The sequence below is a fragment of the Aquabacterium sp. genome (genome assembly GCF_030652515.1).
Taxonomy (GTDB): domain Bacteria; phylum Pseudomonadota; class Gammaproteobacteria; order Burkholderiales; family Burkholderiaceae_C; genus Aquabacterium.
On the sequence record NZ_JAUSAR010000073.1, the window covers coordinates 113257 to 162725 of the forward strand.

Consider the following 49469-nt stretch of genomic DNA (forward strand, 5'->3'; position numbering starts at 1 on the left):
GTCGGCAGGTAGCCATGGGCAGCCACCCAATTCATCAACAGGCACACCAGCAGGTAAACCACCCCCCCGCCCAGGCAGCGCAGGATGCGCACGCGTTGCTTCCAGTCCTCGCCCAGCAGCCACACGCCCCAGGTGCCCGTGTTGATCATCACGCGATCACGGTGGGCAGGTGTGGACATGGCAATCGCGGGTGAGGTCGGCTCCATTCGGTGATTTCGTCACGTGAATGCCGCACTTGAGCGCCCTTGTCGCCAACTACCCCTTAGCATCGGAACATTGCACACATTCAGCCGGCATCGCCACCATGACCAACGGACTTTTCACCAGCCTAGCCATCCAGCCCGACCCCAGCGAGGCCAATCCACTGGTGATTTACCACGACAAGTGCGCCGACGGCTTTGCCGCCGCCCTGGCCGCCTGGCTGTTCTTTGGGGGGCGGGGCGAGTACCTGGGCCTGGGGCACGGCAAAATCCAGCAGGTGTCGGAGCTGCCCGATCTGAAGGATCGCCCGGTCTACATCCTGGACTTTTCGTTCTCGGCCGAGATCCTGCAAGGCATCGACGATGTCGCGTCCAAGCTGGTCATGCTGGACCACCACAAAAGCGCCGCCGACAAATTGGGCACCTTCCAGTGCCGCTGCGGCATCGTGCACTTCGACATGACACAATCGGGCGCCAAACTCGCCTGGCAGTTCTTTCAGCGCCACCAACCCATCCCCGACCTGGTCCGTTTCGTGGAAGACCGCGACATCTGGACCTGGCAATACCCCGAGAGCGCCGCCTTCCTGGCCGCACTCGACATGGAGCCCTTCGAGTTCCCGCGCTGGGCCGAGATCGCGGCCTTCACCCCCGCGCAAAGCGCCACCTTCCGCGAGCGTGGCGGCGCGATGAACGAGAAGTTCATGAGCCTGTGCCACGACATCGCCCGCAATGCCACCCCCATCACCTTCAATGGCGAAAGCGGCTTGATGGTCAACTGCCCCGGCGCATTCAGCAGCGAAGTGGGTGACCTGCTCGCCACCCAATGCGGCACCTATGCCCTGCTGTGGAACTACAGCAAGGATGGCATCGTCAAGGTCAGCCTGCGCGGGCTGCGCCCCTACAACGTCATCCCGCTGGCCGAATCCATGGGTGGCGGCGGACACGCCCAGGCCTGTGGTTTCAAGATGGGCGTGGACCGCCTGCCCGAGTTGCTGACCGGAACCTTTCAGGCAACCCAGCCCTGACGGCCTGCGCCGACCAGGGACTCACTCACTGGCATTGGCCTTGCCCGTCGATGGTGCCGCTGCAGTAAACAAAGTTGTTCTGCACGCCCATGCCCTCGCCGGTGCGGCCATACAGCGCCAGCATCTTGAAGCCCGATGTGGTCACCGTGATGCCGTTGTCGGGATTGGCCAAAGGGATGGAGACCGACCGGGCTGCCGCCGAGAAATCGATGTCGCCGATCCGGGAGTTCGACTGGTCGCCACATTCGCGGTGCGAGCAGAAAACCGCCGAGTCCAGGCCCGTGTAGCCACGGTTGAAGGTCCAGCTGGCATTGAAGGTGGCCGATTCACCGGTGGCCAATGCCAGCGTGCGCAGGCTGCTCACGGTGCTGTCCGTCAGGGTCGGCCATGGGAAGTTCTCGATGCGGTCAGACAGCGGCGGCACGCCCATCATGTCGACCTCGAACTCGCTGCGCCCATCCAGCACCATCGCGCTGGAGCAGTTGGCATCGGTGTATAGCGAGACCTTCACGGTGCGGCCACCACGGTAGAAGTTGTTGATGGCGGCATCGCCACCCGTGCCGGAAGGCAACTGGATCTGGGTGTCGTCGCTGCTGCGAAGCTGACCGCCTGCATCCGTCGGGTCGCTCAGCAGGTTGCTGGACGAATCGCGCCAGGCCGACAGTCGCTCGGGCGAACCACTGTAGCGCTTGTAGTAGGCCAGAAACACCTCTGCACCATTCGCATCCTTCTGCGTAACCTTGGCGCATTGCAGGCCCGTGATGGCCTGGATGTCGAACTGGAAGGCGCGTGAATGCTCGGTGTAGGCCAAGGCCCCCGTGCTGTCAAAGGTCTGGGTGCGCTGCAAGGCCGCGTTGGCGTGAATGCCAATCGGGTTCACATCGCCCTTGAACTTCCAGGTCTGACCTTCGCGAACCACCGCCATCTCTTCGCCGATGGACTGCAGGCTGCCATCCAGGAGCTTCAAGACAAAAGACACGCGGCAGACTGGATCGGCGCCCGACAGGTCGCAGCGGCCCAGGGTCGGGCTCACGAACGAGACGCCAAAACCAGGGCCTTCGTCGCTTGTGCCAATGAAATCGCACATCAGCGTGCCCACATCGGCCGCGCCCTGCGCGGGGTTGGGGCCGTCAAAGCTCATGCTCGCCGTGCTGGCCAGCAGCCCCGGCAGGTTGGCGCGACAGGCCGTGTCGCTCGCCATGGCCAGCGACATGTTCTGGAACAGGGTTTCAATGCCCGTCAGGGAGACGTTGGCCGCCTGGCTGTCCACCGTCAAAGTGCCTTGGGGTGCCAGGCCCGATTCCAGGTAGAGGTTGCCGGTGCCCAGGCGCGGTGTGATCTGCACAAAGGGGGCGTTGGCCTCGCCGGTGGTCACGCCCACGGAGTCCAGCACGCGGTCGTATCCGGTGCGGGTGCCCGCGGCCAGGTCGCCACTGATGAAATCGAAGTTGGACGGCACGCCCGCGTCAGCCAGGATGCCCGCCAGACCAGTGCGCAAGGTGGTCTGGGCCGCCGCGATGCTGGAGGCGTCCAGCGAGGTACCTGGGCCATTCATCAGGTCTTCCGGCGAATCGCCCGTGGCCAGCAGCACGGCAGCGGTCGTCAAGGGCGTCACATTGGCCACACCCGCGCCTTGCGCCACCGAGTAGACGCAACGGTAGTTGTCGCCCACGTGGCCACAGGCCTCGATGCGGTAGGGGCCTGTGCCCGTCAATGTCACGCCGGTGAAGGCACCTGCAGCGTCCACACTCACCCCGGAGCTGACCACATTGCCGTCAGAGTCCAGGATGCGCACCAGGGCATCGGCCATGGGCGCGCCCACGGCCACGGTGCCCGACAAGCTGTTGCTGGTCGATGAAACGCTGGCCACGTCCGATGAACCACCGCCACCGCACGCCGACAACAGGCCCAACCCCGCGAACGAGACACCCATCAGCAGGCGCTGACGACTTTGCTTCAAAACTGAATTGACCACGGCGGGCTTCCTTATCCGTTGAGCCAGCACTTGGCTGAGCCCTAGGGATATCGGTCAGTGTGAAGAAAGGTGAAGCGTGCGCCCTCGTGATTTGCCAAAAAATGCCGGGGAGCGGAAGGGATCAGGCGCTGGCCAGCGCCCGGTTCAGACGCAAAGCCACCAAGGTGCACAACGCGCCCGACAGCAGGTACAGGCTGAGGTAACCCAAGCCAAAATGGGCGGACAAGCCCAAGGCCACCAGCGGCGCGAAAGCGGCGCCCACCAGCCAGGCGAAGTCGGCGGTCAGCGCCGCACCGGCGTAGCGGTACTTGGTGGAGAAGTTGGACGTCACCGCACCGGCCGATTGCCCGTACGACAAGCCCAGCAAGGCAAAGCCCATCAGGATGAACAGATTCTGGGCACCCGGGCCACCGCTCATCAGCGTGGGCGCGAAACCGCTCAGCACCGCGATCGAGCTGGCCGCCAGACCCAGGGTTTGACGACGGCCGATGCGGTCAGCGATCAGACCCGACAGGATCATGCCCAGCACCGCGATCCCGGCGCCAATGATCTGGATGACCAGAACATCGTTGACAGACTGCGTGTTGCCCAAGGCGATCCAGGACAGCGGAAACACCGTCACGATGTGGAACAAGGCGTAGCTGGCCAGACCAGCGAAGGCGCCGATGAAGATGTTGTGCCCTTGCGTGCGCAGCAGTTCCAGCACGCGGGTGGGCTCCAGTTCGCGCTCTTCCAGCAACTGGGTGTACTCCTCGGTCACCACCAGGCGCAAACGGGCGAACAGCGCCACCACGTTGATGGCAAACGCCACGTAGAAAGGATAGCGCCAGCCCCAATCCAGGAAATCGGCAGACGACAGGTTCGCGTGCAGGAACAGGAACAGGCCGCTGGCGATCGCGAAGCCGATGGGCGCGCCCAACTGGCCCAGCATGGCGTACCAGCCGCGGCGGTTTTCCGGGGCGTTCAGCGCCAGCAGGGAGGGCAGGCCATCCCACGAACCACCCAGGGCGATGCCTTGCAGGAAGCGGAACACCGACAGCAGCACGATGGAGGTGAAACCCAAGGTGGCGTAGCCCGGCAAAAAGGCCATGCCCGCCGTGGAAATGCCCAGCAGGAACAGCGCCATCGTCAATTTGGTGCCACGCCCCCAGCGGCGCTGAATCGCCATGAACAAGGCCGTGCCGAACGGCCGCGCGATGAAGGCGAACGAAAAGATGACAAAGGCCCACAAGATCCCCGACAGGCGATCGCTGGACGGGAAAAACACCGCCGGGAAGACCAGCACCGAGGCAATGCCGTACACAAAGAAGTCGAAATACTCGGAAGCCCGGCCAATGACCACGCCAATGGCAATTTCACCCGGGGCAATTTCGGAATGGCCGGCGGCAACGCCACCCTGCTGGGGCTGCAACGAAGGCTCGGGGTAGGTCTGATCGATGCTGGACATCATGCTTACTCGTGATTCGAATGTAGTTTTTCAAGCGGACACCCCGAGGTTCTCACCTCTGCGGGATTGCCGCCATAGGACAAAACGCCCAATACCCAAGGCAAGTCAATAGGGGTAGATTCTGCCTCTTCTGCGGTCACGCGCTCAAACTCCGTCTGGCAATGCTTTCCCTCAAGAACCTTCGCGGACCCCTCCTGCTCCTCGCCACCGCCTTCCTGGGTGGCTGCAAAGCGGTGGTGATGAACCCTTCGGGCGACGTGGCCGCGCAGCAGCGCGACCTCATCGTGGTCTCCACGGTGTTGATGTTGCTGATCATCGTCCCGGTGATCATCCTGACACTGTGGTTCGCCTGGAAATACCGGCAATCCAACACGCAGGCCGAGTACGCGCCCGACTGGGACCACTCCACCCACCTTGAACTGGTGATCTGGGCCGCCCCCTTGCTGATCATCATCGCGCTGGGCGCCGTCACCTGGATCAGCACCCACACGCTCGACCCCTACCGCCCTCTGCAACGCGTGGCCGCTGGCAAGCCCGTCGCCGCCGATGTCAAGCCCCTGGTGGTTGAAGTGGTCGCCCTGGACTGGAAATGGCTGTTCTTCTACCCAGAGCAAGGCATTGCCACGGTGAACGAGCTGGCCGCCCCGGTCGATCGCCCCATCCAGTTCAAGATCACCGCGTCCACCGTGATGAACTCCTTCTTCATCCCCGCGCTGGCCGGTCAGATCTACGCCATGCCTGGCATGGAAACCAAACTGCACGCCGTCATCAACAAGCCCGGCGAATACCAAGGCATTTCGGCCAACTACAGCGGCGCGGGCTTCTCGGGCATGCACTTCAAGTTCCACGGCCTGAGCAACGCCGATTTCGACAAGTGGGTGCAAACCGCCAAAACCAACGGCGGCGAGCTGAGCCGTGAAAAATACCTGGCCCTCGAAAAGCCCAGCGAGCGCGAACCGGTGCGCCTCTACGCCAACGTGGCACCAGGCCTGTACGACGCCATCCTGAACCGCTGCGTCGAGAGCAACCGCATGTGCATGAAAGACATCATGGCCATCGACGCCCGTGGTGGCCAGGGCAAGCCCGGCACCTTCAACGTGGTGTCCTCCAGCCAGTCCAACCGCACCTACGTCGGCGCCATGTGCACAACCACCAACCTGACCGGCGCCACGCCTGCGCCCGTCACCCAGCCGCTGTAACGCTGTCAGCAAGCGCGCGCCCCCTCACCTTTGCCACCCGGACCCACGATGTTCGACCAACTCGACTTAACGAAGCTCATCTTCGGCCGCCTCAGCTGGGAGGCGATTCCCCTCCACGACCCCATCCTGCTCGTGACCTTCGCCGCCGTTGTGCTTGGCGGCCTGTCTCTGGTGGGTGCGATCACCTACTTCAAGCTGTGGGGCTATCTCTGGAAGGAATGGTTCACCAGCATCGACCACAAGAAGATCGGGATCATGTACATCATCCTGGGCTTGGTCATGCTGCTGCGCGGCTTTGCCGACGCGCTGATGATGCGGGCCCAGCAGGCCATCGCCTTTGGTGACAACGCCGGCTTCCTGCCGCCGCACCACTATGACCAGATCTTCACCGCCCACGGCGTGATCATGATCTTCTTCGTGGCCATGCCCCTGGTCACGGGCCTGATGAACTTCGTGGTGCCGCTGCAAATCGGCGCCCGCGACGTGGCCTTCCCCTTCCTGAACAACTTCAGTTTCTGGATGACCGCCAGTGGCGCCGCCCTGGTGATGGCTTCGCTGTTCGTGGGCGAGTTCGCCAAGACCGGCTGGCTGGCCTACCCACCGCTGTCAGGCATCCTGCACAGCCCTGACGTGGGGGTCGATTACTACATCTGGTCCTTGCAGATAGCGGGGGTCGGAACCTTGCTGTCGGGCATCAACCTGCTGGCCACCATCATCAAGATGCGCGCGCCCGGCATGACCCTGATGAAGATGCCCGTCTTCACCTGGACGTCGCTGTGCACCAACGTGCTGATCGTGGCCGCCTTCCCGGTGCTGACCGCCGTGCTGGGCCTGCTGTCCCTGGACCGTTACGTGGGCACCAACTTCTTCACGAACGACTTCGGCGGCAACGCCATGATGTACGTGAACCTGATCTGGATCTGGGGCCACCCCGAGGTCTACATCCTGATCCTGCCTTTGTTCGGCGTCTTCTCTGAAGTCGTGTCCACCTTCAGCGGCAAGAAGCTGTTCGGCTACGCCTCCATGGTCTACGCCACGGTCGTGATCACGATCCTGTCCTACCTGGTGTGGCTGCACCACTTCTTCACCATGGGCTCCGGCGCCAGCGTCAACAGCTTCTTCGGCATCACCACGATGATCATCTCGATCCCGACCGGGGCCAAGATCTTCAACTGGCTGTTCACGATGTACAAGGGCCGCATCCGCTTTGAAGTGCCGATGATGTGGACCATGGGCTTCATGGTCACCTTCGTGATCGGCGGCATGACCGGCGTGATGCTGGCCGTGCCCCCGGCCGACTTCGTGCTGCACAACAGCCTGTTCCTGATCGCCCACTTCCACAACGTGATCATCGGCGGCGTGCTGTTCGGCCTGATGGCTGGCATCACCTACTGGTTCCCCAAGGCCTTTGGCTACAAGCTCGATCCGTTCTGGGGCAAGTGCTCGTTCTGGTTCTGGCTGATCGGCTTCTGGGTCGCCTTCACCCCGCTGTACATCCTCGGCTTCATGGGCGTGACCCGCCGCACCAGCCACTTCCAGGACATGTCCCTGCAGATCTGGTTCCAGATCGCGGCCTTCGGCGCGGTCCTGATCGCCTTCGGCATCGCCTGCTTCCTGATCCAGTTGGTCGTCAGCTTCATGAAGCGCGAGCAATTGCGCGATCACACGGGTGATCCCTGGAATGGCCGCACGCTGGAATGGTCGACCTCGTCGCCACCGCCCGCCTACAACTTCGCCTTCACGCCCCGCATCCATGACAACGATGCCTGGTGGGACATGAAGCAGCGCGGCTACGAGCGGCCCTTGAGCGGCTTCCTGCCGATCCACATGCCCAAGAACACGGGCGCAGGCATCATCCTGGCTGGCCTGAGCACCGCCTTCGGCTTCACCATGATCTGGCAGATGTGGCTGCCGGCCGCCCTGTCCTTCATCACCCTCGTGGTGGTGGCCATTGCCCACACCTTCAACTACAAGCGCGATTACTACATCCCTGCTGATGACGTCATTCGCACCGAGGCCGAACGCACGCACCTGCTGACCAGCCATGTCTAATACCGCCACCCTTTCCCCCAACGCCCGGGAGCCCATCAGCTTCCACGTGGCCGAAGAGCACCACGTCGAGAACGGCACCCTGATCGGCTTCTGGCTGTACCTGATGAGCGACTGCCTCATCTTTGCCTGCCTGTTCGCCGTTCACGGCGTGCTGGGTCGCAACTACGCGGCAGGCCCCTCGGGTGCCGACCTGTTCGACCTGCCGCTGGTGGCACTCAACACCTCCATGCTGTTGCTGTCGTCGATCACGTATGGCTTCGCGATGCTGGAAATGCAGAAGAAGCACGTGCGCGGCACCTTGGTGTGGCTGGCCATCACCGGCCTGTTCGGCGTGGCGTTCATCGGCCTGGAACTGTACGAGTTCGCGCACCTGATCCATGAAGGCGCCACGCCTCAGCGCAGCGCTTTCCTGTCGTCCTTCTTCACCCTGGTGGGCACCCACGGCCTGCACGTAACCTTCGGCATCATCTGGCTGGTCACCTTGATGGCACAGGTCTCCAAACACGGCCTGACCATCGAGAACAAGCGCCGCCTGATGTGCCTGTCGATGTTCTGGCACTTTCTGGACGTGGTCTGGATCGGCGTCTTCACCTTCGTGTACCTGATGGGAGTGCTGCCATGAGCGCGCATACCGATACCGCTGGGCACGGCGCCCACCACCATGACGATCACCACGACGATGGCGCCAGCCACGGCTCGCTGAAGGAATACACGATCGGCTTCGTGCTGTCGGTCATCCTCACGGCCATCCCCTTCTGGCTCGTCATGGGCAAGGTGTTCGACCAATCGAGCACCACGGCCCTGGTCGTGCTGGGCTTCGCGGCCGTGCAGATCGTTGTGCACATGATCTACTTCCTGCACATGAACACCCGCTCCGAAGGCGGCTGGAGCATGCTGGCCCTGATCTTCACGCTGGTGCTGGTGGTGATCACCTTGAGTGGCTCCTTGTGGGTGATGTTCCACATGAACACCAACATGATGCCCATGTCGATCCACGAGATGAAGAACATGCCTTGAGGCCGATGGACCACCACGCGATGGGTGCCGATGCTGACACTCCGCGGCGTGGTCCGCGCTCCAAGGGCGTGCTGGCCGTCCTGGCCATCATCGCCGCATTGGTGTTCAGCGGCTTTGCCGCACTGGGCACCTGGCAGGTCAAGCGCCTGTTCTGGAAGCTTGACCTGATTGAGCGGGTCGATCAGCGTGTGAACGCCCCGGCCGCCCCTGCCCCCGGGCCCATGCAGTGGCCCCAGTTGCAGACCAGCACCGACGAGTACCGCCATGTGCAGGCCAGCGGCACCTTCCTGCACGAGCGGGAAACCCTGGTGCAAGCCGTCACGGTTTTGGGCAGCGGCTTCTGGGTGTTGACCCCGCTGAAGTTGGCAGATGGCACGGTGCTGCTGGTCAACCGAGGTTTTGTCCCGCCTGAAAAGCAGGCCAGGGCCAGTCGACAAGCCACCGAACCCCGGGCCAACACCACCGTCACCGGCCTGCTGCGCATGAGCGAACCCGGTGGCGCCTTCCTTCGCAACAACGATCCGGCCAATCAGCGCTGGTACTCGCGAGATGTCCAGGCCATCGCCGCCGCCCACCACTTGGGCCCTGTCGCGCCTTATTTCGTGGATGCGAAGGCCAACCCTTCCCAGGAATGGCCTGCGGGCGGGCTGACGGTGATCGCCTTCAAGAACCACCACCTCGTGTACGCCATCACCTGGTACGCCCTGGCCTTGATGACGCTGGGTGCCGCCTGGTATGTCAGGCGTGACGAACAACGACTGCGCCAACGCCAAACCGATCAGAATGCCGGCTAGTTCGACGACGAAAGCACCGATGTCACGCCAGACCGAACTCCCAGTGACCGAAGAAGGACCGCCACCGGCAGCCGCCAAGGTCCGGGGCGTCAACCATGCCACGGGCCTGAAGAACATGCAGCTGTTGATTCAGCTGCGCTGGATCGCGGTCGTCGGCCAGATCATCACCATCGCGGTCGCGCATTTCGCCTACGGCATCCAGTTGCCGCTCAACCACCTGCTGACCGTGCTGGCCTGCCTGGTGGCCTTCAATGTGGCCAGCCAGGTGCACTGGCGCGCGCACCGCGAGGTCACCAACGGCGAGCTGTTTTTCGCGCTGCTGGTCGATGTCAGCATGTTGACATCGCAGCTCTACCTCAGCGGCGGCGCCACCAATCCCTTCGCTTTCCTCTACCTGCTGCAGGTCACCTTGGCCGCCTTGTTGCTGGAGGCCTGGTCCACCTGGACCATCTTTGCCATCACTGCCACCTGCTTTGCCAGCCTGGCCTTGTTCGGCGTGCCTTTGGCATTCCCGCCCGACCAGGACCGGGGACTGTTCAACCCCTACATGCAGGGCATGCTGATCTGCTTTGCGCTCAATGCGGCGCTGCTGGTGATCTTCATCACGCGCATCAGTTTCAACCTGCGCAAGCGCGACGCGCGCCTGGCCAACCTGCGGCAACGCGCGGCCGAAGAAGAGCACATCGTGCGCATGGGCCTGCTGGCCTCGGGTGCCGCGCATGAACTGGGCACCCCGCTGGCCACGCTGGCCGTCATCCTGGGCGATTGGGCTCGCCTGCCCTCCTTCACCTCCGACCCCGAGCTGCTGCAAGAGGTCGATGAGATGCAAGCCCAGGTTCAGCGGTGCAAAGCCATCGTGAGCGGCATCCTGCTGTCGGCGGGCGAGGCACGCGGCGAGTCGTCAGAAAAAACCACCGTCTGCACCTTCATGGACGAACTGGTGGACGAGTGGCGCGCCACGCGCCCGGCCACCGCCTTCGTGTACGACAACCGCTTTGGCCAGGATCTGACCATGGTGTCCGACTCGGCCCTGAAGCAAACCATCTGCAATGTGCTGGACAATGCGCTGGAGGCATCCCCGCATCTGAAGCTGGAAGTCGCCCGTGATGCTGACACGCTGAGCGTCACCGTCACCGACAATGGTCCAGGTTTCGGCCCGGCCATGCTGGCCAACTTTGGCAAGCCTTACCAATCGAGCAAAGGGCGGCCCGGCCGAGGGCTGGGGCTGTTCCTGGCGGTGAATGTGGCCCGCACGCTGGGCGGCAGCCTCACCGCGCGCAACCGGGCTGGCGGCGGCGCGGTGGTCACACTCACCCTGCCCCTGTCCGCCATCACTTTTGAGGAAGACGACACCCATGGAAGAAGCAGCTGAGCGCGTGCTGCTCATCGTTGAAGACGACGCGGCGTTTGCACGAACGCTCGGCCGCTCGTTCGAGCGCCGCGGCTACGAAGTCATGCTCGCGGCCAGCCTGGAGGGCGTGACCGAGTTGCTGCAACAGCGCTCGCCCGGTTATGCCGTCGTCGATCTGAAGCTGAACAGCGAAGCCTCAGGCCTGGCCTGCGTGCAAAAGCTCAACGCGCACGACCCCGACATGCTGATCGTGGTGCTGACGGGCTTTGCCAGCATTGCCACCGCGGTCGAGGCCATCAAGCTGGGCGCCTGCCACTACCTGGCCAAGCCCTCCAACACCGACGACATCGAGGCCGCTTTTGGCCGCGCGGAAGGCGACACCGAGGTCGGGCTGACCAACCGATCCACGTCGATCAAGACCTTGGAATGGGAGCGCATCCACGAGATCCTGGCCGAGACCGGTTTCAACATCTCCGAGACCGCCCGGCGATTGGGCATGCACCGGCGCACCTTGGCGCGCAAGCTGGGCAAGCAGCAGGTCAAGTAACGCCCAGAAACCCCGCGTTTCATGCCGCTTACCCTGATTGGATAGCATGGGGCCCCAGCAAGGAGGCCTCAACGCATGCAACGACGTCACTTCATCCAGACCGCCGCCGCCCTGGCCGCCGCCGGCATCCCCATGCCCAACCTCATGGCCGCCGAACAGGCGGGCGCCATGAGCAAACTGGGCAAGCCGCAGCCTTTCAGCTACGCGTGGCTCAAAGGGCAAGCCAGCATGCTGGCCAAGCAAGCCTGGCGTGCACCCACCGCCCGCGTGCCCGATGAGTTGACCCAACTGGATTGGGACCAATACCAATCCATCGGCTACCACGACCAGCATGCGCTGTGGGCGCAGCAAAAGCGGCGCTTTGAAGTCAAGTTCTTCCACCTGGGCCGCGGTTTCACCACCCCCGTCCACATGCACGAAGTGATCGACGGCCAAGCCCGGGAGCTGGCCTACGACCCCAGCATGTTCGACTACGGCCAAAGCGGCGTGCGTGGCTCGCGCTTGCCCAAAGACCTGGGCTTCGCGGGCTTTCGGGTCAACTTCCACACCGACTGGAAGCGCGACGTCGCGGCCTTCCTGGGTGCGAGTTATTTCCGTGCGGTGGGCGGTGAAGCCCAGTACGGCCTGTCTGCCCGCGGCCTGGCCATTGATTGCGGCGCCGAGCGGCCTGAAGAGTTCCCCGTGTTCACCTCATATTGGTTGGAACGCCCTTCACCCACCTCGTCGGTGCTCACGGTCTATGGGCTGCTCGACTCGCCCAGTGTGGCTGGGGCTTACCGCTTTGACATCCATCCTGGCGAGATGATGGTCATGGACGTGGACGCCGCCCTGTACCCCCGCAAGCCCATCGAGCGACTGGGCATCGCGCCCCTGACCAGCATGTTCCAGCATGGTGAGAACGACCAGCGCATGGCCAACGACTGGCGCGCCGAAATCCACGACTCCGACGGCCTGGCCATGTGGCGCGGCAACGGCGAATGGCTCTGGCGCCCGGTCACCAACCCGGCAGGGCTGCGATTCAGCGCCCACGCCGACGAGAACCCGCGTGGCTTCGGCCTGCTGCAGCGCGACCGCCAGTTCGACCACTACCAGGACGATGGCGTGTTCTACGAACGAAGGCCCAGCTTGTGGGTGGAGCCCAAGGCGGGCTGGGGTAAAGGCGCCGTGCAATTGGTGGAGCTGCCCACCGACGACGAGACCAACGACAACATCGTCGCCTTCTGGAACCCCGACGCCAAATTGCTGCCCGGGCAAGAACGCCTGTTCAGTTACCGACTGCATTGGGGCGCCAGGCCGCCTGTGCAGCCCACAGCAGCGCAAGTGGTGGCCACCCGCACGGGCATCGGCGGCGTGGTCGGCCAAAAGCGGAAGTATTTTTCCTGGCGCTTCGTGGTGGACTTTGCCGGTGGCGACCTGCCCATGCTGCGCGAAGGCGCGAAAGTGGAGCCGGTGATCACCGCATCACGTGGCCAGGTGGAGATCACCTCGGCCCGGCCCTTGGCCTCGGTCAACGGCTACCGGGCCATGTTCGATCTGCGCCCCCTGGATGACAGCACCGCGCCGGTGGAGCTTCGCCTTTACCTCAGCTACAACGGCCAGCCGATGAGCGAGACCTGGCTGTACCAATGGACGCCACCACCGGCGGCTCAGCGCCGGCTGTGATCATTCAATTGGCGCTCAGACCGCCGACTGGCGGCGGCGGGTCATGACACCGGCCACGCCCAAGCCTGCCAGCAGCAAGGCGTAGGTTTGCGGCTCGGGCACCGCCACGGCCACGTTGGTGAACACGAAGCTCTCGTCGTCGTAGTTGTAGTCGGCCCCGGGGAACGGCAAATCCTCGAACCCGACGTAGATGCCGACGGGGACGCCGCTGAACAGTGGCGATGTCGCCGTGTAAGCCGTGGAGTAGATGTGGTTGTGCGCGGTTTCGCCCACCCCGTCATAGGCGGCATTGAGTGTTGGATCTGAATAGACCTGCGCACCCAGCGTCAGGTTCCTCATCACCAGGGTCAAGGTGTCGCCCGCATTGACCGACCCCAGGTTGAAGCTCTGCCCCACCAACGAGGTGTGGTTGTTCAAGCCAAAACCTGCGGCGGTTTGCACGCCATTGACCAGCAAACCCATCTCGTTTTCATACCCAGCGCCTGCCCCGCCCACGAAATAGGCGATGACATCACCGGTGGTGGCCGCCGTGAACGAATACGTGGCCGTGTTGTACGTACCGGCGTTGGCGTAGGGAATCACATCGTCGGCGTGGGCCAGTGTGGCAACGCCAGCCGCCAGCGTGGCGGCCATCACGTGGCGGCTGACCTGTGCCTTCAAGGCAGACATGGGCATGATCATGAGAACTCCTTGGGTGAAGTGAATTGTTCTGAAAATAGGACAAAACACTCTAGCCCAAAAAGAACGCTGAGGGAATAACGGAATTCGTCACCCTCACAACGCGACAGTGCGCCCCACGTACAAGATGGGGCCGGTGGGCCGGTCGATGGGCGAGCCCTTCTCAGGCTCCAGCGTGATCTCGAACAATTGTTGCGCACCCACGCCCGGCAGGCGAGACACGGGCAATTCCAGGGGATGCCCGGCCTTCACCAGGCCCAGTGACGTGGGGCCCGCCGCGCCTTGGGGCGTGGTCCAGAACTGCAGGGCACGGCCTGCCGGGACCACGCCCGTGTCGCCCATGGGCAGCAAGCGCACGGTGCCGCCCGCCTGCACCTCGACCACCCAGCCGGTGCTCTGATCCTTGGGGCTTTGCAGCACGGCCAGGTACCTGGCACCCACCACGGCCTGACCAGGCACCCCGGCGCCACGATCCACCAGCAACACCGCCATGACCAGGCAGACGGCCAATGCCAACCCACTGAGGCCTTGCCACAGGCCCAAACGCTCCCACCAAGGGCTGCGGGGCACCGTGCTGTCAACCCGAGCGGGCCGAGGCAAGGCGGCGGCCATGGCGCTCAGCGTGGCGTCAATGCGTTGCCAAAGCTGCGCGCGTGGCGCCACAGGGGGGGCCTGCGTGCTCAAGCTCAGCAGTTGGTCCTGCCAACCATAGACCTCGGCCTGCAGCGCGGGGTCTTGGACCAAAGCCTCGCGGAATGCCTGCTGGTCATCTTCGCTCAAGGTGCCCAGCACGTACTCGCCCGTGGTGGCCACCCGGTTTTCCCGGTCCTGAAGGTTGATCACGCCATGCACTCCTTCAGGCTGTTCAGGCTGCGGCGAATCCAAGATTTCACCGTGCCCAAGGGGGTTTGCAGCCGTTCGGCAATCTGCTCATGGGTGTAGCCGTCCACGAAAGCGTGCACCACACAAGCCCTTCTCGCCTCGTCCAGGCGCTGCAGACAGCGCTCCAGGCTGTCGCTGTCCAGGCCTCGCTCACTGGCCGTGTCTTGCACCGCCTGTTGCTGGTCTGACAACTCGGCCAGATCGACCGGATCGAGCGCCTGCATGCGGCCCGGATGGCGCACCTCTTTGAGCGCGCGGTGGCGCACCACGGTGTAGAGCCAGCCTCGCGCCGAACCCAGCTCAGGTCGGTAGGTGGAGGCGTCTTGCCAGACCTGCAGGAAGGCATCGTGCAAGACATCCTCGGCCAACTCGCGGTCTCGAACGATGCGCAAGGCCACCCCCAGCAACCAGCGCGCCTCGCGCTCGTACAAGGCACGCATGGCGAATCGCTCCCCGCGCGCGCAAGCGAGCAAGGCAGCTTCGTAATCAAAGGGCGGGGTGTCGGCGATGGGCATGCGTTCACTTTACATGCCGCGACGGCACGCTTTCATGGGGCTTCAAGCGGCTTTCCAGAAAATGTAGTCGGCCTGGTACTTCACCACTTCCTTGCGGCCCACGGCGCTGCCATCGCACACGCTCGCTGGCGCCACGCCACCTTGGGTGGCCACGCGCTGGATGTAGCTGATGCCGCTCATGGCGCCCGAGCCCACGGCAGGGTTGGCCTTCACGAGCTGCGACGGGATGTTGCCCATGCCCGCTGGCGCGACGGCCAGTTGCGTGCCGGTGATCTTGGAGCCATCCAGCGCGGCCCAGGTGGCGGGGGGGCCAAAGTAGGTGCCCAACTTGCTGCCGCTGCGGCTCATCAGATCGGCTTGCGGGCCCACGAACACCCAGGCAAAGGCACCCAGTGCGTCAGCCTTGGCGCGGCACTCATAGGTGATCTCGCCCACGCCCACGCTTTGCAGGGCGACCTGGTGACCAGCGGGCACCTTCACGGCATCGGGCAGGCCATCCTGGCTGAAGGGTTTGTCCATGGCCATGGGCGACATGTTCGAGCATGCGGACAGGAGGGCGACGCAGGTGATGGCCAGAGCGGTGGTGGAACGGGTTTGCATGAGGGGGCTCCTTCAATGTTCGGGTTTTGACGGGTGTGGCCGAGGCTCACACCATGTACTGGCCACCAGGGAGGCATTTGGATGCAGGCGGTTTGAAAATAATTTCAAACCCGGTGGCACGGCAGTTGCATAAGCACGAGGTGACCGCGGCGCAGGTTGCGCCTCAGCATGGCGCCCCCAATCACCCCTGACTTGGAGTCCTCTTGATGAACCGCAAACGTCCCACCGACCCATCGCGCCGCCGTGCCCTGGCCGCCCTGTCTGTGCCACTGCTCCCATGGGCGTTCTGCGGCTCGGCCCATGCCGCCACCCTGGAAGAAGTCCGCAAGCGTGGCTACCTGGTGGTGGTCACCGAAGATGATTTCAAGCCCTTCGAGTTCATCAAGGATGGCAAGCCCACCGGCTTCAACAACGAGATGGTCGAGGCCCTGCGCAAGTACGCGCCTTTCGAGATCCGCCAGGAGATCGTGCCCTGGACTGGCCTGCTGGCAGGCGTTGCCACCGGCAAGTACGACATCGCCATCACGGCCGCGCTCATCACCAAGGAGCGCACGCAATCGCTGGATTTTGCCAGCCCCATCGCCGATGCCACGCACTACTACGTCAAGCGCAAGAGCGATGCCTCGATCAAATCGGTGAAAGACCTGAGCGGCAAGCGGATCGGCGTGCAGGGCGGCAGCGCCATGCTGGCCCGGCTGCCCGAGTTGGCCGCCATGCTCGCCAAAACCGGAGGCACCTTGGGCAAGATCACCGAGTACACCTCTTACCCCGAGGCGTATCAAGACCTGGCTTTGGGCCGCACCGACGTGGTCATCAACACCGTCATCAACCTGAAGTCGCTGGCCACAGAGAAACCGGCCATTTTCGAGCTGGGCCAGGCGGTGTCCGGCAAGTCTTATCCAGGCTGGGCGGTGAAGAAGGGCAACAGCGAGTTGCTGAAATTCATCAACGAATTCATCGCCAAGCAAAAGGCCAATGGCACGATGCCCGCGCTGCAGAAGAAGTGGTTCGGCGAAGCGTTTGACCTGCCGGCGTCGTTCACCCCCGAAGTCTGAACCCGCGTGAGCGCCGCAGACTGGTTGACGCTGTTCAGCGGGGCACTCACCACGCTCGCATTGTCGGCCGCCGGCATTGCCTTGGGCCTGCCGCTTGGGCTGGCGCTGGCCTTGCTGCGCTGGGCGCGTGTGCCGGTGATTGCGCCCATGGTGGTGGCCTACGTCAGCGTGCTGCGCGCCACGCCGCTGATCACTTTATTGCTGCTCATCTTCTTCGCGCTGCCCAGTGTGGGCATCACGCTGGGGCCGGTGGCGGCGGGCGTGCTGGCGCTCATGCTCAATGGCTCGGCCTTCAATTGCGAGATCTGGCGCGCCGCGCTGATGGACCTGCCCAAGGACCAGATCGAAGCGGCGCAATCAACCGGCATGCGCTTCGGCTTGTATCTGCGGCGCATCGTTCTGCCCCAGATCGCCCGCGCCGCTTTGCCAGGGCTGATGAGCGAGATGTCGCTGTTGATCAAGCTGACGCCAGCGCTGGCCGTGGTCGGCGTGGTGGATGTGACGCGGGCTGCGGTGCGCATTGGCGCCGCCACCTATGAGCCACTGCCGCCGCTGTTGGCGGCCCTGGCGATCTACCTGCCCATCGTGTATGCCCTGGTGCGCGGCCAACGCTGGTTCGAGCAGCGCCGGGCCTTGTCGGAGGCGGTGGCCTGATGAACGACTTCGCCATCGTCTGGTCAGAGCGCAGCTTGCTGTTGTCGGGGCTGGCCAACACGGTAGCGCTGACCGTGCTGGCAGGAATCGGTGCCTTTGCCTTGGGCGCCATGCTGTGCCCGCTGCTGATGCGGCGAGAACGTGCCGTGGCCTGGACGGCACACGCCTTCGTCGATGGCTTTCGCTGCACGCCGTTCCTGCTGTTCGCCTACCTCGTCTACTACGGCCTGCCCACGGTGGGCATCAGCTTCGACAGCTGGGGGGCGGGCCTGTTCGCGCTGGTGCTGTACCACACGGCCTACGTGGCCGAGATCCTGCGGGGCGCGTGGGCAGCGCAGCCCAAGGCGCCGGTGGAAGCGGGCCATGCCTTCGGTTTCAGGGGCTTCGGCCTGTGGCGCAGGATCGTGATGCCGCCCCTGCTGTTGGCGGCCGGGCCGGTGCTGGGCAACCAGGTCATCCAGATCGTCAAGGACAGCGCCTTTCTCACCGTCATAGCCCTGCCCGAACTCACGCACGCTGCCAACTCGATCCAGTCACGACACTATGTGCCGTTTGCCGCCTTGCTGACCGCCTTGCTGCTGTACTGGGCCTTGTGCCTGGTGGTGGAAGCGGGCGTGGCCGCCGTGGGGCGGATGGCCGAGGCCCGCCGATGAACGCCCCCCACCGATTGAATGTGACAGGGGTGAGCAAGCGTTTCGGCAGCTTGCAAGTGCTGGACAACATCCACCTGCAGGTGGCGCCTGGCGAGACGGTGTGTTTGCTGGGGCCCTCAGGATCAGGCAAGTCCACGCTGCTGAGGTGCATCAACTGGCTGGAGCGGCCAGACTCCGGGCGCGTGCTCATCGATGGCCAGACCATCGGGGTGACGGGCGGCCTGGTGATGAACGACCGCGCCCTGGCCACCATGCGCACCCGCATCGGCATGGTGTTCCAGCATTTCGCGCTGTGGCCGCATTTGACCGTGCTGCAGAACGTGATGGAGGCGCCGCTGCATGTGCTGCACCGGCCAGCTCCGGAGGTGCGCGCCGAGGCAGAGGCCTTGTTGCAGCGCGTGGGATTGTTCGACAAGCGCGATGCATTTCCGGCTCGCTTGTCGGGGGGGCAGAAGCAACGGGTGGGCATCGCACGGGCGTTGGCCATGAAGCCTTCGCTGATGCTGTTTGACGAGCCCACCAGCGCGCTGGACCCTGAGTTGGTGGGCGAGGTATTGGCGGTGATGCGCGATCTGGCGCAAGAGGGCATGACCATGGTCATCGTGACGCACGAAATGGCTTTTGCCCGCGATGTGGCCAGCCGGGTGGTGTTCATGGACCGGGGCAACGTGGTGGAAACGGGCACGCCGGAGGCGTTTTTTACTTCGCCGAGCACGGAGCGGGCGCGGCAGTTTTTGCTGCGCTATGGGAGCGCGGCAAGTTTTTGAAGTGTGTTTACCATTCCAAGCATCTAACTTTCCATTTATTCATGGAATGCTTTACCATTAATGCATGGAAGCCCACCTCACCCAACTGCTGCAATTTGTAGCACAGGATCCTCGCAATGTGGCCGCCCGGCTGGCCGAATCACTGGGGGTCACAAGGCAAGCCGCCAGCGCCAGACTGCTCAAGGCCATCAAAGCGGGCGTCATCACGCGAGAGGGGCGCGGCGCAGGCGTGCGCTATGGGCTGCGGACCATCCAGGAAGTCCAGCACAGCTACCCACGGGTGGGCCTGTCTGAAGATCGTGTGTGGCAGCAACTGCTTGCTCCTGCCCTGGCTGACATCCCAGAGAAGGCTCGCGACGTGTGGCGCTACGGGCTCACCGAAATGATCAACAACGCGGTGGACCACTCTGGTTCAGAAATGGTCCACGTGGGTCTGCGACGCAACGCACTGTTCACGCAAGCCTGGGTCACCGATGACGGCGAAGGCATCTTTTTGCGCATTCAACGCGCCCTGAACCTGTTTGATCCACGTGAAGCCATCCTGGAATTGGCGAAGGGCAAGTTCACCACCGACCCAGCCAACCACTCAGGCGAAGGCATCTTCTTTTCGTCCAAGGTCTTCGACGTGTTCGACATCCAGTCCGGCAAGCTTCACTTCGCGCATGACGATGGCAAGGTCGATGTGTTGTTCGAGCGCTCGGCTGAAGCACCCGGCACCACCGTGTCCATGCAACTGGCCAATGACAGCACACGCACCACGCGCGAAGTCTTCGACAAGTTTGCTGCGCCCGAGGAATACACCTTCGCCAAGACCTTGGTGCCCGTGCGATTGGCCCAACACGAAGGTGAGAAGCTGGTATCGCGGTCTCAGGCAAAGCGACTGACCATGCGCTTTGAGCGTTTTCAAACGGTGGTGCTGGACTTCGTCGGCGTGGCCGAGATCGGACAGGCATTTGCAGACGAAGTGTTCAGGGTGTTCCAGACGGCTCACCCCAATACCACCCTCGTGCCCATCAACATGGAGCCCGATGTCAAGGCCATGGTTTCACGTGCTCGCGCTGCGCTGAAGGCCCAAGGCTGAAGCGACGCGTTGTGCCAATCTGCGCAGCCGTTTTCCACGGAATGAGTGGTAGGCCGTGTTGGACTTGAACCAACGACCAAAGGATTATGAGTCCTCTGCTCTAACCAACTGAGCTAACGGCCCCCGGCCTTGAAACGCAAGGGAGCGGCGATTGTAAGGGCACACCGCTTGCCACTCTGCCATGAGCCTCAACCCTCTTTGAAGGAGACCATCATGGCCAGAAGCAGCATTTTCGGCACCGAACAAGCCCCTCGCCACGCCCCAGGCCACGACGCCGACGCGCTCGGCCCCAGCGACAGCTCGGACAGCGGTTCTGACATCCAGGGCGAACTGCACCTGGAAACCGACGATTTCGAGACCCTGTCGGCCGCCATTTCCGGCGCCGGCAACACCGACCTGCGGTCAGACTCGGACAGCGGCGGCACCGGCGAACGCGGCTCGGCCGTGCCGGACCGCATCCGCGAAGGCGGCGACATCTCGCCAGACCGCGTCATCTTGTCGGGCGAAGAAGCGCTGGAAACCGACCCCGACCTGGTGTCGATCGACGACCCACAGGGCGTGGACCTGGAAAACCTGGCCGCCGACGATGAGGAATATTCCGAGGAAGAAGACGAGGGGGATGGCGATCAACAGACCGCTCTGCCCTTCACTTCTGGCTCAGCGCGTTCGACACCATCCGCGAAGTGATGTCCACGATCTCGATCATCCGGTCGTACGCCATGCGCGTCGGCCCGATCACGCCCAGCGTGCCCACGATCTGCCCGTTGATCTCATAAGGCGCCGAGACCACCGACAACTCCTCGAACGGCACCACCATGCTCTCGCCGCCAATGTAGATGCGCACGCCTTCGGCGCGGCTGGAGCCTTCCAGCAGGCGCATCAACTGGGTCTTCTGCTCGAACAGATCGAACAGGCGACGCAGCGAGCCCAGGTCGTTCGAGAAATCCTGCACCGTCAGTAAATTGCGCTCGCCGGACACCACCAATTGGTCCGTGCTCTCGTCCATCGCATCGCTGCCCGCCTGCACCGCCGCCTGCATCAGGCTGGCGATGTCGCCACGCAGTTGATCCACTTCCGACTTGAGGCGATTGCGCATTTCCTCGATCGACAAGCCCGAATAGTGCGTGTTCAAGATGTTGCTGGCCTCGACCAGCTCCGACTGCGTGTAATCCTGCGCGGTGAACAGCACGCGGTTTTGCACATCGCCGTCGGGCGCCACCAGGATGACCAGCACGCGCTTGTCACCCAGGCGCAAAAACTCGATGTGGCGGAAAACGGAGGCCTTGCGCGGCGAGGTGACCACGCCCACAAACTGTGACAGGCTGGACAGCATCTGTGCCGCGTTGGCGATCACGCGTTGCGGCTGGTCGGGCTGGAGCTGGTCGCGCGTTTCTGATTTGAAATCGAAGGGGCGCGCCGTGAGCATGGTGTCCACGAACAGGCGGTAACCGCGCGCAGTGGGCACGCGCCCGGCCGAGGTGTGCGGGCTCACGATCAAGCCCAGCTCTTCCAGGTCGGCCATCACATTCCGGATGGTGGCAGCAGACAGGTCCAGCCCGGCCGCCCGCGACAGGGTGCGCGAGCCCACGGGTTGCCCGTCGGCGATGTAGCGCTCGACCAGGGCTTTCAACAGTATCTTGGCACGGTCATCCAGCATGGATTTGATTCTAGGCGCTGGCGCGCACAAGCCGTCACAAATCAGGGCGATGGGGGCAAAACCACCCCTCGTTCAGGGCGGTGCCGTGTGGTGTAATTCCGCTCATGCCCAGCCCTCAGCCTTGCCGTTTTCGCCACGCCGCCTTGGTCGGTAAATACCAGGCCCGCGGCATCCGCACAGTGCTGGAAGACGTGGCCGCCATCCTCGTCAAGGCCGGGCTTGAAGTCTCGCTGGAGATGGAAACCGCGCTCAATACCGGCATCACCGACTACGGCTCGCTCAGCCTCAAGCAGATTGGCAAGCAGTGCGACGTGGCCGTGGTGGTGGGCGGCGACGGCACCATGCTGGCCATTGCCCGCGAGCTGTCGCGCTTTGACATCCCGCTGATCGGCATCAACCAGGGCCGCCTGGGTTTCATCACCGACATCCAGCACAAGGACATGGCCACCGCCCTGCCCCAGATCCTGACTGGCCACTACGAAGAAGAGCACCGCGCCATGCTGGAGGGCGCCGTGCTGCGCCCCAACCGCGATGGGGGGCTCGAAACCATTTACGAAGGCTTTGCCATCAACGAGGTGGTGGTGAGCCGTGGGGCCACCGCCAGCATGGTCGAGCTGCGCGCCGAGGTTGATGGCCAGTTCGTGGCCAACTACCGCGCCGACGGCCTGATCGTGGCCTCGCCCACCGGCTCGTCGGCCTATGCCTTGTCTGCCGGGGGCCCTTTGCTGCACCCCGCCCTGGGCGGCTGGGTGATGGTGCCGATTGCCTCTCACACGCTGTCGAACCGCCCCATCGTGATCCCCGACACCGGCGTGATCACCATCGAAATTGTCGCGGCCAAGGACGCCAGCATGAACTTCGACATGCAAAGCCTGGCCAGCCTGCTGCACGGCGACCGCATCACCGTGCGCCGCTCGGCCCACCGGGTGCGCTTTTTGCACCCCAAGGGCTGGAACTATTACGCCACCCTGCGCCGCAAGTTGCGCTGGAACGAAGGAGTTGCCTGATGCTGCGCCGCCTGACCCTGCGCGATTTCGTCATCGTCACGGCGCTGGAAGTCGATCTGCGCGCTGGCTTCACGGCCCTGACGGGCGAAACGGGCGCGGGCAAGTCCATCCTGATCGACGCCTTGCAATTGGCGCTGGGCAGCCGGGGTGACGCGGGCGTGGTGCGCGAAGGCGCCGCCCGCGCCGACATCACCGCCGAGTTCGAGCCCCACGCCGCCCTGGCCCAGCGCCTGGCGCCCTGGCTGCACGATGCCGGGTTTGATTCCGCCGAGCCTGGCGCGCCTTTGTTGCTCCGCCGCGTGGTCGATGCCCAAGGCAAGAGCCGCGCGTGGATCAATGGCAGCCCGGCCACCGTCACGCAACTGCGCGAGCTGGGCGAAAACCTGGTTGACATCCATGGCCAGCATGCCTGGCAAAGCCTGACCCGCGCCGATTCGGTTCGCGCTTTGGTGGACACGCAAGCCGGTGTGGACACAACGGCGCTTCAGCAAGCCTGGGCAGCGCGCCGCGACGCCCAACGTCGGCTGGACGATGCCAAGGGCCGCCAGGCCGACCTGGACCGCGAACGCGAACGCCTGCAATGGCAGATCGCCGAGTTGGACAAACTCAAGCCCCAGGCCGGTGAGTGGGACGAGCTCAACGCCGAACACCAGCGCCTTGGACACGGCCAGGCCATCCTGGAAGCGGCCCAGGTGGCCTTGAGCGCCATCTCGGAAGACGACACCAACGCCAGTTCGCTGACCTCGCGCGCCATTGATGCGCTCGACAGTGTGGCCCAGGTCGATCCCAACCTGGCCAGCGCGCTGGAAGTGCTGCGCAGCGCCCAGGCCCAGTTGGAAGACGCCGCGCACAGCCTGAACGGCGCCCTGCGCCACACCGAACTTGACCCGGGTCGACTGGGCGAGCTGGACAGCCGCATCGCCAGCTGGATGAGCCTGGCCCGGCGCTTCAGGCGCCTGCCGCAAGACCTGCCGGAACTGCTGCAAAGCTGGCGCGACGAGCTGACCGCGCTGGACGCCGCCGCCGACCTGGAAACCCTGGAGCGCCACGCCAACGAGGCGCATCAAGCCTGGCTGGCCGTGGCCAAGACTGTGTCCCAACAACGGGCCAAAGCCGCGCCCGCACTGGCCCAAGCCGTGACCCTGGCCATGCAGGACCTGGGCATGTCCGGCGGCCGCTTCGAAGTGGCCTTGCCCAAGCAGGACGAGCCGCAAGCCTTTGGCCTGGAGTCGGTGGAGTTCCTGGTGGCCGGCCATGCTGGCAGCACGCCGCGCCCTTTGGGCAAGGTGGCCTCAGGTGGCGAGTTGTCGCGCCTGGCCCTGGCCATCGCCGTGACCACCTCACAGCGCGCCGACGATGCCTCGCAGTCCGGCACCCTGATCTTTGACGAAATCGATTCGGGCGTCGGTGGCGCCGTGGCCGACACCGTGGGCCAGCTCATGCAACGCCTGGGCGCCAGCCAACAGGTGTTGGCCGTGACCCACCTGGCCCAGGTCGCCGCCTGCGCCCACCAGCACCTGGTCGTGTCCAAGGCTTTGAGTCAAGGCACCACCACCAGCGACATCCGCGAAGTGACCGCCGAAGACCGCGTGCGCGAAGTGGCCCGCATGCTCGGCGGCACCATCACCGATACCAGCCGCGCCCACGCCCAGGTCATGGTGGACACCGCCCACGCGGCAAGCGATCAGACCAGCGCCCACAAGCGCCGCCGCAAGGAGGCCGCATGAGCCTGGACGTCGTCTTCCTGACCGGCATCTCGGGCTCGGGCAAGTCCGTGGCCATCAATGCTTTGGAAGACGCTGGCTACTTCTGCGTGGACAACCTGCCGCCTGAATTGCTGCGCGGTTTGATCACCCTGGAGCTGACACGCCCCGAGCCGCAACGCCGCCGCGTGGCCGTGGCTGTGGACGTGCGCAGCGCGCAATCCCTGCCCAGCCTGATGCCCATCCTGGCCGAGCTGAAGGCCGAAGGCGTGCGCGTGAAATCGGTGTTCCTGGACGCCAGCACCGACGCCCTGGTGCGGCGCTTTTCTGAAACGCGCCGCCCTCACCCTTTGCTGCAAGCCAAACAGCCCACGCGCCCTTTTGTTGGCATCCCGCCCATGCCCGACCAGGTGGACGAGCAACTGGCCTACCAGGACCAGGCCCTGATCGACACCATCAACCTGGAGCGCGAGCTGCTGGAGCCCCTGCGCGAAGTGTCAGCCGTGATCGACACATCACTGCTGCGGCCCGCGCAATTGCGCTCGTGGATCCGCAACGTGGTCCAGGCCGAACCGTCGCGCCTGACCCTGGTGTTCGAATCCTTCGCCTACAAGCAGGGCGTGCCCATGGATGCCGACTTCGTGTTCGACGTGCGCATGCTGCCCAACCCGTATTACCTGAAAGAGTTGCGCCCCCTGACGGGCCGTGACCAACCGGTGATCGACTACCTGCGCCAGCAACCCGAAGCCGCCGAGATGATCGAGCAGATCGAAGCGTTTTTATTGCGTTGGCTGCCCACCCTGGAAGGTGACCAGCGCAGCTACGTGACGGTGGCCATTGGGTGCACCGGCGGGCAGCACCGCTCGGTGTATTGCGTGGAGCAACTCGTCGAGCGCTTCGTGAAGCGTGGCGTGGCACTGGCACGCCACCGCGAACAAGACGCGCGCTGATTTACATCAAGCGCCCATCGCTTCGCGCAGCGACTTGCGCAGGCTTTCGCCCAGTTCCGGCTTGCCCGCGAAGGGATCGGTCGGGTTGCGCATCTGCACCACGTCTTCCAATCGAGTCTGAACCATGCCCAGGGCCTGCGGGTGGGTGTAGACGTAGAACTGGTTCTGCTCAACCGCGTTGAACACCAGCTGCGCCACCTCGGTGGCCGACACCCGGCCCGACGTGACCGCCTTGGTGCTCATGGCCTGCGCAATGATCTGGCTGGGCGTGGGCTTGCCCTCGCCGCGCAACTCGACCGGGCGATTGCGCTGCGATTGGTGGATGCCCGTGGGCACGAAGTAGGGGCACAGCACCGATGCATGCACCTGGTCAGTGACCAAGGCCAGGTCCTGGAACAAGGTCTCGGTCAGGCTGACCACCGCGTGCTTGCTGACGTTGTAGGCGCCCATGTTGGGCGAGTTCAGCAAGCCGGCCATCGAGGCCACATTCACGATGTGACCCTGCCATTGGGGATCCTTGCGGGCCGCCTCCAGCATCAAGGGGGTGAACACGCGCACGCCATGGATCACGCCCCACAGGTTCACGCCCAGCACCCATTCCCAGTCGCTGGTGGTGTGCTCCCAGACCAGGCCGCCAATGGCCACGCCCGCGTTGTTGATGACCAAGTGGGGCACGCCGAATCGTTCCAGGCAGATGGTGGCCAACGCCTCAACGTCGGAGGCACGCGAGACATCGCTGCGCAAGGCCACCACCTTGGCGCCCAGGCCCTTCAACTCCGCCTTGGCCGCGTCCAGCGCATCTTGCTGCACATCGGCGATGACCAGGTTCAATCCTCTGGCCGCGCCCAGGCGGGCCAACTCCAGGCCAAAGCCACTGCCAGCGCCCGTGATGACGGCCGTCTGCCCGGCTTGCAAATTCATGATCGACATGGTGTTGTCCTTCAAAGTGTTCAGACCAGCTTGACCAGCTGTTTGCCAAAGTTCTTGCCCTTGAGCAAGCCCAGGAATGCCTCGGGCGCGCTGGCAATGCCTTGCGCGATGGACTCGCGGAATTTCATCTTGCCGGTGGCCACCATGGTGCCCAACTCCTTGGTGGCCTCTGGCCACACTTCAGGGTGTTCGCTCACGATGAAGCCTTCGATCTTCAGGCGCGATACCAGGATCATCGCGGGGTTGGCCAAGGGCATGGGCTGCCCATCGTAGCCAGCAATCATCCCGCACATGGCGATGCGGCCAAAGGCGTTCATGCGGGCCATCACGGTGTCCAGGATGGCGCCGCCCACGTTCTCGAAGTAGCCATCGATGCCATCGGGCGTGGCCTCCTTCAAGGCCTTGTACAGGCTGCGCGAATCGGCGTGCGCCTTGTAGTCGATGCAGGCATCGAAGCCCAGCTCGTTGACCACGTACTGGCACTTGTCGGCACCACCGGCAAAGCCCACCACGCGGCAACCGCGCGCCTTGGCCAGTTGCCCCACCACGCTGCCCACCGCCCCACTGGCTGCGCTGACCACCACGGTCTCACCCGCCTTGGGGTTGATGATCTTGACCAGGCCATACCAGGCGGTGACACCCGGCATGCCGACCGAGCCCAGGTAGGCCGACAGCGGAATGTGCGTGGTGTCGACCTTGTTGAGGGTGCCGCGCACATTGGCATCGACCACCGCGTATTCCTGCCAGCCGCCCATGCCCAACACTTGGTCGCCCACCGCGAACTTGGGGTGCTTGCTGGCCACCACTTCACCCACGGTGCCACCGATCATCACGGTGTCCAAGGGTTGCGGTTCGGCGTAGCTCTTGCTGTCGTTCATGCGGCCGCGCATGTAAGGGTCGAGCGACAGGAAATGGTGCTTGACCACCACCTGGCCATCGCTCAGTTCGGCCTGCGAAGGCACGGGTGTCTCGACCAGCTTGAAGTTGTCGGTGGTGGCTTCACCCTGTGGGCGGGAGGCCAACTGGATCTGGCGGTTGATGGTGCTCATGGTCTTGTTCCTCGGTGTTCGTCGGTGGAGATGACAACGGCTTGCGATCAGCCGCCAATCAAGGCGCTGACGCCGCCATCGACTGGCAGGATCTGCCCGGTGATGTGCTTGCCCGCGTCGCTCGCAAAAAGCAGCGTGACGCCTTTCAGGTCTTCGTCGTCACCGATGCGCGCCAGCGGTGCGCCCTTGGCGATGTTCTCTTCGCCCGCCATGCTCAGCAGGCCCGCCGTCATCTTGCTGGGGAAAAAGCCCGGCGCGATGGCATTGACCCGGATGCCCAGGTGCCCCCATTCGCAAGCCAGGCCGCGCGTGAAGTTCACCACCGCGCCCTTGCTGGTGTTGTAGGCGATGGTCTGCATGAAGGGTGGGTTGCCGCCCAGGCCGGCGATGGACGCCACATTGATGATGCGGCCCTGTTTGCGAGGGATCATGCTGGCCTTGGCCACCGCTTGCGACAACAGGAAGTAGCCGCGCACATTCAGGTTCATGACCTTGTCCCACGCCTCCAGTGGGTGTTCTTGCGCAGGTGCGCCCCAGGATGCACCGGCGTTGTTGACCAGGATGTCGATGTGGCCCAACTGGGCCATGGCTTCGTCGGCCAGGCGTTGGATGTCTTCCGGCCTGCCGGCGTCGGCGGCGATGAAGCTGGCATCGATGCCCGCAGCCTTGAGTGAAGCCACCGCCTCCTCCAGGTCGGCCGCCTTGCGCGAGCTGATCAGCACCTTGGCACCGGCTTCGCCCAGGGCATGGGCCATCTGCAGGCCCAGGCCACGCGAACCGCCGGTGATCAATGCCGTGCGGCCAGTCAGGTCGAAAAGTTGTTGAACCTTGCGGGGTGTGGTCATGGTGAATCCTTGCGTTGTGGTTGTCGTTGAAGCGACGTTCAGCAAAAGTAGTCGAGCACGTGGCGCGAGGCGGCCATTTCGCGGATCTGGGCCACGACGCCTTGGTGATGAGGATGCGGCTGGTAGGCCGCCAGCGCCGCCGCATCTTCAAACGTGGAGATCAGCACCACGTCGCAATTGGCTTCCAGACCTTCGGTCTTGATGCCCACGTCGAACTCGTGCATGCCCGGCACCAGGCCCTTACAGCTGTCGAGCAAGGCCTTGACCTTGGGGGCATCTTCGGGGCGCTTGAGCGTGAAGATCACGATGTGTCGAATCATGTTGAACGTCCTTGAATGGGAGGAGTGCTTTTTCAGAACCAGTCGGGCTGGGCTTGTGCGCAGGTCATGTCGCGGCGCGCCACCACCCCCAGCCAGGCATCGATCTTGGGCAGCTCGAAGCTGAAGAAATAATCGCAGGCCGCCAGCTTGCCGTGCAGGAAACCTTGGCCCAGCGGGCTTTGCTGGTCCAGCGCTGCGCGGGCGGCGATGGCCAGCTCCAGCCAGATCCAGGCCAGCACCGTGTGGCCAAAGCCCTGCAGGTAGGGCGTGGCGTTGGCCAGGGCTTCTTCCGGCACGCCGGTGGACCAGGCAGCCTTGGTGGTGGCCCCCACTTTTTGCAGCGCCTGCGCCAAGGCATTGGCGTGCAGTGCCAGGCCTTCGATCTGGCCCGCCTTCTGGATGGTCTGGCTGATGCGCTCGGCCAGCACGCTCAAGGCCTTGCCACCGTTCATCACCACCTTGCGGCCCAGCAGGTCCAGGCCCTGGATGCCGTGCGTGCCTTCGTGGATCATGTTCAGGCGGTTATCACGCCAATATTGCTCAACCGGGAAGTCGCGCGTGTAGCCATAGCCGCCCAGGATCTGGATGGCCAGGCTGTTGGCCTCTTGCGCCCATTCGCTGGGCCAGCTCTTGGCAATGGGGGTCAGCAACTCCAGCAACAGCCCGGCGTGTTCGGCCTCTGCGGGCGTGCCGGTGTATTCCTCATCGACCAACCTGGCGCAAAACAAGCCCAATGCCAGCCCGCCTTCAGCGATGGCCTTTTGTTGCAGCAGCATGCGCTTGACGTCGGTGTGCTCGATGATCGAGATCTGCGGCGCGCTGTGGTCCTTGCCCCCCGCGCCCATGCGCCGGCCTTGCGGGCGTTGCAGCGCGTATTCCAATGAGGCCTCGTAGCCCGCATAGCCCAGCATGGTCGCGCCCAGACCCACGCTGATGCGGGCCTCGTTCATCAAGGTGAACATGCACTTCAGGCCTTCGCCCGGCTTGCCGATCAGGTAGCCCACCGCGCCCGACTGGCCATTCACCGGGAACTTGCCTTCGCCAAAATTCAGCAAAGTGTTGACCGTCCCGCGATAACCCAGCTTGTGGTTCAAACCAGCCAGCGCCACGTCATTGCGTTGGTCGGTGATGGCGCCATCTTGCTTGACCAGCTTGCGCGGTACGATGAACAGCGAGATGCCTTTCACACCAGGGATGGTCTTGCCATCTTCACCCGGGATCTTGGCCAGCACCAGGTGCACGATGTTCTCGCCCATCTCATGCTCACCACCCGAGATCCACATCTTGTTGCCCGTCAGGCGGTAGCGCGGGCCTAAAGCATCCTGCGCCCAGTCGATGCCAGTGCCGTCGCCTTTCACGTCCGGTGTCGCCTTGGTCAGGATGTCCGACAGGCTGGAGCCAGCCTGTGGTTCGCTCAGGCACATGGTCCCAAAGGTGCGCCCTTCAAAGCCGCCCTTGGCGAACACCTCAATCTGCAAGGGCGTGCCGTGCGCCAGGATGGTGTTGGCGTTGCCGCGCGTGAGCATGGGGTAGGCCGCGAGCGAGACGCTGGCCTTGTAGAAGAAGCTCATCGAGGCGATCTCAACCACGGTGGGCAACTGCATGCCGCCCATCTCGACATCCTTGCTGGCGCCCATCAGGCCCGCGTCGTTGAAGGCTTGCAAGGCGATCGGCGTTTCCTTGGGCAGGTGCACCTTCACGCCGTCGAACTCGGGCTCCTGCACATCGGTCAGGCGGTTGTGCGGCGCGAACTGCTCCATGGCGAGCTTCTCGCTCAAATCCAGCACCGCGTCGTAGGTCTCGCGATTGTGGTCGGTGTGGCGCTCGCGCTGGCACAGGTCTTCGGCGTGAAGCCAATCGTGCAGCAGGAAATCGAGGGTGGCGCGGTGGGTCATGTTCGTCTCTTGAAGATTCGGTTCTGGTGTCGTTTCAGCGGCCCTGGAACACCGCATCGCGGCGTTCGATGAAGGGCCAGTTGTTGGCCGACCGGACGCGGATCTCCAGGATGTGGCCGTTCTGCGTGGTTTCAATGAAAGAAGACATGCTGACCTCGGATGGGAAAGGAAGCAAACAGGAACAGACGGCCGAAAAAAAGGTCCACAGCCTTCAACAGTGCCGCAGACCTTTTGTAGTCAATCAACCGTCTTGGTCACCAGGCTGATCAAGCCTGCCCGGTGAAGTTCTTGCCCTCGGCGGCCAGCTTGGCCAGCAAGGGTGCGGGCTCCCAGAAGGCCACGTCGTCGTGCGGGTTCTGCTGGAAGGCCTTCATCTGCTCGATGACCTTGGGCAAGCCGATCATGTCCGCGTACAGCATCGCGCCGCCACGGTAGATGGGGAAGCCATAACCCGTGAGGTACACCATGTCCAGGTCGGAGGCGCGGTTGGCGATGCCCTCTTCCAGGATCTTGGCGCCTTCGTTGGTCAATGACAGCACCAGGCGGCTGACGATCTCTTCGTCGCTGATCTCGCGAGGGGTGATGTTGTTGTCCTGGCGGAACTTGTCGAGGATGGCCAGCACCTCGGTCGATGGCACGGGCTCGCGCTTGCCGACTTCGTAGTCGTACCAGCCCTTGCCAGCCTTCTGGCCAAAACGGCCCACTTCGCAGATCAGGTCAGCCACCTTGCTGTAGCGCATGTTGGGCTTCTCCACATAGCGGCGCTTGCGGATCGCCCAGCCAATGTCATTGCCGGCCAGGTCGCCCACGCGGAAGGGGCCCATGGCCATGCCGAACTTTTCGGCGGCCTTGTCGACCTGCTCGGGCGTGGCGCCCTCTTCGATCAGGAAGCCGGCCTGGCGGGTGTACTGCTCGAACATGCGGTTGCCGATGAAGCCATCGCACACGCCCGACACCACGGCCACTTTCTTGATCTTCTTGGCCACGGCCATCACGGTGGCCATCACATCCTTGGCCGTGTGCTTGCTGCGCACCACTTCCAGCAGGCGCATCACGTTGGCGGGGCTGAAGAAGTGCAGGCCCACCACGTCACTGGGGCGCTTGGTCACTTCGGCGATCTTGTCCACGTCCAGCGTCGAGGTGTTGGAGGCCAGGATCGCGCCCGGCTTCATCACTTCGTCCAGCTTGGCAAACACCTGCGATTTCACGCCCAGGTCTTCGAACACGGCTTCGATGACCATGTCGGCTTGGGCGATGTCGTCGTAGCTCAGGGTGGTGCTGAGCAGGCTCATGCGCTGCTCGTATTTGGCCTGCGCCAGCTTGCCCTTGGACACCTGCGCTTCGTAGTTCTTGCGGATGATGCCCAGGCCGCGGTCGATGGCCTCTTGCTTCATCTCGAGCAGGATCACGGGCACGCCCGCGTTCAGGAAGCACATGGCGATGCCGCCACCCATGGTGCCCGCGCCAATCACGGCGACCTTCTTGATGTCGCGCAAAGGCGTGTCAGCAGGCACATCGGGGATCTTGCTGGCCGCACGCTCGCCGAAGAAGGCATGGCGCTGCGCCCGCGCCTGATCGCTGGTGACAATGCGCTCGAACACATCGCGCTCGAACTTGATGCCCGCATCCAGGTCGGTCAGGCTGACCGAAGCCTCCACGCAGTCCACGCAGCGCTGCGGCGCTTCCAGGTTGCGGCGGGTCTTGGCCAGGGCGGCGCGGGTCTTGGTGAAGAGTTCAGGGTCGGCAGGCGCGGCCACCTTCAGATCACGCACCGACGGCAGCGGACGCGCAGCCGCGATCTGCTTGGCGAAAACCTTGGCACCGGCCAGCAGGTCGCCATCGACCAGTTGGCTGAACAGCTTCTGCCCAGGCGCCACGATCAACTTCTCGCTCGGCACCGAAACACCGGTGGTGATCATTTCCAGGGCGGTTTCCACCCCCAGCACACGTGGCAAACGCTGCGTGCCACCAGCACCTGGCACCAGGCCGATGTTCACTTCCGGCAGGGCCACTTGTGTGCCAGGGGCGGCCACACGGTAGTGGCAGCCCAGGGCCAGTTCCAGCCCACCACCCATGACCACGCCATGGATGGCGGCCACCACGGGCTTGGCCGATTGCTCAACCGTGGCAATGGTGAGGTGCAGATCAGGCGCAGCGGAGGCCTTGGGCGATCCAAACTCGCGGATGTCAGCCCCACCGCAGAACACTTTGCCCGAGCCCGTGATGACGACAGCCTGCACGGTGGCATCGGCCTGCGCCTGCTTGATGCCATCGACGATGCCAGCGCGCGTGCTCTGGCCCAGGCCATTGACGGGCGGGTTTTCCAGCGTGATGACGGCGATGCCGTCGGCGACTTGGTAGGAGGTGCTCATGCCGATCTCACTCGTGTGGGGGAATCTGAAAAGAACCATTGTAAGAATAGCTGCATTAACCCTTGCAGCAACACTGCAACCCCAAAAATCACACCTCCAACCATTCCTTTCGGACATTGCCATCGGCCTTCAGCTCTTCAGGCGTGCCCTGAAAAACGACCTCACCGTGGCCCATCACGTAGCAGCGCTGTGAGATGTCCAGCGCGATGGTGAGCTTCTGCTCCACCAGCAGCACGGCCAGGCCGCGCCGCTTGAGTTCCTTCAGGTACTCGCCCACCAGTTCGACGATCTTGGGCGCCAACCCTTCGGTCGGCTCGTCGATCATGATCAGGTCGGGGTCGCCCATCAAGGTGCGGCACAAGGTCAGCATCTGCTGCTCACCGCCCGACAGCACGCCAGCTTCGGTGTGCTGGCGCTCCTTCAGGCGCGGGAACATCTGGTACATGTCGTCCAGCGACCAGCGCCCGGCCTTCTTGCCCCCACGGCCCGGCTGCTGGCCCAGCAACAGGTTTTGCTCTACCGTGAGTTTGGGGAACACATCGCGGCTTTCGGGTACGTAGCCCAGGCCGCGCCGGGCGATGTCGTAGGTCTTGTGGCCCAGGATGTCCGTGCCGTTCCAAGACACTTTGCCCTCGCCATGCACCAAACCCATCACGGCCTTGATCGTGGTGGAGCGGCCCGAGCCATTGCGGCCCAACAAGGCCACGATCTCGCCTGCGTTCACCTCCAGGTCAACGCCATGCAGGATGTGGCTCTTGCCGTAATAAGCGTGCAACTTCTGAATGGACAGCATGGTCAGACTCCGGCTTCAGCCGTTTGCTGGTCGGCCAGGGCCGACCCCAGGTAGGCTTCGCGCACACGCTCGTTGCCGCGGACTTTTTCAGGCGTGTCAAAGGCGATCACCTCGCCGTACACCAGCACCGCGATGCGGTCGGCCAGGCCGAACACCACGCCCATGTCGTGCTCCACCGTGAGCAGGGTCTTGCCCACCGTCACCTCGCGGATCAGTTGCACGAAGTTGGCGGTCTCGGACTTGCTCATGCCCGCCGTGGGCTCGTCCAGCAGGATCACCTTGCCGCCGCCCGCGATGGTCACGCCGATCTCCAGCGCGCGCTGCTCGGCATAGGTCAAGGAGGACACACTGACATCACGCTTGCGCTGCAGGCGGATCATGCCCAGCACCTCTTCGGCGCGCGCATTCGCCGCGTCCAGCTTGGACAGGAAGCGCCAGAAGGCATAGCCCTCGCCCATGGACCAGAGCACCGCGCAGCGCAGGTTCTCGAACACGCTCAGGCGCGGAAAGAGGTTGGACACCTGGAAGCTGCGCGCCAGGCCTCGGCGGTTGACCTCGTAGGGCTTGCGCCCATCAATGCGCTCGCCGTTCAGCAGGATCTCGCCACTGGAAGGCGCCATGCGGCCGCTGATCAGGTTGAACAGGGTGGACTTGCCAGCGCCATTGGGGCCGATCAGCGCCACGCGCTCGCCTTCCTTCACCTGCAGTTGGGCACCTCGGATGATCTCGGTCTTGCCAAAAGATTTGCGCACATCGCGCAACTCGAGGGCAAAGCCTCCCGACGAAGCGCTGCTGGATTGATTAGGAGTACTCATCGCTTGGACTTCAGGTTCGTGGGTTCACAGCGCATTGCGTCGACGCAATTCGGCCTCGATGTCATCCTGCACCGCGCTCCACCGGATGACGAACCTGCGGCGAGCCACCTCAAACAGGCCGATGCCGACCAGTGCGAGCAAGCCCGCCCCCACCCAGGCACCCGTGCTGTCGGTGTTGATCTCTGCCCGCCAATAGGTCATGGTCGGGCCTAGCGCCTCGTTGAGCTTGCGGTGGTACACCATCTCGATCATCACCGAGATGCCCACCAGCGCCGTGAAGCCCGCGCCGAACAAGGCCAGGTACACCGCCCAAAGGCGGCGCATCATGCCGAAGGCGGCCACACGCACGTTCATCATCAACAGCGCGGCAAAGCCGCCCGGTGCATACATCACCATGGCCAGGAACCCCACGCCCAGGTAGAGCAGCCAGGCCTTGGTCATCTCGTGCAACAACACCTCGGCCAGCACCATCAGCACGGCGCCGATGATGGGGCCGAAGAAGAACAGCGCCCCGCCGATGAAGGTGAACAGCAGGTAGGCGCCCGAGCGCTCGGCGCTCATCACCTCGGCCGTCACGATCTCGTTGTTCAGCGCCACCAGGCCGCCCGCGATGCCCGCGAAGAAGCCCGCCACCATGAAGGAGATGTAGCGCACGCGCTGGGTGTCGTAGCCGATGAACTCGACGCGCTCGGGGTTGTCGCGCACGGCGTTGAGCATGCGTCCCAGAGGGGTCTGCGTGAAAGCGAACATCAAGGCGGTGGACACGAAGCAGTACAGCGCGATCAGGTAATACACCTGGATCTGCGGGCCGAAGGTGATGCCCATCACCGGCTCACCGATGACCCGGTTGCTGGAGATGCCGCCTTCGCCGCCGAAGAACTCCGGCAGCATCAATGACATCGAGAACACCAGGGCCCCGATGCCCATCGTGATCATGGCGAAGGTGGTGCCCGACTTCTTGGTCGTGACCGCCCCCAACAGCGCTGCCACGAGCAGGCCCGACACGCCGCCCACGATGGGCACCAGGCTGACGGGGATGGGCAAGCTGCCCGCCGAAGCAAAGTTCAGCGCATGGATGGCCCCGAAGGCCCCCAGTCCGGAGTACACCGCGTGCCCGAAGCTGAGCATGCCGCCCTGCCCCAGCAGCATGTTGTACGACAGGCAGACGATGATGCCGATGCCCATCTGCGAAAGCATGGTCATCGACAGGCTGCTGGTCCACAGCAGCGGAGCCACCATCAGCACCAGTGCGAACAGCGTCCACACGATCCAGCGGCCAAGGTTGTAAGGTTTGAAGCGGTAAACGGTATGGGATGACATGGCGGCCTACTCCTCGCGTGTGCCCAACAAGCCCTTGGGCCTGAAGATCAGGATGAGCACCAGCAGGAGGTACGGAAGGATCGGCGCCATCTGCGACACCGAGATCTTGAGGAGCGGATAAGCCCAGTGATCAAAGCGCACCGGGCTGCCCATGCTTTGCATCACCGAGGCGATGGACACGTCCACCACCACCGCGAAGGTCTGCATCAGGCCGATCAGGATGGATGCCAGGAAAGCACCCGCCAGCGAGCCCATGCCACCGACCACCACCACCACGAAGATGATGGCGCCCAGCGATGCAGCCATGTTGGGCTCGGTCACGAAGGCATTGCCGCCGATCACCCCGGCCAGGCCGGCCAGTGCACAGCCTCCGCCGAACACACCCATCATCACGCGGGGCACGTTGTGACCCAGCGCCTGCGCCATGTCGGGATGTGTGAGTGCCGCCTGGATGATGAGGCCCACGCGGGTGCGGGTGAGCAGCAGCCACAGCGAGCCCAACATGAACAATGCCACGATGGCCATGAAGCCACGGTACAGCGGGAACTGGGTGCAGGAGTTGCCTGAATCTGGCGCGCAAATCGCGGCATCGCCCGCGCCCCACAGCCAGGCCAGACCCTGCCCCTGCACATTGGCCACGGTGAACAGCGGACCGCTCAGCAGTTCGGGCACGCGGTAGTCAACGTTGGAGGGGCCGAAATACAGGCGCACCACCTCGACGATCACATACGACAGGCCGAAGGTGATCAGCAACTCGGGCACATGGCCGTAAGCGTGCACCTTGCGCAGGCTGTAGCGCTCGAAGGCCGCGCCGAGTGCGCCCACCAGGATCGGCGACAGGATCAGCGCGGGGAAGAACCCGACATAGCCGGTGATCTCATACGCGAAGTAAGCACCCAGCATGTAGAAGCTGGCGTGGGCGAAGTTCAGAACGCCCATCATGCTGAAAATGAGTGTCAGCCCGGAGCTGAGCATGAAGAGCAGCAGCCCGTAGCTGATGCCACTCAAGAAGAAGACGACAAAAGTTTCCATGAGAGAGCGACCGTGGCGCTGAGGTCAGTCAACCGTGAGGCCGACCAGAAGCCCCTGCCGCGGTGACCGCAGACAGGGGGGCGCTCAATGGCGTTGATCGGATCGCCACGCCAAGCGTTCCGGCCGTACTGCTGACTGCAAGGTGCAGCGGCGCCCGGTCAGGCGCCGCCCAGCATCACGAAGGACGCTTCATCTGGCACGAGGTTGGCGTGCTCGACACATAGGCGTCGTAAGACTTGAGCGCTGTGAAGGTCATGCCCGTCTTCTCGACGTCGTAGGCGTTCTTGGCATCCACCTTCTGCCACTTGGTGATGAACAGCGGCTGTTGCAACTGGTGGTCGGCCTTGCGCATTTCCACCGGGCCGTTGAAGCTGGTGAACTTCAGGCCTTCCATCGCGGCAGCCACCTTGACCGGGTCGGTCGACTTGGCTTTGGCGATGCCTTCGGCCAGCAGCACCATGGCCGAGTAGCTGCCTGCCGAGTAGAAGTCGTCGTTGAAACGCTTCTTGAACTCGGCCAGCATCTTGCCGTATTCGCCGCCCAGGTTGTAATGGCCATAGCCCACCTGATAGACGCGGCCTTCGGCGGCGGTACCCAGCGCGGTGGGCGTGCCCCCGAAGTTGGCGTAATAGGTGTAGAACTTGGCGTTCAGACCGGCATCATTGGCGGCCTTGACCAGCAGCGCCAGATCGGAGCCCCAGTTGCCGGTGATGATGGTGTCCGCGCCAGAAGCCTTGATCTTGGCCACGTAGGGCGAGAAATCGCGCACCTGCGCCAGCGGGTGCAGGTCGTCACCCACCACCTGGATGTCCGGGCGCTTGCGGGCCAGGTTGGCCTTGGCAAACTTGGACACTTGCTGGCCGTGGGCATAGTTCTGGTTGATCAGGTAGACCTTCTTGATGTCGGCCTGGTCTTTCATGAAGGTGGTCAAGGCTTCCATCTTCATGGAGGTGTCGGCATCGAAACGGAAGTGCCAGTAGCTGCACTTGCTGTTCGTCATGTCGGGGTCCACCGCCGCGTAGTTCAGGTAGATCACTTCCTTGCCGGGGTTGCGCTCGTTGTGCTTGTTCACGGCGTCCATCAGGGCCAGGCCAGCGCCCGAACCCAGGCCCTGCACCACATAGCGCACGCCTTGGTCAACGGCCGACTTCAGCGCGTTGAGCGTTTCGGCGGGGCTGAGCTTGTTGTCGATGCTGACGATCTCGAACTTCACGCCAGCGGGATTCTTGGCATTGAGCTTCTCAGCGATGTACTGGTAGGTCTTGAGCTGGTTCTGACCGATGTTGGCCATCAGGCCGGACAAGGGGTCGATCCAGGCGACCTTGACGGTTTCGCCCTTTTGGGCCATGGCGGCACCAGCGCTCAGCGAGGCGGCCACGAAAATACTCAATGCTCGGCGTTGCAGATTCATGCTTTTCCTCTGTGGGGTATCGACCAGACACTGAGATTACCCCCCTGAACCCGGGGGTTCATTCAGGGATGACCCGAAACTAAACGCAAAACTTGAATTTATCTGCCATTGCGCCTGCAATCAACGTCACGTCCTGTTGCATCGGCCACAAAAAAGCGCCCCGAAAGGCGCTTTTGGATTCAAGCCATTAAACCGTGGGCAACTTGTGGTCTTTGAACTGCTCTCGCAATTTCAACTTGTAGATCTTGCCCGTGGCGGTGTGCGGGATCTCGTCGGTGAAGACCACGTCGTCGGGCAACTGCCACTTGGGGATCTTGCCGTCGTAGAACGCCAGGATCTCCTCACGGGTCACTTCAGCACCTGGCTTCTTGACCACGACCAGCAGCGGGCGCTCATCCCACTTGGGGTGGAACGCAGCGATGGCCGCGGCCTCGTGCACCGCCGGGTGCCCCATGGCCACGTTTTCCAGGTCGATGGAGCTGATCCATTCGCCGCCCGACTTGATCACGTCCTTGGAGCGGTCGGTGATCTGCATGTAGCCGTCGGCATCGATGGTGGCCACGTCACCAGTGGGGAACCAGCCATCGTGCAAGGGCGACCTGTCGACCTTGAAGTAGCTGCTGATGACCCAGTGGCCACGCACTTCCAGGTCGCCCGAAGTCTTGCCATCCCAAGGCAGCACTTTGCCTTCGGCATCGACGATGCGCATGTCCACGCCGTAGATCACCTTGCCTTGCTTTTCCAGCAAGCGATGCTGGGCCTCGACCGGCAAGTCGGCGTGCTTGGACTTCAAACGACCCAAGGTGCCCAGCGGCGACATCTCGGTCATGCCCCAGGCGTGGATCACCTGCACGCCGAACTCGTCTTCCAGCGTGCGGATCATGGCGGGCGGGCAAGCGGCGCCGCCCACCACGGTCCGCTTGAAGGTGCTGAACTTCAAGTTGTTCTGCTTGACGTGGTTGATCAGGCCCAGCCAGATGGTGGGCACGCCCGCGCTGAAGGTGACTTTCTCTTTTTCGAACAGGTCGTACAGCGAGGCGCCGTCCAGGTGGTGACCCGGCAGCACCAGCTTGCAGCCGATCAGTGCGCCCGAGTAAGGCAGGCCCCAGGCGTTGACGTGGAACATGGGCACCACGGGCAGCACGGTGTCGACCGTGGCCACCGACATGGCATCGGGCAAGGCTGCCGCGTAGGCGTGCAGCACGGTCGAGCGGTTGGAGTAGACCGCGCCCTTGGGGTTGCCGGTCGTGCCCGAGGTGTAGCAAATGCTGGCGGCGGTGTTCTCGTCAAACTGCGGCCAAGTGAAGTTGCCGTCTTCGGCTTCGATCAGCTCTTCGTAGCACAGCAGGTTGGGAATGGCAGTTTCCGCAGGCATGTGCGAGCGGGCCACCATCACCACCACAGCCTTGACCGTGGGCAGGCTGGGGATCAGCTTTTCGATCAAGGGCAGGATGTTCAGGTCAACGAAGAGCACCTTGTCTTCAGCGTCGTTGATGATCCAGGCCACTTGCTGCGGGAACAGGCGCGGATTGATGGTGTGGCAGACCAGTTCGGAGCCCGACACGCCGTAATAGATCTCGAGGTGGCGGTAGCCGTTCCAGGCCAAGGTGCCCACACGCTCGCCCGCCTTCAAGCCCAGACGGGCCAGGGCCTGGGCCAGCTTGCGCGAACGCAGCTCGACCTCGGACCACGTCGTGCGGTGCATGTCACCCTCGACGCGCTTGGAAACAATCTCGACGTCACCGTTGTGCCTGGCCGCGTGCGTCAGCAGCGACGAGATCAACAAGGGCATGTGCATCATTTGGCCCATCAGGCTCATTGGCGGCTCCAGAAATGTGAGGACAGGAAATTCAGACAATGATCATAGTCAAATTTTGACGTGTCACCAACAGGGTGTTTCCGCTTGAGTCGGTGATCAGCCTGCTGCCACTTGCAGCTTCTGAACCGCCAGCGCGAAGTCGGCGGGCAAACTGGTGGGGCGGCGGGTGACACGGTCCACGTACACATGGACGAAGTGCCCGCTGGCCGCCGACAAGGGCTGGCCTTCATCGAACAAGCCGATCTCGTAGCGCACGCTGCTGCTGCCAATCTTGGCCACGCGGATGCCGACATCGACATTGCGCGGGAAGGCCAAAGGCGCGAAGTAATTGCAATGCGTCTCGACCACCAGGCCGATCACGCCGCCTTCGTGGATGTCCAGAACACCGGCTTCGATCAGATAGCGGTTCACCGCCGAATCGAAATAGCTGTAATAGGTGACGTTGTTGACATGCCCGTAGATGTCGTTGTCCATCCAGCGGGTCGAGATGGTGTCAAAGTGCGCGTAGGCGCTGCGGGGTAGGGGTTGTGCACGTTCCATGCAAATGATTATTAACGCTACATTACTGACCAGTCGGTCAGTTACCCACTTCAACCTTGGCTGCCATCAAATCATCCTGCCCTGTGACCTCGCTGATCCAATCCGTTGGATCGGGGCGTCAGCGCCGCAAGGCGGCCCGGCCTCAAGAACTGCTGGAGGCCGCCCTGACGCTGTTCGTCGAGAAAGGCTTTGCCGCCACGCGCACCGAAGAGGTCGCGCGGCTGGCCGGGGTGTCCAAAGGCACCTTGTACCTGTACTACCCCAGCAAGGAAGAGCTGTTCAAAGCCGTGGTGCGCACCCACTTGGTCGAAGTCATCGCCGAGGGCAGCGGCATCGTCGAGCAGTTCGAAGGCCCCACGTCCGAACTGCTCCACCTGCTGGCCCACACCTGGTGGTCTCGCGTGGGCGCGTCGAAAGCTTCAGGGATCATGCTGGTCATCATCACCGAGGCCAACAACTTCCCTGACTTGATCCAGTTCTACATGGACGAAGTGGTGGCGCCCGCACATGCCATGCTGACCAAGGCCGTGCAGCGCGGCATGGACCGTGGCGAGTTCCGCGACATGGACGTGAGCGCCGTGGTCCATGCCCTGATCGCGCCGGTGCACTTCCTGGTGCTTTACCGGCATTGCTCGGCGGCCTGCTCGGTCAACCCGGTGCCCCTGGACCCACCCCAGTTCATTGCCACGCAAATCGAGCTCTTGCTTCGCGGTTTGGTGAAATGACCAAAAATGCGCACCGTTTTCCGTTGTCCGGGCACTGCAGTTCTTAAAATCCCTGCTTTTTCCCAATATTTAACTTCTCCGACTGCCCCTAGGATGTCCTCATGAACGTCGAACAAGCCCGCTTCAACATGATCGAGCAGCAGATCCGCCCCTGGGATGTGCTGGACAGCTCCATCCTGTCCCTCTTGTCCGTCGTGCGCCGCGAAGACTTCGTGCCTGAAGCCCACCGGTCGCTGGCCTTCATGGACCTGGAAGTGCCGTTGTCTGGCGGCCGGGCCATGCTGGCCCCCAAGCTTGAAGCCCGCCTCGTGCAAGACCTGAACCTGAGCAAACGCGACACCGTGCTGCACATCGGCGCAGGCACCGGCTACGTCACCGCCTTGCTGGCCCACAAGGCCCAACGCGTCATCGGACTGGAATCCCAGGCCGACCTGGTTCAGTTGGCCCGCACCAACCTGCGCCAGGCCAGCGTCAACAACGCCGAGATCGTCCAGTCTGATGGCGTTGAAGGCCTCCTTGCCCAAGCCCCTTTTGATGCCATCTTGCTGACAGGCTCGGTCGCCAAGGTGCCGCAAACCTTGCTGGACCAACTCAAGGAAGGTGGCCGCCTGCTGGCCATCGTGGGCGACGAGCCCATCATGCGCGCCCGTTTGTTCACTCGATTGGGCAACGGCCAGTTCAGCAGCGAAGACCTGTTCGACACCACCGCACCTCGGCTGGCAGGCTTTGTCATTCCCAGCCGCTTCCACTTCTGACAGGATTCAACAAGATGTCCCCGAACTCGAAACGCCCCGCTCTGCGCCCCGTGGTTTGCGCAGCGGCCATTGTGCTGATGAGCATGTCCGGCTGGGCCACCGCTCAAGCCCAGCAGGCGCGAGCCCAATCACTGGTGGAACTGTTTCAGGCGGCCAAGAGTTATGACGCTGCCTACCTGTCGGCCAAATCAGAAGCTGACTCTGCCCAATACAAAGCCGCCCAGGCCGATGCATTGCGCCTGCCCTCGGTGGGCCTGCGTGGCACCATCGACCGCACGCACCTGGAGTCCAGTGCACCAGGTGCGGCTGGGGAGGCCGCCAGCGGCTATGGCACCAAGAAGACCTTGGGCTTGTCGGCCAAGCAGCCGCTCTTCAACCGCGGCAATGATGCTGATGTGAGCAAGGGCCAACAAGCCCTGGTCGCCGCACAAGCCAGCCTGAAGTCCGCCGAAGACGACTTGGTCGTGAGGCTCACGCAGGCCTATTTCGACGTGCTCGCCGCGCAAGACATCCTGGCCACTACGCAGACCAACAAGAAGGCCCTGGCCGAGCAACTGGCCGCGGCCAAGCGCAATTTTGAAGTCGGCAACGCCACCATCACCGACACCCGCGAAGCCCAGGCCCGCTTTGACCTGGCGGGTGCCCAGGAGATCGCCGCCACCAATGATTTGCGCGTCAAAGGCCTGTCACTGGACCAGTTGGTGGGACAGATCGACGTCAAGCCCCGCCCTTTGATGACGCCCGTGAACCTGCCCGTGCTGATGCCCGCCTCGGTTGATGAATGGACATCACAAACCGCCCAGTCGCCCACCATCCGCAAGGCTGAAGTGGCGCTGGCACTGGCCAAACTGGACACGGCCAAGGCCCGGGCTGGTCACATGCCCACCTTGGACGCCACCGCCTCCATCGTGAACACCGACATCGACAGCAATGCCCCGGGCGCTTCTGCAGCCCAGGTCGCTGGCAGCGCTGGCACCACCTCCGCCATTGGCCTGGAACTGAACGTGCCTTTGTTCGCTGGCTTTGCCGTGCAAAACCGCATCAAGGAAACACTGGTCGGTGAAGAAAAGGCCGAGCACGACCTGGACAACGCCAAGCGCACCATCAACCTGAGCACACGCCAAGCCTTCCTGGTGGTTCAGTCTGGCATGGTGCAGGTCAAGGCCTATGAGGCCGCTGAAAGCTCGGCCAAGCTGGCGCTGGAGGCCACGCAACTGGGCTACCGCGTCGGCGTGCGCATCAACAAGGATGTGCTCGATGCGCAGAACCTGGTGGCCAACACCCAGAAGGACCTCTACAAGGCCCGCTATGACGTGCTGGTGGCCAGCATGAAACTGCGCCAGGCCAGCGGCACCCTCAAGCCCGAAGACCTGGACATGTTCAACAAACTGCTGGCACCGCAGTGACCCTGCACCAACAGCTTTGACAATCACCAAGCCCGCCTCGTGCGGGCTTTTTCTTGGCCCCTAGTTTGTCGGGGGCCTGCCCCCTAGCCCTAGGGACCAGGATGAAGTTAGGGGTATGGCGCCACCTTGAATGACCAGACATTGCGGCCATCCGATCAAGAACCTGGTCGGTGTCACACAACCATCAAGTCATCAACGGAGCAACCCATGACACATGCCTACCAACGCCTCGCCGCAGGCGCCCTCTTCAGCCTGGCGGCCATCACCAACGCCATGGCCGTCGATGGCGTCGAAACCTTCACCAGCGGCAGCAGCTTCTTCAAGCGCGTGGTCACCAACACCAACCCGCAGACCACGAGCACCACGGTGTTCCAGGACCTGCCCTCGGCGGGCACCACGATCTTCGTGCCCCCCCAGACGGCCGTGCTCGTGAGCGCACGGTTCGATGCTGAAGCTCGCTGCAGCAACACCGGCAACACCGCGCAAGACTGGTGCGAAGCGCAGATCCTGATCGGCGGCGTTGAAGGCAGCCCTCAAGCCAGCACCAACGGCCCGGACACCTACTCGCTCAAGAGCACCAATGCTGGCAGTGAAACCACCGCGTCGTGGGCCGCGCAAAGCTTCAGCCGCCACCGCTGCATCCGCAACACCTCCACCGCCCCCATGGCCGTGAACGTGAAAGTGCAGTGGAAGGTGACCAACTTTGGTGGCGCCGCCGCGGTCCCCGACTTCTGGATTGACGACTCCGCGCTGGCCATCGACATGTCGCGCGACTGCACCGTCACCAGCCCCGTTGGCACCGCCGCTTTCGGTGCAGCGGCCAAGGGCCTCTCCGCCTCTGATTCTCAATCCAACGTCAAGTAAACCATCATGAAACACACCACACACTTCCAACGTCTGGCCGCCGCTTCGCTGCTGGCCATGGCCGCAGCCAGCGGCGCCCACGCTGCCAACGTCACCCTCTTCGGTGACCGCGCTGCCTTCCTCACCGCCATTGGCGCAGCGCCTGTGGTCACGCAAGATTTCGAATCCTTCGCGGACGGCGCCAACATGGCGGGCGTGGACATCCTGCCCGGCGTGACGGTCTCGACCAACCTGGCCAACCTGGAGGTCTTCCAGGGCTCGGGCGACAAGGAACTGTTCGCCACCTCGCGCGACCTGCCTGAGGCCCAGTACCACATCAACATGAGCAGCGCCTACAAGTCGATTGGCTTTGACATCGACGCCTTCGACCCTGGCACGCCTGGCCCTGGTTTTCTGGATTTCTACTTCGCCGATGGCGACACCACCTACCAGGGCATCCCGGTGCTGCCTTTGAATGCCACTGAAAACGACCCATTGTTCCAAGGGATCATCAGCGACACCGCCATCACCAAGATCGTCTGGCGCGAAGGCCCCGAGGTGGGTGGCATCAACTGCTGCGAAGAGACGGCGCTGGACAACTTCGTGGCAGTGCAAGCCGTGCCGGAACCCAGCACGACCTTGATGCTGCTGGGTGGTCTGGGGATGATTGGTTTGCCTGCAGTACGGCGCAGGATCGGCCTGATGCGCTGAGTGCGTCATCACGCTCGACCATGAGAAAAGCCTGTGTTGTCAGTTTGCTAACAACACAGGCTTTCTGTTTGGTGCCGCTTGTCGGATTCGAACTGACGACCTACCGCTTACAAGGCGGTTGCTCTACCAACTGAGCTAAAGCGGCGAAGACTGGCAAGGGCCGCATTGTACTGCGCCCCAGCCTTCAATTTCACTTCACGCGGCGCAAAGCTGGACGACCTGAGGGTGGCGGCGAATCCGGAGGAGGTTCATCACCTTCGGAACTGACGATGCTGACAGGTGACAAGGCCTTGGTGGGGCTTTTGTCTTCCGCCTTGGAAGATGCCTTGCCACTGCTGGCACGCTCTTTCTCTTTCGCCGGAGCAGCACGCGGCGTTCTGGCCAGGCGCAAAGGCGAGGCTGAACGGTCAGCACCATCGGCGGCAGGTGCATCACCACCAGCCGCATCGTCGGTGGATTGCTCGTCATCCACACCATCCGATGCGGTTGGAACCGGGAAGGCCATGCCTTGCCCGTTCTCACGCGCATAGATGGCAATCACATGGTCCACCGGCACCGAGATCTCACGGGCGATGCCACCAAAACGCGCCTTGAACTCCACGAACTCATTGCCCAGTTGAAGCTGGGTGGTCGCCTCGAAACTGACGTTGAGGACGATTTCGTTGTTCTTGACGTATTCCTGCGGCACCTGCACCGAACGATCCACGTACACGGCCAGGTAAGGCGTGAAGCCATTGTCGGTGCACCAGTCGTGCAGTGCCCGAATGAGGTAAGGCCTGGTGGACGTGCCCTGGCTGTCTGAATCGATCGGCGTCGTGGTCATAGGATCCGGTGGCCAGTGATGATCACTTGCGCATGACTTTCTCGGACGGTGTGAGCGCCTCGATGTAGGCCGGGCGCGAGAAGATGCGTTCGGCGTACTTTAACAAGGGCAAGGCGTTCTTCGACAACTCGATGCCGTAGTAATCCAGGCGCCACAGCAGCGGTGCAATGGCCACGTCAAGCATCGAGAAATCGTCGCCCAGCATGTACTTGTTCTTCAAGAAGATGGGCGCCAGCTGGGTCAGGCGATCGCGGATCTGCGAGCGGGCCTTTTCCAGTTGCTTGTCGTTGCCCTTGATGCCACGGCCTTCCAGCACGTTGACGTGGGCGAACAACTCCTTCTCAAAGTTGAGCAGGAACAGGCGAACTCGCGCGCGCGCCACCGGATCACCCGGCATCAGTTGAGGGTGCGGGAAGCGCTCATCAATGTACTCATTGATGATGTGCGATTCGTACAGGATCAGGTCGCGCTCAACGAGGATGGGCACCTCGTTGTAGGGGTTCATCAGCGCGATGTCTTCCGGTTTGGCGAAAATATCAACATCCCGGATCTCGAAATCCATGCCCTTCTCGAACAGCACAAAGCGGCAGCGGTGCGAGTAGGGGCAGGTCGTTCCGGAGTAAAGCACCATCATGGCGGAGGACTCCTCAGTGACAAAAAACTAGTGGGGTGCAAGCACCGAAAAAATGAGCAAGCGCAGTGGCCGCCGATCAGGACAACCACTGCGCTCAAGGCTGTTAAAGCTTTACTTCACGTCTTTCCAGAAAGACGCATTCAAGCGCCAGGCAATGACGAAGAAGATGCTCAGGAAAATCAACACGCCCACACCGATGCGAACGCGTTGACCCTGGATGGGCTCGCCCATCCATTGCAGGTAGGCCACCAGATCGGCCATCTGGCTGTCAAACTCCTGGGGTTTGAGCGTGCCATCGGTCAATTGCTCGAAGCCTTCGAATCTGTGGATTTTCTTGGCAGGATCGTGCGGATCTTGCGCTTCCACGAACTTGGCTGCACGCTGGCCCTGCAATTCCCACATCACGTGAGGCATGCCCACGTTGGGAAACACCGTGTTGTTCCAGCCGGTGGGGCGGGCATCGTCGCGGTAGAAGCTGCGCAGGTAGGTGTAGAGGTAGTCGGCCCCCGAGCCCGCATGGCTGGCACGCGAACGGGCCACCAAGGTCAGGTCGGGTGGCGTGGCGCCAAACCAGGTCTTCGCGTCCTTGGCGTCCATCGACACCTTCATGGTTTCGCCGACCTTGTCGGTGGCGAACACCAGGTTTTCCTTGATCTGCTTTTCAGTCAGGCCAATGTCGCGCAGGCGGTTGTAGCGCATGAACGCGGCAGCGTGGCAGTTCAGGCAGTAGTTGACGAACAGCCGGGCACCATTTTGCAAGGCGGCCAGGTCGGTCACCCGCTCTTGGGGAAACCGGTCCAGCACCAACTCGGTGCTGGCACGCGCGCCACTCATCAGGGCAAACACGGCCAACAAGGAGGCAAGGATTTTCTTCATGTTGTGTCTCTCCTGCAGGCGGTCAGTGGGACTCGAAGGTCACGCGGTCAGGCACCTTCTTGAAGGTACCCAACTGACTCCACCACGGCATCAGCAGGAAGAAGCCGAAGTAGAAGATGGTGCCGACCTGGGCCACGCGCGTGCCGACCACCGATGGTGCCTGGATGCCCAGGTAGCCCAGCACCACGAAGAACAGCACGAACACGGCGTACAGGTATTTGACGAAGTCAGGACGGTAGCGGATGGACTTGACCGGGCTGTGGTCCAGCCAGGGCAGGAACACCAGGATCACCACCGCGCCGCCCATCACGACCACGCCCCAGAACTTGGCATCGAAGGTCTTGAGCAGGAAGATGCCGATGACGGCCGCCACCAAGGACACGACCTTGGCCTGGATGGTGCCCTTGCCCTTGATCAGGTTCAACACCGCCGCCAGGCCGACAATGACGCACAGCACATTGACGAGGTCATCAGTCGTGGCCCGCAGCATGGAGTAAAACGGCGTGAAGTACCAGACGGGCGCAATGTGCGATGGCGTCTGGAAGGGATCGGCCGGGATGAAGTTGTTGTACTCCAGGAAGTAGCCACCCGCTTCAGGCGCGAAGAAGATCACCGCGGTGAAGACGATCAGGAAGCCAGCGACCCCCATGATGTCGTGCACGGTGTAGTAAGGGTGGAAAGGAATGCCATCCAGGGGTCGTCCCTTGGCATCCTTCTTGGCCTTGATTTCAACGCCATCGGGGTTGTTGGAGCCAACCTCGTGCAGCGCGATCAGATGCGCCACCACCAGGCCCAGCAGCACCAGCGGCACCGCAATGACGTGCAGGGCGAAGAAGCGGTTGAGCGTGGCATCGCCGACCACGTAGTCACCCCGGATCAGGATGGCCAGATCAGGCCCGATGAAGGGGATCGCGGCGAACAGGTTGATGATGACCTGGGCGCCCCAGTAGGACATCTGGCCCCAGGGCAGCAGGTAGCCCATGAAGGCTTCGGCCATCAGGCACAGGAAGATCAGGCAGCCGAACACCCAGACCAGCTCACGCGGCGTGCGGTAAGAACCGTAGATCAAGCCACGGTACATGTGCAGGTAGACCACAACGAAGAAGGCCGACGCACCAGTTGAGTGCATGTAGCGCACCAACCAACCCCAGGGCACATCGCGCATGATGTACTCGACCGAGGCAAACGCCGTGGCCGCATCCGGCTTGTAGTTCATGACCAGGAAAATGCCGGTCACGATCTGGATCACCAGCACCAGCAAGGCCAGCGAGCCGAAGAAATACCAGAAATTGAAGTTCTTGGGGGCGTAGTACTCGGCCGCGTGCTCGTTCCACAGCTTGGTGGCCGGGAAGCGGTTGTCAACCCAGTTCATCAGCTTGGCGCCAGCACTGGCACCAGCAGGCACTTCTTTGAATTCAGCCATGTCGACCTCTCCTGTCAGGCTTTTTTGTCTTCACCAATGAGAATCTTGGTGTCTGACAGGTACATGTGTTGCGGCACTTCGAGGTTGTCGGGCGCGGGCATGTTCTTGTACACGCGGCCTGCCAGGTCGAAGGTCGAGCCGTGGCAAGGGCACAAGAAACCACCCGGCCAGTTGTCAGGCAACGACGTTTGCGGCCCTGCCTGGAACTTGGAAGTGGGGGAGCAACCGAGGTGCGTGCAGATGCCCACCGCCACGAACACGTCGTTCTTGATGGAACGGTGCACGTTGCGGGCGTACTCAGGGGTGAGTTCGCTGGGCTTGCGTTCGGAATTGGGGTCGGCCAGTTCAGCGGCCAGTTTGTCGAGGGCCGCGACCTGCTCGGCCGTGCGGCGAACGATCCAGACCGGTTTGCCACGCCACTCCACCGTGGCCATCTCGCCAGGCTTGAGACCACCGATGTCGACTTCAACCGATGAACCCGCCGCAAGTGCACGTTCTGACGGCTGGAAGGTGAGGGCAAAGGGCACGGCGGCGGCCACGCCGCCTGCTCCACCTGCGACACAGGCGATGGTCACCCACGTCCGGCGGCTTTGATCCACTGGCTGATTGCTCATGGTTTGGATGGCTTGAGTTTGGGGGTCAACCTCGCATTCTAGCGGAC

Annotated in this window: 49 protein-coding genes and 2 tRNA genes (1 of these 51 running past the window's edge); 23 read left to right on the forward strand and 28 right to left on the reverse strand. The window is 63.1% G+C overall.

Features of this window, described 5'->3' with window-relative positions:
• Positions 1-179, reverse strand: the 5' portion of a protein-coding gene (locus Q7V20_RS09475) for a diguanylate cyclase (RefSeq protein ID WP_304789757.1). The gene continues 1516 nt to the left of window position 1, outside the view; the window shows 179 of its 1695 coding nt (coding positions 1-179); the start codon lies at positions 177-179; its stop codon lies off the left edge, out of view.
• 125 nt (positions 180-304) lie between these two features.
• Between Q7V20_RS09475 and Q7V20_RS09480 the strand changes: the two genes are divergently transcribed.
• A complete protein-coding gene (locus Q7V20_RS09480) occupies positions 305-1225 on the forward strand; it encodes a DHH family phosphoesterase (protein WP_304789760.1) in 921 nt (306 codons plus the stop codon).
• A 25-nt stretch (positions 1226-1250) separates the two neighbouring features.
• On the opposite strand, the gene Q7V20_RS09485 is transcribed toward Q7V20_RS09480, so the two are convergent.
• Both Q7V20_RS09485 and Q7V20_RS09490 read right to left on the reverse strand, forming a co-directional pair.
• Positions 1251-3200 (reverse strand): hypothetical protein, encoded by a 1950-nt coding sequence (locus Q7V20_RS09485; RefSeq protein WP_304789762.1) that lies wholly within the window; start codon positions 3198-3200, stop codon positions 1251-1253.
• 121 nt (positions 3201-3321) lie between these two features.
• Entirely contained in the window at positions 3322-4647 is a 1326-nt protein-coding gene (locus Q7V20_RS09490; RefSeq protein WP_304789885.1) for an MFS transporter, read from the reverse strand.
• Between the two features lie 161 nt (positions 4648-4808).
• On the opposite strand from Q7V20_RS09490, the gene cyoA reads away from it, so the two are divergent.
• The 8 genes from cyoA to Q7V20_RS09530 all read left to right on the forward strand — a co-directional run bounded on the left by cyoA (position 4809) and on the right by Q7V20_RS09530 (position 13269).
• A complete protein-coding gene (gene cyoA / locus Q7V20_RS09495) occupies positions 4809-5846 on the forward strand; it encodes a ubiquinol oxidase subunit II (RefSeq protein ID WP_304789765.1) in 1038 nt (345 codons plus the stop codon).
• 48 nt (positions 5847-5894) lie between these two features.
• Positions 5895-7898, forward strand: a complete 2004-nt coding sequence (gene cyoB / locus Q7V20_RS09500; RefSeq protein WP_304789768.1) for a cytochrome o ubiquinol oxidase subunit I — start codon at positions 5895-5897, stop codon at positions 7896-7898.
• Entirely contained in the window at positions 7891-8520 is a 630-nt protein-coding gene (gene cyoC, locus Q7V20_RS09505; protein ID WP_304789770.1) for a cytochrome o ubiquinol oxidase subunit III, read from the forward strand. Before cyoB ends, cyoC begins: the two co-directional genes overlap by 8 nt.
• Complete coding sequence (gene cyoD, locus Q7V20_RS09510) at positions 8517-8915, forward strand: cytochrome o ubiquinol oxidase subunit IV (RefSeq protein WP_304789773.1); 399 nt, start codon at positions 8517-8519, stop codon at positions 8913-8915. Before cyoC ends, cyoD begins: the two co-directional genes overlap by 4 nt.
• A 5-nt stretch (positions 8916-8920) precedes the next feature.
• Positions 8921-9709, forward strand: a complete 789-nt coding sequence (locus Q7V20_RS09515) for an SURF1 family protein (RefSeq protein ID WP_370652434.1) — start codon at positions 8921-8923, stop codon at positions 9707-9709.
• A gap of 19 nt (positions 9710-9728) precedes the next feature.
• The gene (locus Q7V20_RS09520; protein ID WP_304789776.1) at positions 9729-11081 is read left to right on the forward strand and encodes an ATP-binding protein; all 1353 of its coding nucleotides are present in this window, start codon (positions 9729-9731) and stop codon (positions 11079-11081) included.
• Entirely contained in the window at positions 11065-11607 is a 543-nt protein-coding gene (locus Q7V20_RS09525) for a response regulator transcription factor (RefSeq protein ID WP_304789779.1), read from the forward strand. Before Q7V20_RS09520 ends, Q7V20_RS09525 begins: the two co-directional genes overlap by 17 nt.
• A 75-nt stretch (positions 11608-11682) precedes the next feature.
• Positions 11683-13269, forward strand: coding sequence for a glucan biosynthesis protein (locus tag Q7V20_RS09530; protein ID WP_304789782.1), 1587 nt, complete (start codon positions 11683-11685; stop codon positions 13267-13269).
• Positions 13270-13284: 15 nt separating this feature from the next.
• On the opposite strand, the gene Q7V20_RS09535 is transcribed toward Q7V20_RS09530, so the two are convergent.
• The 4 genes from Q7V20_RS09535 to Q7V20_RS09550 form a co-directional block, all read right to left on the reverse strand.
• The gene (locus Q7V20_RS09535) at positions 13285-13950 is read right to left on the reverse strand and encodes a PEP-CTERM sorting domain-containing protein (protein WP_304789786.1); all 666 of its coding nucleotides are present in this window, start codon (positions 13948-13950) and stop codon (positions 13285-13287) included.
• 93 nt (positions 13951-14043) lie between these two features.
• On the reverse strand, positions 14044-14790 hold the full coding sequence (locus Q7V20_RS09540; RefSeq protein ID WP_304789789.1) for an anti-sigma factor domain-containing protein: 747 nt from the start codon (positions 14788-14790) through the stop codon (positions 14044-14046).
• Complete coding sequence (locus Q7V20_RS09545; RefSeq protein WP_304789792.1) at positions 14787-15344, reverse strand: sigma-70 family RNA polymerase sigma factor; 558 nt, start codon at positions 15342-15344, stop codon at positions 14787-14789. The genes Q7V20_RS09540 and Q7V20_RS09545 overlap by 4 nt, the downstream gene beginning before the upstream one ends.
• Before the next feature lie 42 nt (positions 15345-15386).
• Entirely contained in the window at positions 15387-15944 is a 558-nt protein-coding gene (locus Q7V20_RS09550; RefSeq protein ID WP_304789794.1) for a DUF3455 domain-containing protein, read from the reverse strand.
• A 206-nt stretch (positions 15945-16150) separates the two neighbouring features.
• On the opposite strand from Q7V20_RS09550, the gene Q7V20_RS09555 reads away from it, so the two are divergent.
• From Q7V20_RS09555 to Q7V20_RS09575, 5 genes are all read left to right on the forward strand, one after another.
• Positions 16151-16999, forward strand: a complete 849-nt coding sequence (locus Q7V20_RS09555; protein ID WP_304789797.1) for a transporter substrate-binding domain-containing protein — start codon at positions 16151-16153, stop codon at positions 16997-16999.
• Positions 17000-17005: 6 nt separating this feature from the next.
• Entirely contained in the window at positions 17006-17653 is a 648-nt protein-coding gene (locus Q7V20_RS09560; protein ID WP_304789798.1) for an ABC transporter permease subunit, read from the forward strand.
• Complete coding sequence (locus Q7V20_RS09565) at positions 17653-18306, forward strand: amino acid ABC transporter permease (RefSeq protein ID WP_304789800.1); 654 nt, start codon at positions 17653-17655, stop codon at positions 18304-18306. Before Q7V20_RS09560 ends, Q7V20_RS09565 begins: the two co-directional genes overlap by 1 nt.
• Complete coding sequence (locus Q7V20_RS09570) at positions 18303-19073, forward strand: amino acid ABC transporter ATP-binding protein (protein ID WP_304789803.1); 771 nt, start codon at positions 18303-18305, stop codon at positions 19071-19073. Before Q7V20_RS09565 ends, Q7V20_RS09570 begins: the two co-directional genes overlap by 4 nt.
• A gap of 64 nt (positions 19074-19137) precedes the next feature.
• Positions 19138-20154 carry an STAS-like domain-containing protein gene (locus tag Q7V20_RS09575; RefSeq protein WP_304789805.1) on the forward strand — a complete coding sequence of 339 codons (1017 nt, stop codon included), beginning with the start codon at positions 19138-19140 and terminating at the stop codon, positions 20152-20154.
• A gap of 46 nt (positions 20155-20200) precedes the next feature.
• Here the strand turns inward: Q7V20_RS09575 and Q7V20_RS09580 are convergent.
• Positions 20201-20277 (reverse strand) — tRNA-Ile (locus Q7V20_RS09580).
• A 90-nt stretch (positions 20278-20367) separates the two neighbouring features.
• Between Q7V20_RS09580 and Q7V20_RS09585 the strand changes: the two genes are divergently transcribed.
• A complete protein-coding gene (locus Q7V20_RS09585; protein WP_304789808.1) occupies positions 20368-20841 on the forward strand; it encodes a hypothetical protein in 474 nt (157 codons plus the stop codon).
• Here Q7V20_RS09585 and hrcA read toward each other — a convergent pair.
• Complete coding sequence (gene hrcA, locus Q7V20_RS09590) at positions 20801-21811, reverse strand: heat-inducible transcriptional repressor HrcA (RefSeq protein ID WP_304789811.1); 1011 nt, start codon at positions 21809-21811, stop codon at positions 20801-20803. The genes Q7V20_RS09585 and hrcA overlap by 41 nt on opposite strands.
• Before the next feature lie 104 nt (positions 21812-21915).
• Here hrcA and Q7V20_RS09595 point away from each other — a divergent pair, with 104 nt between their 5' ends.
• Genes Q7V20_RS09595 through rapZ form a run of 3 tightly spaced genes read left to right on the forward strand, consistent with a single transcriptional unit; the run spans position 21916 to position 25471 of the window.
• On the forward strand, positions 21916-22818 hold the full coding sequence (locus Q7V20_RS09595) for an NAD kinase (protein ID WP_304789814.1): 903 nt from the start codon (positions 21916-21918) through the stop codon (positions 22816-22818).
• Positions 22818-24545 (forward strand): DNA repair protein RecN, encoded by a 1728-nt coding sequence (gene recN / locus Q7V20_RS09600; RefSeq protein WP_304789816.1) that lies wholly within the window; start codon positions 22818-22820, stop codon positions 24543-24545. Before Q7V20_RS09595 ends, recN begins: the two co-directional genes overlap by 1 nt.
• Positions 24542-25471 (forward strand): RNase adapter RapZ, encoded by a 930-nt coding sequence (rapZ, locus tag Q7V20_RS09605; RefSeq protein WP_304789819.1) that lies wholly within the window; start codon positions 24542-24544, stop codon positions 25469-25471. The genes recN and rapZ overlap by 4 nt, the downstream gene beginning before the upstream one ends.
• Positions 25472-25477: 6 nt before the next feature.
• Here the strand turns inward: rapZ and Q7V20_RS09610 are convergent, their stop codons facing one another.
• The 13 genes from Q7V20_RS09610 to Q7V20_RS09670 all read right to left on the reverse strand — a co-directional run bounded on the left by Q7V20_RS09610 (position 25478) and on the right by Q7V20_RS09670 (position 40612).
• Positions 25478-26392, reverse strand: coding sequence for an SDR family oxidoreductase (locus Q7V20_RS09610; protein ID WP_304789890.1), 915 nt, complete (start codon positions 26390-26392; stop codon positions 25478-25480).
• Positions 26393-26421: 29 nt separating this feature from the next.
• Complete coding sequence (locus Q7V20_RS09615; RefSeq protein ID WP_304789822.1) at positions 26422-27450, reverse strand: NADP-dependent oxidoreductase; 1029 nt, start codon at positions 27448-27450, stop codon at positions 26422-26424.
• A 47-nt stretch (positions 27451-27497) separates the two neighbouring features.
• Positions 27498-28295, reverse strand: coding sequence for an SDR family oxidoreductase (locus tag Q7V20_RS09620; RefSeq protein ID WP_304789825.1), 798 nt, complete (start codon positions 28293-28295; stop codon positions 27498-27500).
• A 38-nt stretch (positions 28296-28333) separates the two neighbouring features.
• Positions 28334-28615 (reverse strand): Dabb family protein, encoded by a 282-nt coding sequence (locus Q7V20_RS09625; protein ID WP_304789828.1) that lies wholly within the window; start codon positions 28613-28615, stop codon positions 28334-28336.
• Positions 28616-28647: 32 nt separating this feature from the next.
• The gene (locus Q7V20_RS09630) at positions 28648-30510 is read right to left on the reverse strand and encodes an acyl-CoA dehydrogenase (protein ID WP_304789831.1); all 1863 of its coding nucleotides are present in this window, start codon (positions 30508-30510) and stop codon (positions 28648-28650) included.
• A gap of 266 nt (positions 30511-30776) precedes the next feature.
• Positions 30777-32882, reverse strand: coding sequence for a 3-hydroxyacyl-CoA dehydrogenase NAD-binding domain-containing protein (locus Q7V20_RS09635; protein WP_304789834.1), 2106 nt, complete (start codon positions 32880-32882; stop codon positions 30777-30779).
• 88 nt (positions 32883-32970) lie between these two features.
• On the reverse strand, positions 32971-33675 hold the full coding sequence (locus tag Q7V20_RS09640) for an ABC transporter ATP-binding protein (RefSeq protein ID WP_304789837.1): 705 nt from the start codon (positions 33673-33675) through the stop codon (positions 32971-32973).
• A gap of 2 nt (positions 33676-33677) precedes the next feature.
• Positions 33678-34490 carry an ABC transporter ATP-binding protein gene (locus tag Q7V20_RS09645; RefSeq protein ID WP_304789840.1) on the reverse strand — a complete coding sequence of 271 codons (813 nt, stop codon included), beginning with the start codon at positions 34488-34490 and terminating at the stop codon, positions 33678-33680.
• Positions 34491-34514: 24 nt separating this feature from the next.
• The gene (locus Q7V20_RS09650) at positions 34515-35810 is read right to left on the reverse strand and encodes a branched-chain amino acid ABC transporter permease (protein ID WP_304789843.1); all 1296 of its coding nucleotides are present in this window, start codon (positions 35808-35810) and stop codon (positions 34515-34517) included.
• A 6-nt stretch (positions 35811-35816) separates the two neighbouring features.
• Positions 35817-36842, reverse strand: a complete 1026-nt coding sequence (locus tag Q7V20_RS09655; protein ID WP_304789846.1) for a branched-chain amino acid ABC transporter permease — start codon at positions 36840-36842, stop codon at positions 35817-35819.
• A 175-nt stretch (positions 36843-37017) separates the two neighbouring features.
• Entirely contained in the window at positions 37018-38253 is a 1236-nt protein-coding gene (locus tag Q7V20_RS09660; RefSeq protein ID WP_304789848.1) for a branched-chain amino acid ABC transporter substrate-binding protein, read from the reverse strand.
• Positions 38254-38440: 187 nt separating this feature from the next.
• On the reverse strand, positions 38441-40072 hold the full coding sequence (locus Q7V20_RS09665; protein WP_304789851.1) for a 3-(methylthio)propionyl-CoA ligase: 1632 nt from the start codon (positions 40070-40072) through the stop codon (positions 38441-38443).
• Positions 40073-40168: 96 nt separating this feature from the next.
• Positions 40169-40612 (reverse strand): thioesterase family protein, encoded by a 444-nt coding sequence (locus tag Q7V20_RS09670; protein WP_304789855.1) that lies wholly within the window; start codon positions 40610-40612, stop codon positions 40169-40171.
• An 83-nt stretch (positions 40613-40695) separates the two neighbouring features.
• Here Q7V20_RS09670 and Q7V20_RS09675 point away from each other — a divergent pair, with 83 nt between their 5' ends.
• The 5 genes from Q7V20_RS09675 (at position 40696) to Q7V20_RS09695 (ending at position 45052) form a co-directional block, all read left to right on the forward strand.
• A complete protein-coding gene (locus tag Q7V20_RS09675) occupies positions 40696-41337 on the forward strand; it encodes a TetR/AcrR family transcriptional regulator (RefSeq protein WP_304789857.1) in 642 nt (213 codons plus the stop codon).
• 101 nt (positions 41338-41438) lie between these two features.
• Entirely contained in the window at positions 41439-42092 is a 654-nt protein-coding gene (locus Q7V20_RS09680) for a protein-L-isoaspartate O-methyltransferase (protein WP_304789859.1), read from the forward strand.
• Positions 42093-42106: 14 nt separating this feature from the next.
• Positions 42107-43498, forward strand: a complete 1392-nt coding sequence (locus Q7V20_RS09685) for a TolC family outer membrane protein (RefSeq protein ID WP_304789862.1) — start codon at positions 42107-42109, stop codon at positions 43496-43498.
• A gap of 207 nt (positions 43499-43705) precedes the next feature.
• Positions 43706-44362: a hypothetical protein gene (locus tag Q7V20_RS09690; RefSeq protein ID WP_304789865.1), complete on the forward strand. Its 657-nt coding sequence runs from the start codon at positions 43706-43708 to the stop codon at positions 44360-44362.
• Positions 44363-44368: 6 nt separating this feature from the next.
• Positions 44369-45052 (forward strand): PEP-CTERM sorting domain-containing protein, encoded by a 684-nt coding sequence (locus tag Q7V20_RS09695; RefSeq protein WP_304789868.1) that lies wholly within the window; start codon positions 44369-44371, stop codon positions 45050-45052.
• A 69-nt stretch (positions 45053-45121) separates the two neighbouring features.
• On the opposite strand, the gene Q7V20_RS09700 is transcribed toward Q7V20_RS09695, so the two are convergent.
• The 6 genes from Q7V20_RS09700 to petA form a co-directional block, all read right to left on the reverse strand.
• A tRNA-Thr gene (locus Q7V20_RS09700) sits at positions 45122-45197 on the reverse strand.
• 45 nt (positions 45198-45242) lie between these two features.
• The gene (locus tag Q7V20_RS09705) at positions 45243-45875 is read right to left on the reverse strand and encodes a ClpXP protease specificity-enhancing factor (protein ID WP_304789871.1); all 633 of its coding nucleotides are present in this window, start codon (positions 45873-45875) and stop codon (positions 45243-45245) included.
• Positions 45876-45897: 22 nt separating this feature from the next.
• On the reverse strand, positions 45898-46509 hold the full coding sequence (locus Q7V20_RS09710; RefSeq protein ID WP_230179166.1) for a glutathione S-transferase N-terminal domain-containing protein: 612 nt from the start codon (positions 46507-46509) through the stop codon (positions 45898-45900).
• A gap of 111 nt (positions 46510-46620) precedes the next feature.
• Entirely contained in the window at positions 46621-47385 is a 765-nt protein-coding gene (locus Q7V20_RS09715; protein ID WP_304789874.1) for a cytochrome c1, read from the reverse strand.
• Positions 47386-47407: 22 nt separating this feature from the next.
• Positions 47408-48808, reverse strand: a complete 1401-nt coding sequence (locus Q7V20_RS09720; protein WP_304789877.1) for a cytochrome bc complex cytochrome b subunit — start codon at positions 48806-48808, stop codon at positions 47408-47410.
• Between the two features lie 14 nt (positions 48809-48822).
• Positions 48823-49422 carry a ubiquinol-cytochrome c reductase iron-sulfur subunit gene (gene petA / locus Q7V20_RS09725; protein ID WP_304789893.1) on the reverse strand — a complete coding sequence of 200 codons (600 nt, stop codon included), beginning with the start codon at positions 49420-49422 and terminating at the stop codon, positions 48823-48825.
• Positions 49423-49469: the final 47 nt, after the last annotated feature.

What these genes read in the sequence shown, in the direction of transcription:
- Q7V20_RS09480 (WP_304789760.1), top strand. Translation starts at nt 305, where the DNA reads ATGACCAACGGACTTTTCACCAGCCTAGCCATCCAGCCCGACCCCAGC.
- Q7V20_RS09490 (WP_304789885.1), bottom strand. Translation starts at nt 4,647, where the DNA reads ATGTCCAGCATCGATCAGACCTACCCCGAGCCTTCGTTGCAGCCCCAG.
- cyoA (WP_304789765.1), top strand. Translation starts at nt 4,809, where the DNA reads ATGCTTTCCCTCAAGAACCTTCGCGGACCCCTCCTGCTCCTCGCCACC.
- cyoB (WP_304789768.1), top strand. Translation starts at nt 5,895, where the DNA reads ATGTTCGACCAACTCGACTTAACGAAGCTCATCTTCGGCCGCCTCAGC.
- cyoC (WP_304789770.1), top strand. Translation starts at nt 7,891, where the DNA reads ATGTCTAATACCGCCACCCTTTCCCCCAACGCCCGGGAGCCCATCAGC.
- cyoD (WP_304789773.1), top strand. Translation starts at nt 8,517, where the DNA reads ATGAGCGCGCATACCGATACCGCTGGGCACGGCGCCCACCACCATGAC.
- Q7V20_RS09515 (WP_370652434.1), top strand. Translation starts at nt 8,921, where the DNA reads ATGGACCACCACGCGATGGGTGCCGATGCTGACACTCCGCGGCGTGGT.
- Q7V20_RS09520 (WP_304789776.1), top strand. Translation starts at nt 9,729, where the DNA reads ATGTCACGCCAGACCGAACTCCCAGTGACCGAAGAAGGACCGCCACCG.
- Q7V20_RS09525 (WP_304789779.1), top strand. Translation starts at nt 11,065, where the DNA reads ATGGAAGAAGCAGCTGAGCGCGTGCTGCTCATCGTTGAAGACGACGCG.
- Q7V20_RS09530 (WP_304789782.1), top strand. Translation starts at nt 11,683, where the DNA reads ATGCAACGACGTCACTTCATCCAGACCGCCGCCGCCCTGGCCGCCGCC.
- Q7V20_RS09535 (WP_304789786.1), bottom strand. Translation starts at nt 13,950, where the DNA reads ATGATCATGCCCATGTCTGCCTTGAAGGCACAGGTCAGCCGCCACGTG.
- Q7V20_RS09545 (WP_304789792.1), bottom strand. Translation starts at nt 15,344, where the DNA reads ATGCCCATCGCCGACACCCCGCCCTTTGATTACGAAGCTGCCTTGCTC.
- Q7V20_RS09550 (WP_304789794.1), bottom strand. Translation starts at nt 15,944, where the DNA reads ATGCAAACCCGTTCCACCACCGCTCTGGCCATCACCTGCGTCGCCCTC.
- Q7V20_RS09555 (WP_304789797.1), top strand. Translation starts at nt 16,151, where the DNA reads ATGAACCGCAAACGTCCCACCGACCCATCGCGCCGCCGTGCCCTGGCC.
- Q7V20_RS09565 (WP_304789800.1), top strand. Translation starts at nt 17,653, where the DNA reads ATGAACGACTTCGCCATCGTCTGGTCAGAGCGCAGCTTGCTGTTGTCG.
- Q7V20_RS09570 (WP_304789803.1), top strand. Translation starts at nt 18,303, where the DNA reads ATGAACGCCCCCCACCGATTGAATGTGACAGGGGTGAGCAAGCGTTTC.
- Q7V20_RS09575 (WP_304789805.1), top strand. Translation starts at nt 19,138, where the DNA reads ATGGAAGCCCACCTCACCCAACTGCTGCAATTTGTAGCACAGGATCCT.
- Q7V20_RS09585 (WP_304789808.1), top strand. Translation starts at nt 20,368, where the DNA reads ATGGCCAGAAGCAGCATTTTCGGCACCGAACAAGCCCCTCGCCACGCC.
- hrcA (WP_304789811.1), bottom strand. Translation starts at nt 21,811, where the DNA reads ATGCTGGATGACCGTGCCAAGATACTGTTGAAAGCCCTGGTCGAGCGC.
- Q7V20_RS09595 (WP_304789814.1), top strand. Translation starts at nt 21,916, where the DNA reads ATGCCCAGCCCTCAGCCTTGCCGTTTTCGCCACGCCGCCTTGGTCGGT.
- recN (WP_304789816.1), top strand. Translation starts at nt 22,818, where the DNA reads ATGCTGCGCCGCCTGACCCTGCGCGATTTCGTCATCGTCACGGCGCTG.
- rapZ (WP_304789819.1), top strand. Translation starts at nt 24,542, where the DNA reads ATGAGCCTGGACGTCGTCTTCCTGACCGGCATCTCGGGCTCGGGCAAG.
- Q7V20_RS09610 (WP_304789890.1), bottom strand. Translation starts at nt 26,392, where the DNA reads ATGAATTTGCAAGCCGGGCAGACGGCCGTCATCACGGGCGCTGGCAGT.
- Q7V20_RS09615 (WP_304789822.1), bottom strand. Translation starts at nt 27,450, where the DNA reads ATGAGCACCATCAACCGCCAGATCCAGTTGGCCTCCCGCCCACAGGGT.
- Q7V20_RS09620 (WP_304789825.1), bottom strand. Translation starts at nt 28,295, where the DNA reads ATGACCACACCCCGCAAGGTTCAACAACTTTTCGACCTGACTGGCCGC.
- Q7V20_RS09625 (WP_304789828.1), bottom strand. Translation starts at nt 28,615, where the DNA reads ATGATTCGACACATCGTGATCTTCACGCTCAAGCGCCCCGAAGATGCC.
- Q7V20_RS09630 (WP_304789831.1), bottom strand. Translation starts at nt 30,510, where the DNA reads ATGACCCACCGCGCCACCCTCGATTTCCTGCTGCACGATTGGCTTCAC.
- Q7V20_RS09635 (WP_304789834.1), bottom strand. Translation starts at nt 32,882, where the DNA reads ATGAGCACCTCCTACCAAGTCGCCGACGGCATCGCCGTCATCACGCTG.
- Q7V20_RS09640 (WP_304789837.1), bottom strand. Translation starts at nt 33,675, where the DNA reads ATGCTGTCCATTCAGAAGTTGCACGCTTATTACGGCAAGAGCCACATC.
- Q7V20_RS09645 (WP_304789840.1), bottom strand. Translation starts at nt 34,490, where the DNA reads ATGAGTACTCCTAATCAATCCAGCAGCGCTTCGTCGGGAGGCTTTGCC.
- Q7V20_RS09650 (WP_304789843.1), bottom strand. Translation starts at nt 35,810, where the DNA reads ATGTCATCCCATACCGTTTACCGCTTCAAACCTTACAACCTTGGCCGC.
- Q7V20_RS09655 (WP_304789846.1), bottom strand. Translation starts at nt 36,842, where the DNA reads ATGGAAACTTTTGTCGTCTTCTTCTTGAGTGGCATCAGCTACGGGCTG.
- Q7V20_RS09660 (WP_304789848.1), bottom strand. Translation starts at nt 38,253, where the DNA reads ATGAATCTGCAACGCCGAGCATTGAGTATTTTCGTGGCCGCCTCGCTG.
- Q7V20_RS09665 (WP_304789851.1), bottom strand. Translation starts at nt 40,072, where the DNA reads ATGAGCCTGATGGGCCAAATGATGCACATGCCCTTGTTGATCTCGTCG.
- Q7V20_RS09670 (WP_304789855.1), bottom strand. Translation starts at nt 40,612, where the DNA reads ATGGAACGTGCACAACCCCTACCCCGCAGCGCCTACGCGCACTTTGAC.
- Q7V20_RS09680 (WP_304789859.1), top strand. Translation starts at nt 41,439, where the DNA reads ATGAACGTCGAACAAGCCCGCTTCAACATGATCGAGCAGCAGATCCGC.
- Q7V20_RS09685 (WP_304789862.1), top strand. Translation starts at nt 42,107, where the DNA reads ATGTCCCCGAACTCGAAACGCCCCGCTCTGCGCCCCGTGGTTTGCGCA.
- Q7V20_RS09690 (WP_304789865.1), top strand. Translation starts at nt 43,706, where the DNA reads ATGACACATGCCTACCAACGCCTCGCCGCAGGCGCCCTCTTCAGCCTG.
- Q7V20_RS09695 (WP_304789868.1), top strand. Translation starts at nt 44,369, where the DNA reads ATGAAACACACCACACACTTCCAACGTCTGGCCGCCGCTTCGCTGCTG.
- Q7V20_RS09705 (WP_304789871.1), bottom strand. Translation starts at nt 45,875, where the DNA reads ATGACCACGACGCCGATCGATTCAGACAGCCAGGGCACGTCCACCAGG.
- Q7V20_RS09710 (WP_230179166.1), bottom strand. Translation starts at nt 46,509, where the DNA reads ATGATGGTGCTTTACTCCGGAACGACCTGCCCCTACTCGCACCGCTGC.
- Q7V20_RS09715 (WP_304789874.1), bottom strand. Translation starts at nt 47,385, where the DNA reads ATGAAGAAAATCCTTGCCTCCTTGTTGGCCGTGTTTGCCCTGATGAGT.
- Q7V20_RS09720 (WP_304789877.1), bottom strand. Translation starts at nt 48,808, where the DNA reads ATGGCTGAATTCAAAGAAGTGCCTGCTGGTGCCAGTGCTGGCGCCAAG.
- petA (WP_304789893.1), bottom strand. Translation starts at nt 49,422, where the DNA reads ATGAGCAATCAGCCAGTGGATCAAAGCCGCCGGACGTGGGTGACCATC.